This window comes from Novosphingobium sediminis, from assembly GCF_007991615.1.
Classification (GTDB): Bacteria; Pseudomonadota; Alphaproteobacteria; order Sphingomonadales; family Sphingomonadaceae; genus Novosphingobium; species Novosphingobium sediminis.
The window spans coordinates 1-57,108 of record NZ_BJYR01000028.1; the positions used below are offsets into that span (position 1 = coordinate 1).

General features: G+C 63.3%; 37 protein-coding genes. 22 read left to right on the plus strand and 15 right to left on the minus strand.

Features of this window, described 5'->3' with window-relative positions:
- From NSE01_RS21370 to NSE01_RS18580, 7 genes are all read left to right on the plus strand, one after another.
- Window positions 1-1,720, plus strand: a 1,720-nt coding sequence (locus NSE01_RS21370) for a hypothetical protein (RefSeq protein WP_170233905.1), incomplete at its 5' end; no start/stop codon positions are given.
- Window positions 1,721-7,762 (plus strand): DEAD/DEAH box helicase, encoded by a 6,042-nt coding sequence (locus NSE01_RS18555; protein ID WP_147161160.1) that lies wholly within the window; start codon window positions 1,721-1,723, stop codon window positions 7,760-7,762. It begins immediately after the preceding gene.
- A gap of 37 nt (window positions 7,763-7,799) precedes the next feature.
- Entirely contained in the window at window positions 7,800-10,004 is a 2,205-nt protein-coding gene (locus NSE01_RS18560; protein ID WP_147161161.1) for a hypothetical protein, read from the plus strand.
- Window positions 10,005-10,012: 8 nt separating this feature from the next.
- On the plus strand, window positions 10,013-10,756 hold the full coding sequence (locus NSE01_RS18565; protein ID WP_246135290.1) for an OmpA/MotB family protein: 744 nt from the start codon (window positions 10,013-10,015) through the stop codon (window positions 10,754-10,756).
- The gene (locus NSE01_RS18570) at window positions 10,753-10,932 is read left to right on the plus strand and encodes a hypothetical protein (RefSeq protein WP_147161163.1); all 180 of its coding nucleotides are present in this window, start codon (window positions 10,753-10,755) and stop codon (window positions 10,930-10,932) included. Before NSE01_RS18565 ends, NSE01_RS18570 begins: the two co-directional genes overlap by 4 nt.
- A 6-nt stretch (window positions 10,933-10,938) precedes the next feature.
- The gene (locus NSE01_RS18575; RefSeq protein ID WP_147161164.1) at window positions 10,939-12,144 is read left to right on the plus strand and encodes an EH signature domain-containing protein; all 1,206 of its coding nucleotides are present in this window, start codon (window positions 10,939-10,941) and stop codon (window positions 12,142-12,144) included.
- Complete coding sequence (locus NSE01_RS18580; protein ID WP_170233906.1) at window positions 12,144-15,713, plus strand: DEAD/DEAH box helicase; 3,570 nt, start codon at window positions 12,144-12,146, stop codon at window positions 15,711-15,713. Before NSE01_RS18575 ends, NSE01_RS18580 begins: the two co-directional genes overlap by 1 nt.
- 55 nt (window positions 15,714-15,768) lie before the next feature.
- On the opposite strand, the gene NSE01_RS18585 is transcribed toward NSE01_RS18580, so the two are convergent.
- The 4 genes from NSE01_RS18585 to NSE01_RS18600 form a co-directional block, all read right to left on the minus strand.
- Window positions 15,769-16,836, minus strand: coding sequence for a tyrosine-type recombinase/integrase (locus tag NSE01_RS18585; protein WP_147161166.1), 1,068 nt, complete (start codon window positions 16,834-16,836; stop codon window positions 15,769-15,771).
- 692 nt (window positions 16,837-17,528) lie between these two features.
- Window positions 17,529-18,830 (minus strand): hypothetical protein, encoded by a 1,302-nt coding sequence (locus NSE01_RS18590; protein WP_147161167.1) that lies wholly within the window; start codon window positions 18,828-18,830, stop codon window positions 17,529-17,531.
- Between the two features lie 18 nt (window positions 18,831-18,848).
- Window positions 18,849-20,900 carry a VIT domain-containing protein gene (locus NSE01_RS18595; RefSeq protein WP_147161168.1) on the minus strand — a complete coding sequence of 684 codons (2,052 nt, stop codon included), beginning with the start codon at window positions 20,898-20,900 and terminating at the stop codon, window positions 18,849-18,851.
- Window positions 20,881-21,249, minus strand: coding sequence for a helix-turn-helix domain-containing protein (locus tag NSE01_RS18600; protein ID WP_170233907.1), 369 nt, complete (start codon window positions 21,247-21,249; stop codon window positions 20,881-20,883). Before NSE01_RS18600 ends, NSE01_RS18595 begins: the two co-directional genes overlap by 20 nt.
- Before the next feature lie 89 nt (window positions 21,250-21,338).
- On the opposite strand from NSE01_RS18600, the gene NSE01_RS18605 reads away from it, so the two are divergent.
- Window positions 21,339-22,052: a hypothetical protein gene (locus tag NSE01_RS18605; RefSeq protein ID WP_147161170.1), complete on the plus strand. Its 714-nt coding sequence runs from the start codon at window positions 21,339-21,341 to the stop codon at window positions 22,050-22,052.
- Window positions 22,053-22,061: 9 nt separating this feature from the next.
- Here the strand turns inward: NSE01_RS18605 and NSE01_RS18610 are convergent, their stop codons facing one another.
- Window positions 22,062-23,033 (minus strand): hypothetical protein, encoded by a 972-nt coding sequence (locus NSE01_RS18610; RefSeq protein ID WP_147161171.1) that lies wholly within the window; start codon window positions 23,031-23,033, stop codon window positions 22,062-22,064.
- Window positions 23,034-23,189: 156 nt separating this feature from the next.
- Between NSE01_RS18610 and NSE01_RS18615 the strand changes: the two genes are divergently transcribed.
- On the plus strand, window positions 23,190-23,606 hold the full coding sequence (locus NSE01_RS18615) for a nucleotidyltransferase substrate binding protein (protein ID WP_147161172.1): 417 nt from the start codon (window positions 23,190-23,192) through the stop codon (window positions 23,604-23,606).
- Window positions 23,603-23,908: a nucleotidyltransferase family protein gene (locus NSE01_RS18620; protein WP_147161173.1), complete on the plus strand. Its 306-nt coding sequence runs from the start codon at window positions 23,603-23,605 to the stop codon at window positions 23,906-23,908. Before NSE01_RS18615 ends, NSE01_RS18620 begins: the two co-directional genes overlap by 4 nt.
- Window positions 23,909-23,939: 31 nt before the next feature.
- On the opposite strand, the gene NSE01_RS18625 is transcribed toward NSE01_RS18620, so the two are convergent.
- From NSE01_RS18625 to NSE01_RS18640, 4 genes are all read right to left on the minus strand, one after another.
- Complete coding sequence (locus tag NSE01_RS18625) at window positions 23,940-24,809, minus strand: protein NO VEIN domain-containing protein (RefSeq protein ID WP_147161174.1); 870 nt, start codon at window positions 24,807-24,809, stop codon at window positions 23,940-23,942.
- On the minus strand, window positions 24,809-25,495 hold the full coding sequence (locus NSE01_RS18630) for a HEPN domain-containing protein (protein ID WP_170233908.1): 687 nt from the start codon (window positions 25,493-25,495) through the stop codon (window positions 24,809-24,811). The genes NSE01_RS18625 and NSE01_RS18630 overlap by 1 nt, the downstream gene beginning before the upstream one ends.
- A gap of 65 nt (window positions 25,496-25,560) precedes the next feature.
- On the minus strand, window positions 25,561-26,736 hold the full coding sequence (locus tag NSE01_RS18635; RefSeq protein WP_147161175.1) for a DUF8462 domain-containing protein: 1,176 nt from the start codon (window positions 26,734-26,736) through the stop codon (window positions 25,561-25,563).
- Window positions 26,737-26,792: 56 nt separating this feature from the next.
- On the minus strand, window positions 26,793-28,268 hold the full coding sequence (locus NSE01_RS18640; protein ID WP_246135291.1) for a DUF2779 domain-containing protein: 1,476 nt from the start codon (window positions 28,266-28,268) through the stop codon (window positions 26,793-26,795).
- A gap of 205 nt (window positions 28,269-28,473) precedes the next feature.
- On the opposite strand from NSE01_RS18640, the gene NSE01_RS18645 reads away from it, so the two are divergent.
- Together NSE01_RS18645 and NSE01_RS18650 are read left to right on the plus strand one after the other, a co-directional pair.
- Entirely contained in the window at window positions 28,474-29,445 is a 972-nt protein-coding gene (locus NSE01_RS18645; RefSeq protein ID WP_147161176.1) for a hypothetical protein, read from the plus strand.
- Window positions 29,442-30,749, plus strand: coding sequence for an MBL fold metallo-hydrolase (locus NSE01_RS18650; protein WP_147161177.1), 1,308 nt, complete (start codon window positions 29,442-29,444; stop codon window positions 30,747-30,749). The genes NSE01_RS18645 and NSE01_RS18650 overlap by 4 nt, the downstream gene beginning before the upstream one ends.
- A gap of 334 nt (window positions 30,750-31,083) precedes the next feature.
- Here the strand turns inward: NSE01_RS18650 and NSE01_RS18655 are convergent, their stop codons facing one another.
- From NSE01_RS18655 to NSE01_RS18665, 3 genes are all read right to left on the minus strand, one after another.
- Window positions 31,084-32,379, minus strand: a complete 1,296-nt coding sequence (locus NSE01_RS18655; protein ID WP_147161178.1) for a replication initiator protein A — start codon at window positions 32,377-32,379, stop codon at window positions 31,084-31,086.
- Window positions 32,380-32,431: 52 nt separating this feature from the next.
- Window positions 32,432-33,502 (minus strand): ParB/RepB/Spo0J family partition protein, encoded by a 1,071-nt coding sequence (locus tag NSE01_RS18660; protein WP_147161179.1) that lies wholly within the window; start codon window positions 33,500-33,502, stop codon window positions 32,432-32,434.
- A gap of 82 nt (window positions 33,503-33,584) precedes the next feature.
- The gene (locus tag NSE01_RS18665; RefSeq protein ID WP_147161180.1) at window positions 33,585-34,790 is read right to left on the minus strand and encodes an AAA family ATPase; all 1,206 of its coding nucleotides are present in this window, start codon (window positions 34,788-34,790) and stop codon (window positions 33,585-33,587) included.
- Window positions 34,791-35,012: 222 nt separating this feature from the next.
- Between NSE01_RS18665 and NSE01_RS18670 the strand changes: the two genes are divergently transcribed.
- The 10 genes from NSE01_RS18670 to NSE01_RS18715 all read left to right on the plus strand — a co-directional run bounded on the left by NSE01_RS18670 (window position 35,013) and on the right by NSE01_RS18715 (window position 52,787).
- Window positions 35,013-38,186 (plus strand): DUF8426 domain-containing protein, encoded by a 3,174-nt coding sequence (locus tag NSE01_RS18670; protein ID WP_218033306.1) that lies wholly within the window; start codon window positions 35,013-35,015, stop codon window positions 38,184-38,186.
- A complete protein-coding gene (locus NSE01_RS18675; protein ID WP_147161181.1) occupies window positions 38,183-39,505 on the plus strand; it encodes an McrC family protein in 1,323 nt (440 codons plus the stop codon). The genes NSE01_RS18670 and NSE01_RS18675 overlap by 4 nt, the downstream gene beginning before the upstream one ends.
- Window positions 39,506-39,525: 20 nt before the next feature.
- Window positions 39,526-40,503, plus strand: a complete 978-nt coding sequence (locus tag NSE01_RS18680) for a helix-turn-helix transcriptional regulator (RefSeq protein ID WP_147161182.1) — start codon at window positions 39,526-39,528, stop codon at window positions 40,501-40,503.
- Window positions 40,504-40,582: 79 nt separating this feature from the next.
- Window positions 40,583-41,200: a DUF4230 domain-containing protein gene (locus NSE01_RS18685; protein WP_147161183.1), complete on the plus strand. Its 618-nt coding sequence runs from the start codon at window positions 40,583-40,585 to the stop codon at window positions 41,198-41,200.
- A gap of 25 nt (window positions 41,201-41,225) precedes the next feature.
- Window positions 41,226-41,876, plus strand: a complete 651-nt coding sequence (locus NSE01_RS18690) for a hypothetical protein (RefSeq protein WP_147161184.1) — start codon at window positions 41,226-41,228, stop codon at window positions 41,874-41,876.
- Window positions 41,873-44,881, plus strand: coding sequence for a BPTD_3080 family restriction endonuclease (locus tag NSE01_RS18695; RefSeq protein WP_147161185.1), 3,009 nt, complete (start codon window positions 41,873-41,875; stop codon window positions 44,879-44,881). Before NSE01_RS18690 ends, NSE01_RS18695 begins: the two co-directional genes overlap by 4 nt.
- Window positions 44,878-45,642: a hypothetical protein gene (locus tag NSE01_RS18700; RefSeq protein WP_147161186.1), complete on the plus strand. Its 765-nt coding sequence runs from the start codon at window positions 44,878-44,880 to the stop codon at window positions 45,640-45,642. Before NSE01_RS18695 ends, NSE01_RS18700 begins: the two co-directional genes overlap by 4 nt.
- Window positions 45,643-45,644: 2 nt before the next feature.
- A complete protein-coding gene (locus NSE01_RS18705; RefSeq protein WP_147161187.1) occupies window positions 45,645-48,506 on the plus strand; it encodes a site-specific DNA-methyltransferase in 2,862 nt (953 codons plus the stop codon).
- Window positions 48,507-48,951: 445 nt separating this feature from the next.
- Window positions 48,952-51,033, plus strand: coding sequence for a 3'-5' exonuclease (locus NSE01_RS18710; RefSeq protein ID WP_147161188.1), 2,082 nt, complete (start codon window positions 48,952-48,954; stop codon window positions 51,031-51,033).
- A 68-nt stretch (window positions 51,034-51,101) separates the two neighbouring features.
- The gene (locus tag NSE01_RS18715) at window positions 51,102-52,787 is read left to right on the plus strand and encodes an STY4851/ECs_5259 family protein (protein ID WP_147161189.1); all 1,686 of its coding nucleotides are present in this window, start codon (window positions 51,102-51,104) and stop codon (window positions 52,785-52,787) included.
- Here NSE01_RS18715 and NSE01_RS18720 read toward each other — a convergent pair.
- The 3 genes from NSE01_RS18720 to NSE01_RS18730 form a co-directional block, all read right to left on the minus strand.
- The gene (locus tag NSE01_RS18720; RefSeq protein ID WP_147161190.1) at window positions 52,784-55,762 is read right to left on the minus strand and encodes a Tn3-like element ISMpo10 family transposase; all 2,979 of its coding nucleotides are present in this window, start codon (window positions 55,760-55,762) and stop codon (window positions 52,784-52,786) included. The two genes, NSE01_RS18715 and NSE01_RS18720, sit on opposite strands and share 4 nt — an antisense overlap.
- 4 nt (window positions 55,763-55,766) lie before the next feature.
- Window positions 55,767-56,351 carry a recombinase family protein gene (locus NSE01_RS18725; protein WP_010339849.1) on the minus strand — a complete coding sequence of 195 codons (585 nt, stop codon included), beginning with the start codon at window positions 56,349-56,351 and terminating at the stop codon, window positions 55,767-55,769.
- Window positions 56,352-56,484: 133 nt separating this feature from the next.
- Window positions 56,485-56,961 carry a YkgB family protein gene (locus NSE01_RS18730; RefSeq protein ID WP_010339850.1) on the minus strand — a complete coding sequence of 159 codons (477 nt, stop codon included), beginning with the start codon at window positions 56,959-56,961 and terminating at the stop codon, window positions 56,485-56,487.
- Between the last annotated feature and the right edge of the window lie 147 nt (window positions 56,962-57,108).

A 57,108-nucleotide genomic window follows, 5' to 3' on the forward strand; every position in this document is an offset into this window, starting at 1 on the left:
TTCGGTCGATCTGTTTGTCGGTTCGCCCCATGTTTCCCGCAACAGTGCCGGCGATCTGGTCTTGCGCCAGATTGGCAAGCGGGAATGGCGCCCGGCGCCGGGGACACTGCCAATCGGGCATTATGAGGTGGGCTTGCGGCATGATGGTATCATGCTCGACCGTCGACGCGTCGGGGTGCTGCCGCCACAAGCAGAGGTGCGAACGGTGTATCGGGCGAACCGGACAGAATTCGAACTCGCGGGTTTCGGTTCCGTTTCGATCACCCCTGCAGGGGATGCGCCGGTAATGGCGGCCACCAGTGGTGATCGCTGGGTGCAGCGGCAGCAAGCGGGGCAGGTGTATCGCTTCGATGCCTGCATCGAATGGCCGAATGCGCCGCCGCTGACGGTTTCCATCGCCTTTCCGGCAGAGGCCTGCATCGCCCGCTGGGACGGGCAGGTGCTTGCGCACCGCACAGTGCTGACGCTCGATGATCTGAGTGACCTCGTGGCGATCGATCGCGGTGATATGACCCTGCTGGCTGACCTGCGTGATCTGCGCGGCGGCTCGCGGGCGGAAATGGCGTGGTCCTTCGCGCGCGAGATGCCGATGAGCGCGGTCGCGGCGGATATTGCCAGCCTGCTGCTACCGGCCTCGCTCGATGCCGAGGTGGTGCTGGATATGAACAACGGCATCAATACCAATTGGCATGTCCGGCAGTTTCCGTTCGAGCTCAAGAAGGAAGGTAGCGGCTTCGTCGCCAACCGGGCGATTGCAGACGAAGATGTCCAGCTATGCGGGCGGGCCATCGCTGATCCGCTCAAGGAAGTCTGCTTCGGACCCTATTCGCTGCTGAGTGACGCGAACCATCGGCCGGTGCAATTGCCGGATGGGTTGCAAGGGGATTGGCTGGTCTTCCTGCGCCGCGGCGATCGGGTCCTGACACGCCCCGCGTATATGGGCTTTGGCGGACTTTCTGAACCGGTCGGGCTGCTTGCGCAGGCCATGGTGCAACCGCACGGACCGCTGCAAAGCAGGGCCCTTGCGGCATTCCTTGATCTGGCTTGTGAAGATGGCGCGGACGGAGAAGCCGCGCTGGGCGAGTTGCTGGAGCTGGTCACGAGCATGCGGGGGTTGCCGCCGGTCACTTTCAATGTCCTGCCGATGCTGTCCGCAAATCCCAGGGTCCTGGCCCGGATGGCGTTTCGCGCGAACCCCACGCAGCGCGATGCCGTCATGCATCTGGCGCTTGCGCTGCCCTTCGCGTGGTTCACCATTCCGCGCGACTGCTGGGCTGAGGCGAGGAACGCGGCCGGGCTGGTGGCGATGACACTCCTGCAGGAATTGCCCGATGCGCCGCGCTTCGCGCTGCAAATGGTGGATGCCGTGCAGAAGGCTTTGGTGGAGCAGCAACCTTTGCTGGCGCCTGTTTTCGGGCAGGGTGATCCGGTCGATTTGGAGACCGCCACGCAGGCGTTCCTGCGCAGGGCAATCGGCCGAATTCCTCGGGGTGATGGCACGCGTTACCGCAGCAAGCTGGGTGACCGCCTGCCCGCATACTTCCTTCGGTTTGATACGGCTGTGCTCGATGCGCTCGACGCGCCGTGTGCGGCCGCGCTGGCAGTTCTGGGTGAATGGACACCTTCGGCCGAGGATATCCGCGAGCTGAAGCTGGCCGCCCGGACCTTCCCGACCTGGTTCTCCGAGGCGTTTGCCGCCTCATTGTTGGAGCAAGCATAAGTGACCCACGCCGATCCCAGCGGCATGCCGGACCGCCCAGCCACCGGACCGCTGCGCACGATGCAACTGCTGCGTGAACGCTCGGTGGAAGCTGTGCTCGGCCGCTCGGGCTTGAACCATCCTGCGCTTGTTGCGGAGATTCGGCGGAAATTCGGCGCCACCGAAGTCAGCTCGGGCGCTTTGGTACGAGAGCCGGTTATCGAAGGCGCGGCGCCGTTCCTGGTGGAAGGTCGCACTTTTGCCGATTGCAGTGGCAGCTTGCTGCATCCCGATGTGATCCGCGCGATTTCGAGCGACAAGGCGGGGGACTACCGGTTCCCACCCGAAGCGCAGCCTTATCGCCACCAGATCGAGGCGTGGGAGCACCTGACAGCGCCCGAGCGCAATTCGGTGCTGGTTTCAAGCGGGACCGGCTCGGGCAAGACCGAATGCTTCCTGATGCCGCTGCTGCACGACCTTGCAACAGAGGCCAGCCAGACCGGCCGCCTGTCTGGCGTGCGGGCTCTAGCGCTCTATCCTCTCAATGCCTTGATCGCGAGTCAGGAGGAGCGCCTGCGGGCGTGGACAGCTCCATTCGGCGACAAGGTGCGCTTTGGCCTCTATAATGGTCTGACACCCGAACGGCTGCGCGCGCAGGACAAACCCGGGCCAGAGCAGGTTGGTGACCGCGAGACGCTGCGAAAGGATCCGCCGCCGATCCTCGTGACGAACGTCACCATGCTGGAATACATGCTGGTGCGCCGGATCGACCGCCCGTTGGTGGACAATAGCCGCGGCCAGTTGCGCTGGATCATCCTTGATGAAGCCCACAGCTATGTTGGCTCGTCCGCTGCTGAAATTGCGCTGCTTCTCCGGCGTGTCCTGCTGACGTTTGGCGTCAAGGCGCAGGATGTCCGCTTCGTCGCGACCTCTGCCACCATCGGCGGCGAAGGCGTGGATGTGACCGACGAATTGCGGCACTTCCTGCGCGATATTTCAGGGGCCGGCGAGCGCAAGATCAAGGTAGTCCTCGGCCAGCGCGAGGACGTGCTGCTCCCTCCGCCTGCGCCGTCTTCCGCGCTTGCCGCACAGGATCTGATGCGCCGCGATGCGGTCGCGGCCAGCCCTGCGGTGCAGGCTTTCGTGCGCGAGGCCGAGCGCGGCCCGGTGCCGCTGGCGCAGGCTGCCAAGCTGCTCGCCGCCGTTCAGCAGCCGCTGGAAGACGTCATCGAGGCGATTGCCGATGACCGCGACAAGCAGCGAGGGCCCTTGCTGCCCCTGCGCATTCACGGCTTCTTGCGCGCAGTGCCGGGTCTGTGGAGTTGCATCAATCCCGATTGCCGCGATGCGCCGGTCGAATGGCCCTATGGCGCGATTTCCTGCGAGAGGGTCGACACTTGCCCCTGTTGTAGCGCGCCTGTGCTGGAAATCATGTCCTGCGCCGAGTGCGGCGAACCTTACCTGGATTGCGAGGAACGCGGCGGCAAGCTTCAGGCACGCTTTACGCCCCCTGTTCAGGACGAATTTGCCGCGCTGCGCGAACGCGAGCTGACCGATGAGGATGCGGCCGATCCGGCTGAGGACAAGGACGGCGATGGGCTTTACGATGCGCAGCGCCTGTCCATCGCGGTGCGGCCGCTGCGCGGGTGCCGCGATGCGCATGTTGAGCCGCTGACCGGCACTCGGCATGATCAGGCTGCGGACGGCACGCGGCCTTACCCGGTTCACGCGGTGGATTCCTGCGGGGCCTGTGACGCGGCGGTTTCCAAGCGCATGAACGCGATCCTGCGTCCGTTCCGCTACGGCGCGCCCTATCTCATCGGCAACGCGGCACCCGTGATGCTGGAAGGCGTGGAACCGCGCAAACTGGAAGCAGCTGGCGCCTATCGTCCTCCTGCCGAAGGACGCCAGCTGCTTTCCTTCACCGACAGCCGGCAAGGCTCCGCGCGCTTTGCGGCCAACCTCCAGACCACGTCGGAACGGGCCTTCGTGCGTGGGTTCGTGTACCATGCCGTGCAGGGCAGCATGGTTGCAGCGGGCGATGATGACCCCGAGGTCGTGAAGCTGCGCGGCGAAATCGCGACACTGGAAGGCGTAGGATCGGAGGCGTTGGCCGAGTTGATCGCCAACAAACGGTCAGATCTTTCAGCGTTGACCGCGCCCAATATGAACGGCCTTGCATGGCCGGAATTGCGCAGGGGACTGGCCGCGCAGCCCGAGGTTCACACGTGGATGACAAAGGTTTGGGGCTCGCGTGAAGAGCGCTTCCGGAAGGATCCGCTGGCGTTTGCCGAATTCCTGCTGCTGCGCGAATTCAACCGCCGTCCGCGGCGGGGCAATACGGCTGAAACGATGGGCCTCGCCCGGTTGCGGTTCGATGCGGTCGACAGCGCCAGAACTGTACCAGCCCCGCTCTCTGCCAAGGGCAAGGGCGTGGACGATTGGCAAGGCCTGCTTTATGCGATCATCGACATGTCCGTGCGGGGCCGCACTGCCATCAGGATTGACTGGTCCGACCAGCATTGGCTGCATGCGCGCCAGCCACTTGCGACGCTGCTCCCCCCTCGTGAGAAGTCCGAGGCAAGCCGCGAATTGACATGGCCCTTTGCGAGCAAATCAGGGGTCCGCTCCAACCTTGTTGCGATATTGGAGAAGGCGCTCGGGCTGGATCGTAGCTCGGATGAAGATCGCCGTGATCTGAACGAGGTGCTCGAAGCGGCTTGGTCGGCCTTGCAGCCTGCGCTCTATGCCCCCGAGCGACCGGGGTACGCGCTCGATTTCGCGAAAGCCCGGATTGCGCCGGTCATCGATGCATGGCGATGCCCCGTGACCGGAAATGTCCTTGCGGCGACCGCCTTGGGATTGACGCTATATGGCCATCGGGAAGGGGTTCGCCCGGCAGATCTGGCGCCCAAGCCTCTAGTGTTTCCGAAGCTTCCGGCTCCTTTTCCCAAAGGTGCGCAAGTCAGCGCACTGCGTGATTGGCTCGCCGCAGACCCGTCGATCCAGGCCTTGCGCGATCAAGGTGTCTGGATAAACCAGCACGACCGCATTGCACTCCTTTCGCCCTATACCCGTGCCGCAGAGCATTCGGCGCAGCAGCCTGCTGATCGCCTGCGGCGGTTCGAGGCGGAATTCAAGCGCGGCGAAATCAACATCCTGAACTGTTCGACCACGATGGAAATGGGCGTGGACATCGGTTCCGTTTCTGCCGTGATGATGACCAATGTGCCGCCATCGCTCGCCAACTATCGCCAGCGCGTCGGTCGGGCAGGGCGCCGCAAGCAGGGATTTGCCAGTTCACTGACTTATACGCGCGATACGCCGCTCGACCGCGAAACGTTCCGCGATCCGGCCGCGTATCTCCGGCGGCAGACCCGCGCGCCCAAGGTGCGACTGGATAGCCGCCGCATTGTGCAGCGCCATGTAAACGCCCTTTTGCTGGCGCGATGGTTCGCCGCTGCTGGTGGAGAGGCGCAAAAGACGCAGGCCGGTGCGTTTTTCGGATGCCCGGAGCAAGGCGGGGCAGAGCGCATCGCAAATAGCCCAAGCCGCCTGTGCATCACGTGGATGGCATCGCCCACCGCCTGGCAAGACCTGCACGCCGAAGTGGAGCAGCTTGTCGCAGGGACCGCGCTGGACGGAGACCGCACCGTGTTCGCGGAAGCAGCGCGGGCGCTCGAATTGGCCGAAACGGCCATCGTTTCGGACTGGGAGATGCTTCAGGCCCAGATAGCAACCGCTGGCAAGGAGGAAGGCCGCGCCAGCCTTGAATACCAGTTGCGCAGGCTTGTCCGCGAAAACCTGCTCAAAGAGCTTGTAGTGCGCGGATTTCTTCCGGGGCATGGATTGCCGACAGCAGTCGTGCCCTTCGTGCACGAAGACAAGCGCGGCGACGAAGCCAACACTGAGGGAGGAGCGGGCGACGAGGGCAACCAGCGCCGTCGCAGCTACCCATCGCGAACCCTTGACATCGCCATCCGCGATTATGCGCCCGGATCGGAAGTGGTGGTCAATGGGCTGGTCTATCGCTCTGCCGGGGTCACGCTGAACTGGCAGCGGCCTGCCGATGATGGTCAGGCGCGAGAAGTGCAATCTTTGCGTGTATTCTGGACCTGCCCGCAATGCGGCGCCGCAGATTGCGCTGCCGTGGCGCCAGATCGCTGCCCATCCTGCCGCGATGAACTCCCGTTCGAAGCCTCACGGCGCTTTCTCGAACCTGCCGGGTTCGTAGTCGATATGGGCGAAAAGCCTCACGCCGATACCGACGACGTCAGCTACATACCGCCCGAGGCCGAGCAGATCGTGGCCCGCAACGCTCCCTGGCAACCGCTGGTCGCGCCTGAATTGGGTCGTATGCGCACCAGTGCGGACGGCCTCGTCTTCTATTCCTCACGCGGGCCCGGCCATAAGGGTTATCATATCTGCCTCGAATGCGGGCGCGCGGAATCCGCATCAGAAGCGGGCACCGGCCAGAAGCCGCTGGCAAACCACAGACCCTTGCGCGGCACGCGCCGGAACGCCGATGGGCTTTGCCCCGGCAATGAAAAGTCGTTCAAGGTTACAGCGCCAGTCGCGCTTGGCTATGAAGCTGCAACCGATGTTGCCGAGTTTCAGCCCCAGAGCCTAGAAAACGCAGGCGCCGCCTGGGCTGTTGTCGCCGCATTGCGTGAAGCGCTGGCCAGGCGGATCGGCATCGAGACCGGCGAAATCGGCATCGCGGTTCGTTCCGCGCGCACGCCGCTGGGGCAGCGGACGCACTCGCTCTATCTCTATGACCGCGCGGCGGGCGGGGCCGGATTTGCACCCCAGGCCACCCGCCTGTTTGAAGACATTCTGGCCGATGCCGCGCGCATTCTGGATTGCAGCGCGCCCGGCTGTCGGCGCGGCTGTTCGGCGTGCGTGCTGACTGCGGACTTGTTTGACCAGCAGGAAGTGATCGATCGCAAGGCCGCGCTGGAATGGGCCCAAACGACGCTTGCGGCCCTTGGCACCGTAGCCGATGAGGACCGCGCCGCTCCTGAAGCGCGCTATTGCGCATCACTGGCCGATGCCCTGGTTCAGGCGGCCGAAGATGGCACAAAGGTGGTGACTATCTGGGCGGGCCCGGAAACTGACGTCGCCGGCATTGCCGATGGCTTGTTTGCGTTCACCGCGCGGCAGATTGCATCGCGCGGAACACGCATAGATGTCGCGCTGGAGCCGGATTGGCTGGAGCGGCTCGACCCCGCAGCGCGCCTCGCCCTGCGGGATGCAGCCAAGACGTTGGGACTGGAGCTGCGCAAAGGCGCGGCACCGAAGCAGCCGAATGGCGCGCGAACGTTGGCCCAGACCGATGGGGATCGCGCGAATGCCTGGGTTTCGCGCGAATCTGCCGCGGCTTGCCCCGGACTCGATTGGGGCGGCGCGGCCGTGCGCATCAGCGCGCAGTCGATACCGCTTATGCCAAGAGTTGAACTCGATACGCTCTTGCCAGCTTCGGGAACGCGGTATCTCGAACTGGCAGATGAATTGGACGGTGATCTGATTGGCTTTGGCCAGCGGTTTGCAGCGCTGCTGATGCCGCACATCCGCGCTGCAGGCGGTGAAGGCGCTCTTGCTTCCATCACCTACAACGATCGCTATCTGCAAACGCCCCTGACCGTGCGCCTGCTCGCCGAAGCGGCAAGAGGACTGCGCGATGCGCTGGGCAATCCGGAGCGCCTGCCGATCAGGATCGTGACCAACCCGCTACGCGAAAACGAACGCCAGCCTTTCGCGCCAGACCACGACTGGCAATATGGGGAAGACCGCGATGATGTGCTGACCGGTCTGCTGGAACAGGCCGGGTTTGCGGTTACACTTGAGAGCCACGATGCAACCCATGGGCGCACGATGGCCCTGCGCTTCAGCAGCGGCAAGACTGTCCGCATCGTGTTCGACCAAGGTTTTGGCCCCTGGCGCGCGCCAAGGATCGCCCGGTTCGACTTTGGCATAGCAGCGCCGCAGCAACTGGCAAAATTGTTACAATTCAATGCCCTGATAACTGCCAAGGGCGCAGGGTATATGGTAATTACGTCCTGATGAGCAGGAACAGGCATGTGAATGGGATGGCTTGTAAATGAATAATGAAATAATCCTGCCAAATCAGTTGGTGGCATTGCTGTTCAGCAACAAATGGACGGGTTTTGTACTTGCTCTCAGCCTACTGTTGTGGGCTTGCGCGATCATCATTCGTGCGCGTTTCAAGCATCATCTGCCGTTCGAACAGGCCCTGGATATCCGGATTGCAGCGACCGACGAAGTCGCCCAGCAAGCTACTGAGCGCGATGCGCAGGACGTGTTCGCGCGCAATTTCGAAACCATCGATGCCGCGATGAATAGCGGCGAAGGGCCAGGCGCGAAACAGCTGCTCCACGCGTGGACGCAGTTCAAGGAGACCTTTGTCGACGACAGCTCCCAGACCCTATTTGAAGCAACCGCGCGGCCCGATGGATACTTCCTGCATCTCGGCAGCGAGGGCCGCGTGCTCGCATGGTGGGCGAATATCTTCGTGGCGTTGGGGCTTACTGCAACATTTCTCGGTATCATTGCCGCTCTGGCAGGCGCAGTGGCGACAGTCGGCGGCGGGAACATGCAGCAGATGCAGGCCGGCCTGATGACCTTGCTGACAATGACCGCGACCAAATTCTGGACGTCCATTGGCGGGGTAGGTGCATCGATCATCTTGCGCTGGATGGCGCATAAATGGCAGCGCCAGACCGACCGCAAGCTCGAGACACTGTGCGAGCGGCTTGAATACGGGACCCGCTTCTCCCCGCCCCAGCGTCTTGCCGCCGAACAGCTGCGTGAGCTGAAGCAGCAGTCTGTCGCGTTGACCGAGTTCAGTCACCAGCTCGCCGCTTCGATCGGTGATGCGCTGGGCCAGCAGATGCAGCCAGTCATTTCCGGGCTGTCGGGCATTCAATCATCGCTGAATGAATTCAAGGAAGGCAGCTTCAACCAGATCGGGCAGCAACTCGGCGATGCGATCAGCAAGGGTGCTGGACTTGAAATGCAGGCTCTGGCCGGCGCGCTGGAATCGATGACCACGGGTATTGCCAGCGTCAACGACCGGCTTGAAGGCGCAAGCGGGCAAGCCAGCGAACAGATTTCAATGGCCGCGCGCGAATTCTCTGCGGCATCGCTGGCGATGACAGAGGCCTTTGCGAACCTTAACGGGAACATCGACGGAATGGCGCGCCGCATGGCAGAGCAGGCGCGGGAAGCCGATGAACGCCAGCGCGACCGGGTTAATGAGGAGCGGGAAGCGTTTGCATCCATGGCAAGCGCCCAGCGTGATGCGCTGAACCAGGCCAGCGAGACGATCCGCAGCGCCTCGGTCGCCAGCTCGGACGACATGATCAAGGCCGTGCAAACGGCAATCGGCACTGCGATGGGTGAAAGCTCAAGAGCGATTGGCGAGGCGCTCAAAGGCTTCGAAGGCGCGACCGCCGGCATTCAAAGTGCATTTGACCAGATGCAGGGCCGCGTGGCCGAGCTAGGCGAAAAACTGGCAGGCACCACATCGGACGCAGCAGACCGCAATGCTGACGTGCTGCGCAAGGCGGCCGATGCGCTGGAGCAAGTCGCAGGCCGGACACAAGCGCAAGTGGGCGAAGTGTTGAACGAAGCCCTCCGCCGCTCAAGCGAGGAGGCTGGGCTGATGATCACCCAAGCCTTCGCAAGTTTCGGGGCGCAATTCGCGCAGGCCGGCTCTGATCTGACCGCCACCTTGAATTCGACGGCGGGACGGATGGAGGCGCTTTCCTCTGCCTTCGCGCGCTCGGCGACCTCCGCCGATGGATATGCCGAGACAATTGCGGGCGCAGGACGTGAGGCGCATCTGGCCGTCACCTCGCTGGGGCAAGCGACCCAGGCCTTGGGCGCCAGCACGGCGCCAATCCTCAAGGCAGCAACGGCCATCGAAAGCGCCACGGTGAAGGCCAGTGAAACGGTGCGAAGCCTGAACGACAGCAACGCCCGCTATCATGACCTGATTGAAAGCATGACCGGCCAGATGAAGGAGACCGCACAAGCAGCGGTCACATCTTGGGAAAGCTACCGCAACCGATTTGCAGAGGTCGACAAGTCGCTGGGTGACGCGCTCGACCGCATCCGCAGCGCATCGGCTGAACATGCCACGGCGCTCAACACCGAGGTTGGCCGGATTGACAGGGCGATGGCGGACGCGGTTGATCGTCTGGCACCGGCACTCGATGTTCTGACCGATCTGACGGCCAGCCTTGAAGACCTGGCAGCCCGTCTGCCGATGGCGGCGGAATAATCATGAACATGAGCACGCGCCGTGGCCAGAGCGTCGAAGAAGAGGAGAGCTACTTCATCTCCATGGCCGACATGATGGTCGGTCTTGTTTTTGTATTCATCATTCTGCTGATCTACTTCGCGCTGCAGTATCAGCAGAAGAGCAAGGCCTTGTCTGATGCAGGCGAAGCGCGCGCGCAGATGCTGATGGATATTCGGAACGATATCAAGCGACGCAACCCTCTTTTGCAAGTCACAGTCGATACACGTACCGGCGTTCTCCGACTGCCTGCCCAAATTCTCTTCGCAAAAGGGGACACCGAACTGTCGCCCGAAGGCGGTGCTGCTGTCATAACGGTGGCGCAATCGCTTGCGGCTGTGCTCCCATGTTACACCTATCCGCGGCGAACGGAGAACTGCCGTCCCACCTCGCACGGGGTCGATGCAATCTTCATTGAAGGACACACCGATAGCGACCCGTTGCAGGGGAATTCAATTATCAAAGGCAACCTTGAGTTGTCTGCCTTGCGCGCCACCAATACCTTTCGAAAGATGCGTGAGAATGTTCGCGGCCTCGACTCACTGGGAAACCGCGAAGGCCGCCCGGTTCTCTCGGTTAGCGGCTATGGGGAGGCCCGGCCGATTGACCAGGGACAAGATGAAACCGCCAAGGCGCTGAACCGCCGGATCGACCTGCGTTTCCTCATGGAAACACCGAAGGACGAAGACCTTGTCCAGATGGTCACCAAACCGCAAGGTGGCGGGAAACCATGAGCGACCTGCGCGACACGGCCAACCGCATAACGGGCATGGGCCGGTTCCCGGTTCCTCCGCCGGACAAGAAGCTCGCGATCGAGCGCGCTGCGGATCGTCTTGCCGCAAAGCCGGTGGGTGCCCTTCGTGAAGCCGAGCCGTGGGATGATTTCCTGCGACGGATCGGGGTGATCTGAGCGGACATGGACCCGAGCCAGCTTTCCCGCCGCGATCTGCGCCGCCTTGTTCAGGACATGTGGGGCGATCCGCGCTGCAACGCCATTGCCGCGTCCGCGCTAACGGCAGCTTCCGCAAGTGGTGCAAAAAGCATCGAGCGCACCCTTATATCGGCCTACTTGCGGTACTTCCCGGTCGAGCATCCGGTGTTCCCCGCTTTGGCTGAAGCCGTCTCCGGGTTTGCCGAGCAACACGACTGGCCTTGGCGCGAACGCGGGCGCAATTGGCGACTGTGGGATCCTCAGAACGGACCGACAGCGCTGGCAGAAGCCCTCATTCGCTCCAACGATCCGACGACAGCCTTGCGTGACGCTGGTCTCGACGGCGATCTGGCGCAGGGTGAGTTCGCACTCGTTGCTGTGGCCGCAGCATGCAGGGTGGTTGCCGAAATGCGCGGCGCCGAAGCGCAATCCGCCGGACGGAAGATCATAAGCCTGAGTGCCGCCTTCCCGACGGCGCAGCTTGATGGGCTTGTCTTGAAGGCGCTTCTGGCACCTTGGAGATCGCAGAAGCCTCCGAAGCCGTACCTCGATCAATTGCTGGACTACCTCGTCAAGAAATTCGGCGATCCCCGCTTTCGGCAAGCCCGCTGGCAGACGCTGGCCGAGGACATGAAGGATGCCAACGCCGCGCAACTGGTGATGCTGGTGCGAGGTTGGCTCACCGAGAGGACCGTTCGGGAATTCTTCGACATCATTGCCGCCACCACCACGGATCCGAAGCAATGGGCTGCGCGGCAAGAGTTCTGGTTGGCCTACCTCGACGAAGGCGTGATTGGGGATGCCTGGTTTGCCTTTGGTCGTCAGGCAGAGGCGATGGCGAGAAGCGTGATCAAGGAAGGACAGTTCGGCCGCATCGTGGGTGGCGGTGCAGACGCCAATCAGAGCGCTCTGGTCATGGCGATCAAAGACTTGCGGGTGGTGGAATGGAGTAACAACGGGTCATGCCGATTTTGGCACAAGGATGATCGCAAATCGCCGACCCTCTACAAGCCAGAATATATCGGTACCCTGTTCCGCGACATGAATGGCAGCAGGGGGTTCGAAAAATACTTCGCAGCGATCCCGCATCAAAGTGGCTGGCAATCCAATTTCGCGCGCTTCATTTTTAGCCACACTGGCATCCGGCATCCCAGATGGGGCGAGGGCTACTCAACCGCGCGGTGGTATTGATGGAAACTGCCACCTTCCGTGCAGAAGGCAACCTTGTTCGCTTGTACGCGATGTCGGCCGGGCGCGGCCCGTTTGCCCGCCCGCAAGAACAGGTCGTGCCGTTTTCGGACTGGGTCTCGACGCGTCCACAGCAGGCCAGCGCCGCGGTCGCAGAGCTTCTGAAAGCACTAGAGGACGAAGAAACCGGTCACGATGGCAAGCCTCTGGTTCATCCGGCCGAAGATGGATGCGAGTTGCACCCCGATCTGGTCGCGCGCTTTTGCGATAGCGAGGCCGAAGCACTGGGCCTGCCCGCGGCAACCACGCTCGCGCTTGAACTGAAATCCTCAGGACTGATCCACCGCCCGGGCTTCCGGATCGAGACCGCCTGGACACGGGGCAGCGGGGTTCCCGTTCGGGCGAAGATCTTGAGCGGGCGGCTGCTTGCACAAGGGCAGGAATGGCGCGTTCCCGAACCTTTGCACACCGCACTCCGCTTCGTCGAACAAGTGAACGCATCGCATGATGAGTCCGAGCGGCAGGCTGCACTTGCCGGGCTGAAGGCGGCAATCGGAGATGAGGGCAATACGCGCATTCGCAGCGATGGTGTCATCCAGCGGCTGCGCCTCGCTTATGCGTCAGGCTTCTCGCTGGCGCTGAAGGATACGCCGAACGGTCCTGATTTTGATCCGGTCCTCTTCAACCGCGAGAGGATGTTGAGCGCGCAAGATGGGACTGTGCTGGATCAGGATAGGGATGGCCTTCTCCCTCCTACAATAGCCGCAGGCTTCACGCGCCGGTTCCGCAGCGGCAATGGGACGCGAACGGCATTCCTGCTCGATGATGGGTCTCTGTTGTTCATCGGACCACAGCTGGCGCGCCAGTTGGAGAAGGTGCGGCAGGCGCAATCCGGCACGGCAGAGCAACGCCGCGCATTCGCCGCAGCGCCGCACCGCTACCTTGATGAAGTGCTGGAAAATCCCGACGATGCAGATGGCGCGACGCCCCCCTGTTTTGTCGAAACAACTCAGTTTTCCGAGCGCGTTGCAGGTATAGACATCTGGCGGAAGCCCGTCCTCCCATGGATCAAGCCTAAACCTGGAACTTGGCTGCCAGAGACCTTTGGCTTGCGGATTGGAGACCCGCCAAACGCGCAATCCTTCGAAATTCCGCCAGATAGAGTGGGTACAGCCTTGGCGGCAGCACAACAGGCCGTGCGGGAAGATCGTCCGTTGTTCTCGTTTGAAGGGCAGGCAGTTCCCGCTACGCAAGCGGCCATAACGGCGCTGCAGGGATTGGGCGAGATCGTGGCAGCCGCGCGCGATCAGCGTGGGCAGGTGCCGAGAACGGCGCCTGAAAACCTGATGCAGCGCTATTTCCTTCAGGTACGCGACAACCTTGATGATGTTGCGTTTGCGCCGCTCTCTTCGGCCAGCGTTGCAGTGGAACCGCCGCAGTCGATGCCATCGGCGATGCGGACGACGGCAAAGCCGCATCAGGTCGCGGGCTTCCGCTGGCTTGCCTCCTGCTGGCTGTCTGGCCGGCCCGGCGCACTGCTTGCCGATGATATGGGACTTGGCAAAACGTTCCAAGCTCTCGCCTTCCTGACATGGCTGCGCAGATCTGAAGCAGCCACGGCTTCCGGGCCGATGCTGATCGTTGCGCCATCGGGTCTGCTGGCGAATTGGGAAGCCGAGGCACGTCGACACCTCGAGCCTGACGCTCTTGGCCGAATTGTGCGCGCTTATGGATCTGAACTTGGGCGCAATCGCATAGGCAGCGATCTGGACACGGATGCCGGACGGCCGGTCATCGACCCTCGCGCCTGGTGTGATGCCGGCGTCGTCCTTACGACTTACGAGACCATGCGCGACTATCACATGAGTTTCGCGCGTCAGCCCTTCGCCGCCGTTCTTTACGACGAAGCGCAAAAGCTGAAGAATCCGGCAAGCCAGATCACGCGGGCAGCGAAGACGCTGAATGCGAAGTTTCAACTGGCGATGACCGGCACACCAGTCGAAAACAGGTTGCAGGACTTGTGGTCGATCATCGACGTGGTTCATCCCGGCATGCTGGGTTCGAGCAAGGCGTTCGAAGAGCGCTTCCCGGCACTACCTGGCAAGCTGCGGGAACTGCACGACTTGCTCTCGGAAGAGCAGGATGGAATGCCTCCGGTAATGCTGCGGAGGCTCAAGTCCGAATGCCTCGATAGCCTTCCGGCAAAGCACATCGTTACCTTGCCCGAGCCAATGCCTCCGGCGCAAGCGCGTGCGTATGAGCAAGTGGTCCTGCGGGCCATGGCAGTGAAAGGCATGGGTGAGCGGGGCAGGATGCTCGAAGTTCTGCATGCGCTGCGCAGCGTATCACTGCACCCGGTGGGACCAGACCACGCCGGGGGGCATGCCACTTATCTTGATGACTCTGCGCGACTCGCGGCGACCATGAAAGTCCTCGGCGAGATCGCCAACAAAGGCGAGAAAGCGCTGGTCTTCTGCGAAAGCCTGGCGATGCAGGCATACCTAGCGGCCGAATTGCAACGACATTTCAGGCTCGCGCATCCGGTTGCACGCATCCATGGCGCCATGCTCGCGAAGGCGCGGCAGGCTGCTGTCGATGCATTCCAAGAACGTGCGCCAGGCTTTGACGTCATGATCCTGTCCACCAAGGCAGGTGGAGTGGGCCTTACCCTGACCGCAGCCAATCACGTGATCCACCTTTCGCGCTGGTGGAACCCCGCTGTGGAAGACCAGGCGACTGATAGGGTGTTCCGCATCGGTCAGACTCGCGACGTCACCGTCTACCTTCCTCAGGCCATCCACCCAGACCCGGCCATGGGTCCAACAAGCTTCGACTTGCGTCTTCAAGAACTGATGGAGCGCAAGCGGCAGTTGGGCGAGGGCTTGCTGGCACCGGGTGACAGCGAAAGCGATGCGGACTCGCTGTTCGATCTGGTCATTACCGACGCCGCTTTCGACTTGCCTGCAGCACCAGATCCCGCGCCAACGCCCATCGAGCCAGAAGAGCCTGCGCATCCTAAAGGCATACGCAAGATTCTCGGTCTTGCGCGGAGCATGCCTACGCCTGCGCCGCCGGCCGTGCCCACCAGACCAGTGGCAGACTGGCCACGCCGGGTCGTCTATGAAGAGGGTGGATTACGCGACCGCGCAATCTTTACCGCACCGATCGCAGACGATCCCATCCGCGAACTCGTAATCGTTGATCCCTATGGCGCGGCAGGGGAACATGCTCGGCGCCAGATCGCAGACTTTGCTCGGGTGCTCATAGGCGATGGACAAGGGGTCGAGACCGTCCAATTCATAAGCTTCGATGCAGAAAGCGTCGAGATCCGCGAGTTCGAAACAAGCGAGCGGCAATTCCTACATATGCAAGAATGCTGGAAGAAGACGTTCGGCTCAGCGGTAGATTTGCAGTTCACTCAGGTTTCGCGCCGCGGCAACCGTGGATTGCATGATCGCGAGGTACGCGCCACGACCCGATCGGGCAGGAAACTGATCTGGGACATTGGCAGAGGAATCGCTGGTGTCATGACTGCCCGCCATCGCTGTACCGTCGTGCTGACGGAACTCTAGCAAACATGGGCGGCGATGCTGCCGGTGGCCCTGCAGGATGCTGCGCGATCATCCCCTAAAGTTTCCCCACCACTTTCGCCGCAGCGTTCGCTTCCACGGCCAGTGCCTGCGCGTAGCGCGCCGGTTGCTGGGGGCTTTTCCAGCGCAGGGCGTGCATGATGCCGGCCAGATCCTGGCCGTTGGCGAAAAGGTCCTGGGTCAGGCCCACGCGGGTGGAGTGGGCGGTGAGGCTGCGCCGCCAATGGTCAAAATCGGCCTCTGCAATTGCGCCCAGCAGGTCGGCGTCGCGGGCCTGATCGAGCAGGGCTCGGTAAACCAGCGTGACCGATTGGGCTGAGAGACCCGCGCCAATGGTCCACACATCGGCACCTGCCTTGTCACGCGCGCGGTGGAGGCGGCGGAAGATGGGGTCTTCATTTGCGGCCCAGGCAGCTTCACGCCACGCGGCCAATGCCTGCATCGTGCGCGCGGAGAGATAGGCATAAGCGCCCGCGCCTTCTTGATCGGCCTTGCTGCGGGGGACGAACAGTCGGCCGCTGCCTGCGCTGCCTTGTTCGATATGCGCCCAGCGGACGGCGACAATCTCGCTGCGGCGCAGGCCGGTATCGAACGCCAAGCTGAGCAGCGCGCGGTCACGCAGGCCTTGCAGGGTGGCGGGCGCGGCGGCAAGCATCGCTTCCACGCACACGCCTATCGGCCCGGCAGCGGCCAGCGGATCGGCGACCTGCCCGCGGAAGCGCAAGCCCCGCGCCTGCTTCTGCCGCACGCCGAGCGCACGGCGCTGCGCCTTGAGTTCAAGCCGCACCAGCTCTGCCCTCGTCGGATCGGGCTGATTGGCCAGCGCATGGGCGCGGGCGATGGAACTGGCATAGCGAGCGAGGGTGGCCGCCTTCTTTCCCGCATCGGCCTGTGCGCGCAGGAAGGCAGCGACGGTTTCAGGTGAAGCGGGCAGCGTAGCGGCGCCGGTGCTAGCCGCCCACGTCGAGAAGACTTTGAGGTCCGCGCGCAAAGCCCGCCACGAATTTGCACTCATCGCCCGCTCTGCGACATCGAGCACCGCCGCATCGACCGTGGGCAGCGCGGCGCCTGGATCAACGGGCGTAATGTCGAGCAGTCGTTCCATCCCTTGCGGTTTGCTCGAAATGCGAGCGTGAAGCAAGCGCACTAGCGATAGCGTACATTATCGCTAGTTCGATATGGGGCGTCTAAATGCGCCTTGCCTTAGAGCAAAACTGTGCGGCGAAGGGGTCAAGACCGTGTCAAGTGACGCAGGATCGACCAAGCATGGAGCTTGCCGAGACGCGGAGATCCGACTGCCATGTTCTCTGATGTCCCGTGCTCAACGATCATGCGGAGGACTGCGGTTGCGCAGCGCTTTGCCTGATAGCAACGACAGGAGCTGTCCATCAGGCCCTACCTTGCTTGGCCTTTTTTCCGCACGGAGCGATTTTTCCTGGAAGGGGATGACTGTTGCTGCCCGACCACGTGTCCGAGACGTACCGGAGACGTGGTAGGGTGAAACAGGAAGGGTTAGATTACTGCTACAATTTCAGTCAATTGACCGTCCCCAGACGTTTGGGGGGACGTACCCTGACGTGTGACGATGCAGCCATCCACGAGGAGCGGGTTTTTCAGCATCTGCCGACCAGTGCGCTTGCTTCGTTCGAAGTTGATGCGGTTAGGTCGAGGCAGATCCTACCGACAGCAATAAGTCTCTAAAAATAAAGGAGAAATCCTCTTCGTTTGACCGAGGTATGCGGCGGCGGTCCGTAGGGATTGCCGAATTTCTCTTAGGGTAACTTGGATTGCGTTGAGTTACCGTTGAAATAAAATTGAAGCCTCGTTGAAGTCAGCAAGCCGCTGTTCCGGGTCGGCAAGGAGCGATGGCATGCGCTCGGCGATGACTGCCTCGAATTCAGCGATCGTCTCGGCTGCGACTTGCTCAAGATCAGCCCGCCAGCGGCCCGCATTCGAAGTCTTGGCCCGGTGGCGCAGGCGTGGAACGCCAACGAGCGCGGCTTCGCGCAGCATGCGCTCGGCAGGCAGGATGAACGAGCCGGGCATTTCGTCTTCCCACTTCCTGGCGATCGCGTCGTTGGCATAGAGTGCACTGGCAGCACGTGTCGCGAAACTACCGACGATAGATTCGAGTTCGTTCAATACGATCTTGCCGTGCCGCACGACCGCAACGGGATAGATGTGGGTTGACGTGTCGCTGTCGTCTTCGGCCAAGTAGTAGACCCACTCGAGCGCGCCGGCATCTTCCAGGATCCTGACGCGCTCAAACAAATCTTGCGCTCTGTTAAGGCCCATCTCAATATCGGCCTTAGTTAGCTGACGTTCATGGAGGTAAAGCCCCTCATGCAACGATACGATTTGCCGGGACTGTTCAAATCGCCAGATCTGGTATTTGCCGGTCGCATACGCCTTGACGCTCTTGAACTTCGTGCGGAGAGCCTGCCGATCCACTCCGCCGTGTTCGGCCAGATCCTGCTTGGCATAGAGCTCGACCAACAATTGCAACGCCATCGGGTCGCGAGCCTTACGAACATTGTCGATGGTCGAGCGTCCTGCCATCGCCTTTCCTGTCTCATCTCCGGCCAGCGACTTGGGCAAATAGGCCTTTACCATCGGGCGCTCGGAGCGCAGGAACCACCGGCCGTCGTTCTGCCCAAACCAACCGAGTTCGCCACCGAGGGTTGCGTCCCGCAGGTCTTGGGCTGATTTCAGGTCATCGCCGTTAGCGATGCGTTCCGCCAGCTTCATCAACCGCGGCGGCAAGGGCTGCCGGGTTTCGAGCAACGGCAGCGCGAGCCGAGGTCGTGGTGCACCGCTCGGCGTCAGCCATTGGGCAAAACCGCCCTGCACCAGCTTGGCGATCGCGGTATCGGCCTTTCGCCAGTTCAAGCCGGTGCGCTGGTTGATCGCCTCGCGCGACCAGGTGGTCGTGCGATTGTCAGGACCAGTGCCGGCGGCGAGGATCAAATAGGCGGCGGCCGCATCAACATCACCCAGTTCGCATACCGCGACGAAGGTCGGCACATCGACAATGAAGAACTGGCCGCGTTGTTTGGGTTTTCGCGATTTAGCGCCAACTGCGTCATCAGTTTTGCTCACGATGCCTGCCCTTGCGCCTTACGCCCGCGCCAATGCGCGCAAGGATCGCTGGGCCCAGCGATCATCTGCCGCCAGCAGCGCCAGCACGGCAATGGCGAGCTCATCAGGGTCCGAGCCCAGTTCGCGGGCGAGGTCGGCCAAGGGTGGCCACTGTGCAAGCCAGGTGTGCACAGCGAGCGCGGCAGAAACGGTGTTTGGCGAGAGCTGGCCGCTCTTGGGGGGATCGCCTGCCCAGTCGATGGCGTGGGCTATCCGCTGCAGCCGCTTGGGCAATGGCAGAACGCCGACTGCCGCCTCGGTAAGGCATTCCGCTAGTTCCGATGCATGATTAGCCGACCATTGCCCGGCGAGTGCGCCAGCGCGCAGGTCTGCCAAAGCAGTCCGGATCGCGTACAACACCCGCTCCTGCGCAGCGAGCATCAACGTCTCATCCCCGCCAAAGCCCGCGATATCGACACCAAACGACGCGAGGAAGCTAGGCCTGATGGGGGCGGACATGCAGTACGCTACCCGCGCTTCCCGCACCTGGGGCGCGTCGACCAAGGCCACCTTGCGAAAAGCGGGCAGGCCCTGCTGTACGGCTCCGCTGCGGTCTACCAAAACGAGGCTGGTGAGGTGCGAGACCAGTCCTTCCGCACAGGCCAGCGCAGTCGCCTCGGCACATGGGAGTGCGCGGAGCCGCCGGGCCGCCACCAGTGCGCCTATCGCGCGCGGCCAGTCCCCTTGCAACGGCGGCGTTTCCGGCAATGCTGCCACTGCACCGGACAGGACATGGCACTCCAGCCCGTTGCGCCGCCAATGCCAGGCCCCGTCGCTTTCGCGTTGGGGGGTGGTCATTGGTGCACGCAGCTGTGCGATGGCTGCGGCGATGGCGACGGGCGTATCTGCACCGGCAGCGATGAACAGATCTCCGCCGGTGAGCGCGGCAAGATAGCCCACGTTCGCCTCCAGGCTATCCGAACCGAGCAGGACCACGCTCACCCGCTTGGCGTTGGCCGCGAGCGCATGAACGTCGAGCGCATGGCTCTTCCCGTCGGTGATCAGGAGCAGATCGCGGACTTCCTCTGCTGCTGCTTGCTGGAGTGCGCGGCCGATCTCGGTCCCGCCGTGCGGTGGCTGCAACTGCGCCACCGCGTCGGCCCAGTCCGCAGCCCGGTCGGACGCGCCGACCCGCTCAACCCTATCGTCGAATTGCCACAGAGCGATCCGGTCGTCCGCGCCGAAGCAGGCAGTCAACGACGCCAGTCCTTGGCAGACCGCGTCATGGAGCGATCCATGCGTTCCGCAAGATGAATTCATGGAGCCGGACCGGTCAACCAGCACAGCAAGTGATAGCGGCGCACTACCACTGGGGACAGCGTGACAGGCGATCTGCAGCGCCGCTCCATCGGCCCCCTCCCCTGCCGCGAGGTCGGGAAGCATGGTCGGTGCGGCCAGATCGAGCGCAGCGCCCAGCGGCACCTCCAGCGTGCCTTCGCGCAGTATGGCGTTGCCAACTGTACATTCGCGATCAGCTTCGATCCGCAGGGTCGCAGTGTCAGGCTGACCACCGCCAATCAGATCGTCACACTGCGCGAGCGGGCTTTGGCCATAGAGCTGCCCAACCGTCAGCGGCAGCCGCAAGTTGCTGCGCTCGCCCTGCGGGGTCAACTGCATCGCCCACCGCGCGGTCACTTCAACCGTATCGCCCGCGCCCAGATTGCCGACCGAGACCATGTGGATGCCCGGCATCAGTTCCTCATGCAGGACCGCCGCGAGACCCTCATCGATAGCCTCTTCGTACGTTTCGCGGGCATTCTCGCGCGGCTGCGCGACCCCTTGCAGCACCCGCTCCCCGATCCGGGCCTCAAGCGCGAAGACCACCGCATCGATCGGGACGGGGAAGGTCAGCGCCGCCTCGATCGAACTGCATTCCCGATTGCGGAACAGGCGGCGCATAGCGACCAACGCAAAACTGCCGCGAACCGAAAGGTCGATCTCGGTCCGCTCCAGTGGCGCCGGGATCTGGCCGCGCTCAGCCAGATGGGCGGCCATGAAGGCACCCAGCGGATCAATCGTTGCTGTCGTCATCGCCGGGTGCTCCTGAATGCAAGGCCTTGGTCAGAATGGTGCGGGCGGTGGCAAGCAGGGGTTCGACCGGATCACCGCTGCCAAGCCGATCCGCCGCGACCACCAAAGTGATCCCGTCCGCCAGAGGCAAAGGCACGCCCTCGCGCGAGCCGAGCAACAGCCGGATCGCAGCTGGCGGAAAGCCCAGCTCCTTGAGACGCAGATAACGCCGGATGGCGTGAACATGATCGTCGCCATATTCGGCATTGGCCCGCCCGCCCGCAGGTGCTGCCAGAAAGCCTTCGCTGATCAGGTAGCGGACCTGACGTTCTGTGATCCCGGTCTGTTTGACGAGTTCGCGAATCCGCAAGTGCCGTCCTTTCGACGCATATTTTGTCGAAAGCAGTACTCCGGTCAACTTCTTTCGACAAAATATACGTCGAAACACGTCGAATGAGAATGACCGCTACTAGTCCTCTCGTCCTGCTCGCAGCACTGGATGAAGCGTTCGACGAATTCGCCCTGCGATCGAAAGTCGATCTGCGAGGCCACCGGGCGGTGACGGACAAAGCGAATGCGGATGGCGGCAAGCTGGTCGCGCAAGCGTTCCCGGCTTCGCTCAACAAACGGGAGCGCCGCTGCGCCCAGACTGATGAGATCATCGGCCAGCCCCTGCGCCAGTTCAGCCTGCTCGGCGCCCGGGACGGTGCGCCAGAGCGCGTCGACCTGCTGCACCAACGCGGGCACATTCCGCCGCACAAGCGCCGCCAGATCTATCACTGCGATATCCAGCGCATCGCCTTCGGCCATATCGACCCGCGTGAGCGCGCCTGCATTGCAGACCATTTCGTTCACAATTGGGGCATTGATCGCGCGTATGTCTCGCGTGTGCTGGATGCGCTCGCGCGGCGGGCAGACGGCATTCTCGACGAGCGCGAGGAATTGGCTGTCGAAGCTATCGAGCGCGTATTCGCCGAAACAGGCCGCCTCACACTGGGCAAAGCGGCGGACACTGCGACCGAAGCGGCGATGACCGCAGGGACCACGATTGCAGGCGCAGCAAGCACGGTTGGCAACACGCTGGCCAGCACAGCCACAGCGGTCAGCGGCTCGCTGTCCAAGGCGCTATCCGGGGTGGCAGGGCGGTTCGGCACGGCAAGCCGCAATCCGTAAGGCGCCTGGCTAGGGGGCGGGGCTGGCAGAAACCGAAGCTACCGGGACAGCTTCCGGCGTTGATGTTGGCGCGGGCACTGGTGTCGGCACTGGCGCCGGCGTCGCTGTATTTGCAGGAGCGGGTTCCGCCAACAGTGCTGCAGCAGGTGCCCCCACTGCAGCCTCAGCCTGAGCCTTCGTCGCGTGCGCCGCTTCACCCTGCACCACCTCTGCCGCCTCCACCACAAACGCGGGTGCAGGCGTGCCCTCTTTCGCGAGCCGGAATGCGAAGGGATAGGTCTCGCCGTTCCACGTGACCGTCAGGTCCACGCGCTGCGGCAGTTTGGCATCCTTGATCTTATGCAGCACGATCTTGCCGCCGTAGCTTTGCATCGGATCGACAGTGCTCAGTTGCACCACATCGTTGCCCAGCGCCGCGCGGGTTTCATCAAGCCGCGACTGGATGGCCGCGATACCCACGCCGGTCCCCGCAGTGATCGCCATGGCCTGGACCTGGCCGAAGGCGCTTGGTGCGGAGTAACTGCTGTAATAGCTGCCGTAAGGGGTGTGGAGCGTGCCGCGGTAGGTATCGCGCTGGCTTGCCGCAGCAGCCGCAGCAAGGCCACCTGCCATTGCCAGCCCGATCTGCCCCCACATCGCACGGTTTTTCGCCTTGCCGATCAGCTCCTTAACCGTGAACACGCCAACATCCTTGCCCGCGCTGGTGGCGGCAAAGTTCGTCACGTCGATGGTGACGGCCGCATCGCCTTCGTTCCACACCGCCACGCTGAACGCCATGCTGCCATGGTCGAGCGGCAGCGGGCTGATCTGCACTGCACCCCTGGCCTTGTGCAGATCAAGCGTCGGGACCCCTTGCAGATAGCGGACGGTTTCCGCGCCCACTTGCACCGCCTGCACTTCGGGCGGCGCGGCATTGGCGGGACCGGAGGCGGCGATCAGCGCGGCGCTGATGGCGGCGACGCAAGAAGGGGCGCGGTGCATGGTGATTTCCCTGTTTTATCTCATGAGCTTGCACCGAGTCGCCGGTGCCTCGCTGGGCCTTGCTCGCCAGTTGCGTCATTTCCGGTCGTGGCAGAGACTTGTTGCGCGCGCCCCGCCTCTTGCCCTTCCCCCGGCAATGATGGCACATGCCACCCCATGCCTTCCCCGTTTCCCGGCCTTGATTTCTCGCCGCTCAGCAATGCGATCGCCCGCCTTGGCGAAGGGCTGGTGCGCTATCAGGCCGATACCGCCGACACGCAGATCCGCGACGGGCTGATCCAGCGGTTCGAATTCACCTACGACCTTGCGCACAAGATGCTGCGCCGCGCGCTGGAAGAGGCGGCCGCCAATCCGGAAGAGATCGACCGCCTGACATTCCCGGCGCTGATCCGCACGGGTGTGGAACAAGGCATTGTCGCGGGTGAATGGGCCGATTGGCGCACCTTCCGCGAGATGCGCAACATCACCTCGCACACCTATGACGAGGCCAAGGCCGTGCAGGTCGTCGCCGCCATCCCCGCCTTCCTTGCCGAAGCAGAAGCCCTGCTTGCCCGCCTGCAAGCGCGCAGATGACCGCCACGCTCGCCCTCACCTCTGATGAACTGGCGCAGGTCCGCGCCATTCTCGCGCGCCACCTCCCATCCGGGGTGCGCGTGTCGGTGTTCGGCAGCCGGGCAAAGGGCACTGCAAAACACTGGTCCGACCTCGACCTCGTGCTCGCAGGCCCTGCCCCCCTCCCCCTTTCGCTGCTGGCAGAACTGGCCGAAGCCTTCGACGATTCCCCGCTGCCGTGGAAAGTCGATCTGGTCGACCGCGCCAGCGTCAGCGAAGGCTTCGCTGCGATCATTGACGCCAGCGCCGTCCTACTCGACTAACCTCGCCCCGCCACCAACTGCACTTCTGCGCCTAGCGCAGCGCGGCGAGAAAGCTGGTCGGCGTCAGCTCGGCATGGTCGGCCAAAGGCGGACGCAGCGCAAAGGCCCGCGGCGCGCGAGCAAAGTTCCACAAGCGCACGAGATGCCACGAATCCCGCCTCGCGTCGGCCACGGCCACCTCGTTGGCGGTGATGTGAAACGGCGTGCGCTCCCACCCGTTGGTTGTCTTCACCTCGATCAGCCGCTCGCGGCCATCGGCCTCGAAGCTCAGGATGTCATAGCCGTAACCGTCGCCATCCTGCTCGGATGTCCAGCGCACCTTGTCCGCCAGCGCGCCGCACCCGGCAGCAATCAGCCCAGCGCGTTCATGGTGCAGCACCAGCGCCTCGCCCGCCTTGCCCAGCGCACGATTGCGAGCATCGCGCGCGGCCACGTCCCACTTCCGCCCGAACGCAGCCAGAACCTGTGGATCGACCGGCGGCGGTTCATTGCGATGCGTCGGCGGCGGACCAATCCAAAGCGTCGGCATGTCACGGCGCAGGGCGTGGTCGCCTCCTGTCCCGCCCACTTCAGCCACCACTGAAGCGGTCCACCAATCGCGCGGCGCCAGCCATTGCGGGTGGGCATCGAGCCAGCGGCGCACGCCATCCACCAGCGCCGCCTGAAAATTCATCGCCGGCTTGTATCCGGGAATCCACGGCTGCCCAAAGCCGAGCAGGACTGCGCTGATGTTCTGGTGCTTGAACTCGATGGAGCCCTTGCTGCGCCCGGTCCGCGCCTGCAACGCCCGGTTGTGCTCCGCCTTGTTGTATGGTCGTTCGGCTATGTCGTCGTCCAGCATGGCGAAGTAATCTGCCACGATCAGTTCAATCTCGGGAGCCGTCCAATCCTCTCCGGCCATCAGTCTTCGACCACGGGATATTGCGGCATCGGCCATTCGTGGTCCGGATTGTCCATCATCAGGTCGATGAACAATGGCAGCAGGCAGCCCAGGATGGCCGCGCCGTCGCGCACTTGCGCGCGGTTGACGCTGCTGTTCCACGTGGCGCCACCATGCACGATCTGGTTGCGCAGCACATAGAGCCGCCCGAACACGATCGACAGCAAGGTGGCGGTGTCATGCCGTGCCAGCGCGCTGTTGATGGCCACCCGCTCGCGGTCCATCCGCTCGCGCCAGTCGGCAAAGCCTGCGCTGCCATTGTGGTGCAGCCAGAACGGCGCGAAAACGTGGCGATTGTCCAGCAGCACGCGGATTTCCTGCGCAAACCGCTGCCATACCAGGCCATAGATGCGATGCCGGTTATCGAACCCCACCAGCGTCGTGAAAAACCGCATGAACAGGTCGCGCTCGCGCTGGCTTTCCGCTCCCAGCGCCAGCGAAACGTCCGCTGCATAGGCCGCGTTGAACCCGATCCACGAGAGCAGGAAGCGCACATCCTGATCATCGGTCTCCACATCGGCGCGGATCAGCCAGGACAGCGCACGATGCACCCGCAGCGACAACGGCGTCGGAAACCCCTCGCGCAGCCGCCGCTGCTTGTCCTTCAGCGCCAGAGGATGCAGCGGATCGGTCGGGCCAGCGGTCATGCCGAGCAGGCTATCAGCCCCGCCCCCGGCTGCAACCCCTCACGTATCAGCCTGCTGCCTCAGCCCTACGCCGCAGCCATCGCCCGGCGCATGAAGGCGCCGAATAGCGGCACGGTGAAGGCGGTGTCGCCGTGGGCCGGACTGTAGAGCATGCCCTTGCGGATCAGGCTGTTGCGCGTTGGCGCCACGGTGTTCACCTTCACGCCCATCGCCTCCGCAATGTCGCCTGAGCGGTGCGGCCCCTCCCCCAGCTCTGCCATCGCGCGCATGTATCGCTTTTCCGCCGGACTGAGGCGGTCAAACCGAACGCGGAAGAAGCTCGCATCCAGTTCCGCCAGCGCCGCCACGCTGGCGTCGGCCACGTCGGCCTCGTTGATGGGCGATGCGTCGGCCAGATCCCAGCTATGCTTGCCCCATTCCTGCAGGAAATAGGGATAGCCTTGCGTAGCCGCGAAAATCGCCGCCAGCGCGCCTTCGGTGATGTCCGCATCCTCGTGCTGCAATGGCACGCGGATGGCATCGTCCGCCGCTGCCCGGTCAAGCGGTCCCAACGGCACGAACGCAAACAACCGCTCGGCATAGGACTTGGCCCGCCCCATCTGCCCCAGCAGCTGGGGCAGCCCTGCCCCAACCAGCGTGATCGGCAATTGCAGCTGGTTTGCCCGGTGCAGCGCGCTGATCAGCGCGGCCAGCTCGTCCTCAGGCACATATTGCAGCTCGTCGATGGCGAGCACGAAGGCGGTGCCATGCTCCTGCGCAGCCTCTCCTGCCGCTCGGATCAGGTCGGCCAAGTCGGATTCCAGATCCCCACTGTCGGCCAACCCCGGCTCCACGTCGAAATCGAGCGCAACCTCGAACCCTTCGTAGGAAACGCGCGGCTTCACGAAACCCGCCAGCGCCGACAGCGCGCGGCGGATCTTCTGGCCCGCCTGCTTCATCCGGTCCATCTTGAGCAGCGCCGCGCGCAAGGCGGGCACCAGCATGGCGGGTAGCGACCGGTTTTCCGGCGCCTCCATCGCCACCACCACCAGCCCTTCCCCTTCGGCATGGTTGCGGATTGTGGTGAGCAGCACCGTCTTGCCCACGCCGCGCAGACCGTAGAAGATCAGGCTGCGCGCGGCGCGCCCGGCCCGGATCCGGTCAAGCGCCACTGCGGCATCCTCGATCAGCGGAGCGCGACCGGCGAGTTCGGGCGGCGGCGTGCCAGCGCCGGGCGCAAAGGGATTTCGGCGTCTATCCATAGCAAGTTTATGGCAGTTTATCTCTTTTCTGTAAACTCACCTAACATCGCTATATGTCACCCCTCCCCCATCAGCTTGCGCGCGACTGCCACCATGGCCCAGGTGTCGCGCTCGCAATAGGCAAGCAGCGCTTCGTCCAGCGCCCAGCGCCGCTGCGGAGAGGTTGCGGGGTCGATGGCTTCCAGGAAAGCCGCCTGCGCATTGCCGCCATCCTTAACCTCCAGCCCGTCGTAACCGAGATCTGCCGCAATCGTCGGCAGAACGGCCTTGATCGACCAGCTGCCACGCTGGTCCCGGTGATACCAGGTGTCACGCGTCACCGGCAGCAGGTCCACCGTGCGCGCCTCGATCGAAAGCATGGCTTCCGCCAGCTCCGGCACATCGCGCGCCAGATTGCGCAGCACGCTGCGTTCAAACGGAGCGTTGTAGGCGATCACCGCGGCTTCTGCAGGGATCACCCTGGCGAGCGCTTCGGCACATGGGCGGCGCGGGTCGGTGCCATCGGTCAACAGGAATGCGTGGTGGGTGATGGTGCCGTCCGCCGCTTCCAGATGGAGAGAGAACTGGAACGGGACCTGCTGGTAGGGCCGCGTGCCCACCCACAGCGGCAGCGCAGGGGCTATTGTCTCGAAATCGAGCCAGGCGCGCGGGAAAGGCCACTGCGCGATTGCCGCCCGCGCACCTCCGCGGTCATGATACGGTTCACCGCTGCGGGTGGCCGCCAGTATGCGGGCATTCTTGGCGGAGAGGTCCTGTTCGGCCAGATCTAGCAGATCCGCCACGCCCTTCGCCGCCCACTTCTTGCCGCCGCCGTTCGGCAGGACGGTCACCGGCCACTCCGGCCCCGGCGGCAGATCCCGCGCGCAATACCCGGCAAACTCGCAGTCGAACGGGGCGGAGCAATGATCGCCCATTGCCACCACCGGCTCCTCGCCCTCAAGCACAGCCTTGGCCGCAGCGACCAGCGCCGGCCGCCCGCGCGCCACCTTGCGCGCATGAGCCAGCAGGTCTGCATCGGCAAACAACCCGGCATAATCGCCTTCGCGTTGCAGCACGAAGCTCGTGTCGACATGGCGGATCGCGGCACTGGCCAGCGCGATGCCTGTCTTCTCGATCACCCAGACCTGGGTGGCGAGGTCGCCCAGATGATAGTCCTTTGCCCTGGTCGAACTCTTGACCTCAGCCACATGCCAGCGCGCATCATCATCGCGGCTCATCACATCGACGCGCACCAGCACGCCGTCATGCTCGAAGGTCGCCTCGAACAGCGGGCCAGGATGGCCTTCGTCGATCAGGCGGCGGGTTTCTGCAAGCGCCGCTGCCAGATTGGGCTCGGCTTCGATCATCACGCCGCCCGGATGCAAGGCGCAGGCGGCAGCCCCCACCGCATGACCCATGGCGAATCCGGCTTCCGCCCCCTCCCCCAGCTCACCTTCTTCGGGCCGATGGACAGCCAGCCACAGGCGCTTGGGGCACTGCTCGAACATGGTCAGGCGCGATTTGGAGAGGCCGTAACGGCGTGGTTTCGTCATGACATGGCCTTGGCATTGAGCAGCATCGGCGGCGGGAATACCGCGACGATGCCGGAAATCCTACAAACAGCCACGACAAGAGCGGTCGTATCGCTGCGCCAACGCGCAAAAGGATGGACGTGCAGCGCTGCACCTGTCTGACTGGACACAGTGACCGCGCCGTGATGCGCCGGAATTGTCGTAGCAAGCGGATAGGGCGAGAATCATGAAAGCATTCGAACGCAAGCTAGTCCTCGGCGCGTGGACCGACCACCCCGCCATCCGCCACCTGTTTTCCCGCTGGGATCTGCCGGGACGCCCCGCCTGCGGCGGGCTGCGCATCGGCATTCGCGCGGGATACCTCAACCTCTATGTGCGCGGCCAATCGGTCGCGAAGTTGACCGGCGGGAAGCAAGGCGCGAAGCTGGAAGTGCATCCCGCCTATGTCGAAGGGCTGAAGAAAGTCCCAGACCGTTCGCAGCCCAAGCGCCGGTTTGATCGCTATTGCCGGTTCGCTTCAGACTCGGTGTCAGAGACCGATATCGACCGGTGGATCGCCACCGCCGCGACTTATTCGGGCGCCGAAAAGGCGTTTGTCGACGATCTTGTGGCCGCCAATCCCGGTACGATCGATCTCGAGATGGGTCTTCCCGCCAACCCCGGTGAATTGTCTGCACCGCGCATGGACCTCGTCGTGGCGCAGGATGGAGACATTGCATTCTGGGAGGCCAAGTGCAGCAACAATCCTGAACTGCGCGCTGAAGCGACATATGAGGAGACGAAGGAATTCGAGTACGTCCGGGGCATCCATGTGATCCACCAGTTGCGCAAATACGTGCGGTGGATGGAACACGAACAATGCGACCGCCGCGCCGAAGTGGCGAAGGGTTACCGCGATGCGGCGACCATCCTGCTCAAGTTGGCTGATGCATTCGGACGGCCCGGCGATGAAGCACGCGCGGCCTGGCAAATGCTCGCCGACAATCCCGCGCCGCATGTCATCCTTGCGCCCGGGATCGTGATTGGCAATTACGACGCGCTGAATCAGGCCAAGGACGCTGGTTGTGACCGTCAAGCAACTGTAAATGCGCAATATATTGAGAGGATACGGTCCCGGCATGGTGCGGTCGTTGCGGAAATCCCGTCAGCCGATTGTGCCACCCTTCCCCGCCTGACGCCGCACGTGGTCCGCGCTTGACCCTCACCATCACGGTCCACCGCGGCACGCAGCAGATCGGCGGCAGCTGCATCGAGATCGCGGCGGAGAACGGCGAGCGGCTGATCCTCGATGCGGGGCGTCCGCTCGATGCGCCGCGCGGGGCTGCCGGGTTGCTGCCGGCCACGCTGGATCTGTCGCGCGCCGCACACGTCATCATCAGCCATCCGCACATGGATCATTGGGGCCTTGTCGGCGAACTTCCAGCCAACTGGCCGATCTGGTCCGGCGCCTTTTCCGAGCGGCTCATGCGGCTGACGGCAGCCTTGTTTGGCGATGCGTTTCCGGCTGAAATCCATACCTGGAACAACCGCGCGCCGGTCCTCGACATCGGGGGTTTCAGGGTAACCCCGTTCCTCACCGACCATTCGGCCGCTGACGCCTATATGCTGCTGATCGAACGCGATGGCATTCGCGTGCTCTACACCGGCGACTTCCGCGCGCATGGCCGCAAGGCAGCACTGGTCGAGGCCTTCCTGGCGCATGGGCCGAAAGAGATCGACGTGCTGCTGATGGAAGGCACCAACCTCAAAAGCAGCAAGCCGGTGGTTCGCGAGAGCGCGCTCGAAGAGCGTTTTGTCGAGCTTGCCCGCGCCGTATCCGGCCGGATCTTCGTCGAATGGTCGGCCCAGAACCTTGATCGCACGGTCACGCTCTATCGCGCAGCGCGGCGCAGCGGGCGGCGGCTCGTGGTCGATCTTTACACCGCCGACGTGCTCTTGCAGGCCCCGGACGGCAGTGGATTGCCTCGTCCCGACCGGCACCTATTCTCCAGCCTGCTGGTGATGGTCACCCCCGGCCTTGCGCGCCGCTACAAGGCAATGGGACGTGAGGACCATCTGGCCCGTGTGCTGGCCACCGGGAGGGCTACCTCACGCGCGCAAACTGCGCAGCACGATGCCATCGTGATGACACGCGCCAGTCTGCTGCGCGATTTTGAACGCGGTGATGTGCTCCGCATCGGAGCGGACGACGCCTTTGTCCATTCGAGCTGGTCTGGCTATCTCAACGAGGATGATCCGCGCAGCCCATGGGTCAAGGCGGGTGCAGCAGGGGCGCGGCGTGAATTGATTCATACCAGTGGCCACGCCGGGCCGGCAGACCTTGCGCGCTTTGCAGACAAGACTGCGCCGCGCTTCCTTGTCCCGGTACACGGCGTGGAATGGGATGCGCCGGGAATCGCGCTGCCCCCCGTGATGCGCCTTGGGGATGGGCAGCCGTGGCGCATCCCGACGAAGCCCTCTTCCCATTATCCCACCCAAGCCGAAGGCTTCGATGAGGGTTAGAATGGTTTAGACTGAGTTACATAAGGTTAGAGGTCAGCCCAGCCCTTGCGACTCGCGATTTTTTGGCGATTCACGAGTGAGCGCCGTTCCGGATGTGTCGACGCTGCGTTCCGGATATATCGAGGGATCGTTCCCGGAGTATCGTTGCGGGGTTCCTGATGTATCGATGGAGGGGTGCCTCGCGTTCCCGTTGTATCGATCGTCTTGAATCCGAGCACCGAATTGAATCAAATCCAACACGCCGCCGACGATTGAGGTTCAAAAGACAGACGCTGTCAGGTTTTCAGACTGGCGCCGCCGGGCACGCACGATACTTCCGGAACGCGCAGGAGCATTATCCGCGCAGGGTGTGGCGATGTTTCTCGTGATGTCGCTTGACCCATCCGGTGAAGGCGCGCTGCCAATTGGCCGGGTTGCGCGCGGGATCCGCCGCGACCCAGCGTTCGAACTCGGCGTGGAGCGCGTGAAGGTCCCAACCGGGGCAGGTTTCGCGCAAGTGGTCGATGGTCTCGTCCGTCATGTAGCCACGGGTGCCCGCGTGGCTGAGCCCCGCCACGGTCGAGCGGATGAGGGCACGTGCATCGAACGTCGGTTCCGGCAGGGGCGAAGCGGCGGGCGCGTCATTTGGCGGGGCATGAGGCGCAGATTGTTTCCCCGGGGAAACATTTGGCAAGGCAGGGCTCTCCGCCGTTTCCGGTTGCGGCGCGGGTGTTTCGGGCAGGGGCGTTTCGGGCAAGCTCTTCCCTGCCCCGTCCTTGCCGTCGATGCGGCGCATCCGCAGCAAGGGTTCGCCGCCGCCCTTGGCAGCCTCGATCTTCAGGCCATAGCCCGGCAGCGCGTCCTTTTCGGCAAGCTTGATGATCTCGAACTTGAAGCGGCGGTAGTCACCTTCCGCGCCCGATTTCTCGAACAGCACGGGCATCGAGATGGCAAAGCCGCCCTCCCCTGCCCCGCCCGCGTGCTTGCGCGCCACCTTGTAGAGCCAGCGTTCCCGCCCGCCGGTGATGTCGAAATAGGCGCGGTCGATGGCCAGCACCCCGCCCTGCATCATCACGCCTTCCCAGAACCAGTTCGAAAGCTCGATGGTCATGCCGCGCGACCGCTCGGTCTTTTCATCGACCAGTTGGGTCCATCCATCGAGCCAGCTGAACGTCGCCTCGCGCCTGTTTTCTGCGCGGATGTTGGTCTTGATCGTGGTCGCCACGAGCCGGTCGAGCGATTGCGCCAGCAGTTCATAAGCGCGGCCCGTGGGAGGCCGACCGATTGCGCGCAGGAGGTCATAGGGCATCAGGTGCAGCTTGCGCGGCACATCGTTGACCCCCCGCCGCACCATATCGGCCAGCACGCTGGCGCAATAGATCAGGATATCGGCATCCCAGATCGTGGCCATGCCATAGTCCGGATTGGCCGAGACGTGGACCCACAGTTTGCCATCTGGGCTGGTGTAATCAATCGGCTTCACCCGGCGCGATTTGGCCAGGCTGAAGAACGGGCGCTCCATCATCTCGCGCTGATCGCGCATCGGGAGATCTGCGATATAGGGCAGGAACAGATCGAACTGTTCGCTTGCCGAAGCTTTGCCAGAACGGCTTGATGCACGGCTTGATGCACGGCCTGAGGCGCGGCTCATCGCGCGTCTACCGGCAGCGCGATGCATGTTTCCCCGGGGAAACATCCGGGCATCAGCGCAGCACCCCCTGCCCCTGCTCCTCAAGGTCCTTCAGCGCATCAGCCACCAGCTGCACCAGTCCCTTGGCATCAAGGCCGGATCCGGCATGCAGCTGCAACGTCACGCCCTGCCGGTTAACGGTGCGCACGGTCACCGCCGGGCGGTTCAGCGCCCCGGTATAGGTCCGCGCCGCTGCCGCACCGCCAGTTCGCCCCGCCTTGCCGGTTGGCGCAGCCAGCAAGCGGCGCAGCACCTCGGCAGCGGGGAAGGGGGCTTCGCCGCCGGCGCGCCGCACCTGCTGATGGCGTGCGATGGCGCGCGCTTCCTTCAGGATCGCTGGGGCCTGCGTCCGGTCGTCCATTGCTTGCGCCAGCGGGTAGGCGGGCTTTAGAGCCACGTCAGCCGGGCTGCCAAAGGCCTCGATCACCGCGTCGGGCAGCGCCGCCACCTTGAGCATCTTGGACAGCCAGCCCTTTGACAGCTTGAGCCGCTCGGCCATCCGGGTCATGTGCCCGCCGTAGTGGTCGTGCAGGGCCTGCGCATAGTTGCGCGCGCGTTCGAGATCCGACACGTCCTTGCGCGCGCGGTTTTCGATATCGGCGAGGCGGAAGGCGGCCTCGTCGTCGATCTGCGCCACTTGCGCCACGAACTGCATGTCCGGGTAGGAATGCGCACGCAGCCAGCTGATCGCCCAGTGCCGCCGGGTGCCCGCGATCACTTCGTAATCGTGCGCAGGATCGCCCTGAATCCGGCGCACCACGGCAGGCACTTTCTGGCCGCCTTCGGCAATGATCGAATCGATCAGTTCAGCGCAGCTTTCCTGGCTGAGATGCCCGTAAGACCGCGCATTGCCAGCCCATGGCCGCACCCGCGCCGGATCGAGCAGCAGCTGCGTCACTTGCCGCACTTCGCCGCTCGCCACGCGGGCCAGCGCGTTTTCGCGGCCCAGCAGTGTGCCGCCGCGCACGCGCTCTGCCGCAGCAGCAGGGGCGGCAGCGATTGGCTCTGCCGGGGCAGTTCTGGTCTCTGTCGGCTCGTCGTCGGACAGCAGCGCGGCGAGATAATCGGATTGTTTGCGTGCCATGTTTCAGTCCCGCGAGGAAAGAGGGCTGGGCAGGTAAGAAGTTTGGAACATATATAGAACAAAGCTCTGTAGGAAAGCCGGATCATGCGGCATGGAGCACATCCTCTTCCCGCGCCGGAGCGATGCGGCCCCATCCGGTGCGCACCAGCTGTTCGATCTGGCCCAGTGCCTCATCGAGGTTGGCCTTGCAGCGCTTGTGCGTCTTGGGCGTGCCGATGGCCTTTTCCAGCTCGTACACCGTCATCATCCGCAAGGCTGCGTGGCTGATTTCCGCGCTTTCCAAGATCGGCACCGGGAGCAGGGCAGGGCCGAACGTCTGCTCCATGATCGAGCGCACCATCGCGTGGCTGGGATCGTTGCCATCGAACTTGGAGCAGATCAGCCGCACGAACGAATAATCCACGTCGATCCCGGCCGCGATCAGCTGCGCGATCACCTGATCCATCATCGAAAGGAACTGCACGGTCGAACAGAAATCGGGCGTGGTCGCCGCCAGCGGCACCAGCAGCGCATTGGCCGCCTGCATCACCGCCAGCGAAATCGTGCCGAGCGCGGGCGGCGGATCGAGGATCACCACATCATAGTTCCGCGCCAGATCGGCCAGCCCCTGCTTGAGCTTGCGGAACCGCGCCGCCAGCACCGATTGCCCATCGGACCCGGAGGCGGCCAACTCGTATTCCACATCGAACAGTTCAAGGTTCGACGGGATCAGATCGACGTTCGGCCAAGGCGTCGGCTTCACCGCATAAAGCAGGTCGGTCTGCGTCGGATCGATCGAAAGGTAGGGGTAAAGCGTTTCCTCGCGCGCGATATTGAAATGCGGATTGAAGCCGAACAGCGTCGTCGTCGTCGCCTGGCTGTCGCAATCGACCACCAGCACGCGGTAGCCCTGCACCGCGAAATAGTGCGCCAGATGCGTTGTCACCGTGGATTTGCCGACGCCGCCCTTGAAGTTCTGCACAGCGATGATCGCTGGCACATCCATCGGCGCGCGGGCAGGGGAGGCCCCCAGCACATCGCGCATGTTGAGCAATTCCTGCACCGAATAGCCCAGCCTGCGGCCGTTTTCGCCCGCGGGGGGAGGGGGCAGGCGGCCATCATCCTCAGCCATGCGGATGCGGTTGGTCGAACACCCCAGCAGCTGCGCCGCCTCGGCAATGCCGAACCGCACATTGAGCCCCTTGCGGCTTTCGGGCAGAAAGGCCTTGCGCCGCAGCCGCTCGATCATCTTCTCCCCCGCAGAGGCAAGATCACCGATCTGGCTGACGATTGCATTCGATTCAGACATCGCGCGGCCTTTTGAAGCTGTTATGTCCCAGCTGTGCCATAATTCATTCAATCCCGCAATCGGCGGGGTGAGAAGCGACATGCGCTTGACCGCGCCGCTAGGATCATGGCGGTATGGTGCATCGAACAAGCGGGGCAGGGCGCTCAACGTGCGACCGGACCTGTCGCACCAGTGCGGCATTCTCCGAGTGGACAGACAAGCGAACAGACTGGCGGAGCCAACATGCGGGACGCGGAATATAGAGAATGGCTCGGCAAGCGCCGCTGGAAAGGCGCGCCGCTGGAAAAGAAAGCCAAGGACAACCGGGTCCGCCGCTGCGGGCGGGCAGAGCGGGGCCTGAAAGGCATCGGGTTTGCGCAAACAACCCTCGAAGCCGTGCATGCCGATGGCCAATGGGATGCATTGCTCACGCGCTTGGCTGAGCTAAGAAAAGCTCCTGACGCCGATCCGAGTGCGGTGCTTTCCGTAGTCCCGCAAGCCAATGAACCGGCCCGGCAACTTACCAATATGATCGCCGCCGTGAGGCAGTACGGCTATTTTCTGGATGGACGCGACCCGAACTATGGGACGGGCGCTGGTGAGCAGGAAGGCACCGACGAGGGAGAGGATGAGCCACCGCTCTACATCGTCTCCAACCTCTACGGCATCGAAGACGGGCTAGCAGGCTTCATCGAACGCAAGGAATGGACCCTGCCGGATGATCGCGGGTCCGATCTCAACAAGATGGTCCGAGCCATGCAGCCCGGAGACATCGTTGCTTTGCGCGATTACCTGCCGAACCAGCGCGATCTGCCCTTTCCCTCCCAAGGCAAGCGCGTATCCGCGATGCGCTTCCGGGCCATCGGCAAGGTTACGCACCAGCGCGGCGACGGGATCGGGGTTGATGTGGATTGGCAGGTCCTGCCTGAGCCGAGGATGTGGTATTTCTATACCTATCCCAGGGCGATCTGGAGGCCTCCTGTCGACAGAGAGTTCGGGTTGCGTCTGCGGGAATTTCTGCTCGAGGGCGTGGCGCAGGACTATGACTGGTTCATCCAGAAGTGGTGGCCAAAGGCAGGGGACCTGAAGCTCGATACCGCTGCACTGGCCGAATTGCGCCGGATGTTCCTTGAAAAGCATCCCGATTTTCAGACCTTTGCAACTAGCGCCAGCTTCGAGGTGGGTGAGGGCGGATACAAGAGCGCGTTGGTGGAGCGCACACGGAGCCTGATGCAGGACCACGCCGGTGCAGATGATGCTGCGCTGGGCGCCGCGTTGATCGACCTTGCATCCGGGAAGGGCGGGCTGCTGAGCAATCTGCTGGATTGGCGCACCGCCAAGCTGGCCGCAGAAGTACGGCGGGACAATCCCGGCGTGATGGAACGTGCGACCGGCGCAATGGCTCGCAGCGACGACGGCATTGCAGGCGTGGCGGCGTGGGTTGAAGAAATCTGGCCGATGCTGGAAGCGGCCGCCGCGCAAAAGCCTTATGCGGAAAGCCGCACGATCCCGACGATGATCCGGGCCCTGGTGGACCCGGCCGGCATGTTCGGCATCCGCTCCACCCCAACGGACAACGCGGCGAAGATGCTGCTCGGCCGCTGGGCCTTTGCCGGACAGCCGCTCAGCGCCGAAGACCTTGCCGGTGCTGTGGCGCTGGCGGAAGGCATCATGGCCGAAATGCGCGCCTGGGGCTGGGAACCGCGCGACTACTGGGATGTGCAGAGTTTTCTCTGGGAAACCTGCCAGAAGCGGCTGCCCATGACCGGTGAGCCGGAAGTGCCCTCTGATGCGACCGAACAGGAACGCGCGATGCCCGAACCCACCAACCTGATCCTCTATGGCCCGCCCGGTACCGGCAAGACATTCACCACGGCCCGTGAGGCGGTGCTGCTGTGCGATGGAGATGCGCCGGAGGACCGGGCGGAGTTGATGGCGAGATACAACAAACTTCGTGCCGAAAAGCGCATCGAGTTCGTTACGTTCCACCAGAACTTTTCCTATGAGGACTTCGTCGAGGGATTGCGTCCCAAAACCGATAGCGGGGATGAGGCAAGCGATGGCGGCGCGGGCTTCAGGCTCGAGGCAGAGAGCGGCATTTTCCGGGGTATCTGCGCGCTTTCCGAACAAGCGACAAAGCGCGAGACGGTGAAGGCTGGTTCCGGCAATGCCATCACCGCCGCAGCTGCACCCATCGACCTTGAGCGGCGCAATTTCTGGAAAATGGGATTGGGGGAAATTGGCCAAGAGGATGATGTCTACGAGGACGCCATCGCCAACGGTTACATAGCATTGGGCTGGGGCGGCGACCTTGATTGGAGCGATCCCGCATTCACGGACAAGGACGCCATCAAGGCAAGGTGGCTGGATGAAAGGCCCGCCGAAACGCAACCGAGCAATTGGACCCAACTCCACCCCTTTCGCAACCTGATGGCTGTCGGCGATATCGTCATCATCCCCTACGGAAACTCAGCTTTTCGCGCGATTGGCCTGGTGACCGGAGACTATTACTTCGTACGGGAAGCCCACGGATATTACGCCCACCGTCGATCAGTGCGTTGGCTGCTCGTGCTGGACGAGCCGCTTCCTCGCGATACAATCGTCGAGGTCAATTTCACCATGCGAACGCTGTACGCAATTGGGAGCAGGTTGATTAACAAGGCTGCGCTCAGCCGGCTTATCGGAAGCCCGGAGGTTGCGGCGACCGCGACGCCCGAGGACGGCGGCACCGATCAATTTGTCCTCATCATCGACGAGATCAACCGCGCCAATATCTCCAAGGTCTTTGGCGAGCTCATCACCTTGATCGAGCCGGACAAGCGCCTCGGCATGGCCAATGCGCTCACGGTGCGGCTGCCTTATTCCAAGCGGGAATTCGGCGTTCCTGCCAATCTCCACATCATCGGCACGATGAACACCGCTGACCGGTCCATCGCCTTGCTCGATACCGCGCTGCGGCGGCGGTTCCGGTTCAAGGAGTTGGCGCCTGATACCAGCGTGCCAGCGTTCCTTGCCGCGCAATCCGATACCAAAGTGCCGTTGGTACAGGTGCTTAATGCGATCAACCAGCGGATTGAATACCTGATCGATCGCGATCACCGTATCGGTCACGCCTTTTTCATCGGCTGCCGCACCCGTACCGACGTGGACGTGGTGATGCGCGACAAGGTGATCCCGCTGCTGCAGGAGTATTTCTTCGAAGACTGGAGCCGCATTGCCGCCGTGGTGGGGCGCGGGTTCATCGAGGAAACCACCTTGCCGCCGCCGCCCGGGTTCGAGGGGCACGACACCAAGCCAAGCTGGTCGGTGCGCGAGACATTCCCGGCCAATGCCTTTGATGTGCTGCTTGGCAAGGCGCCGGCCCCAACGGACGAGCCGGACAGCGATACCGAAGAAGGCGGGACCGAAGCCGGATGACGCACCTTTGGTGCCACGAATGGGGCAAGGTTCCGGTAGGGGAAGGGGGCTACACCCGCGCGCAGGCGGATGCGCTGCTTGCCGCCGCACGGGCGCACCCTTGCGGCGGAGCGGAAGGCGGCGACATCCTGTCGGACCACCACCGCCACCTCACCGCAAAGCAGGTGGTGGGCGTGCTGGCGGCTCCGGGGGCCAGCCTTGAAATCCTGCCCAAGGTCGATCCCGCTGCCCCGTCAGAAACCGAGGCCACTGTCCGCAGCCGCCTGATCCACATGCTCGATGTGGCGCATGGGCTGGATCTCTCGGCCGGCGGCGCTTCCCTGCTGGCGCGGCAGAACGAAAGCCTGCTCGATGTGCTGATCCGCCTGTTTGCGGATCGCCTGCTCGGCGAAGTGCGCCGCGGCCTCCCGCGCCGCTACACCGCGCGCGAGGACGATCTCTCCGCGCTGCGTGGCAGTCTTGATGTCGTGCGCCAGTTCACTGTCCATGCGGTGCGGCCGGACCGGCTTGCCTGCCGGTTTGACAGCCTTGAGGCCGACACCCCGCTGATGCGCGTGATGAAGGCCTGTGTGACCGCGCTGGCCCGCCATGCCCGCCATTTCGAAACGCAGCGCCGCCTAGGTGAACTGCGCCACGTGCTGGCCGATATCCCCGATGTGCCGCCCGCGCGCCTGCCGTGGGGCGACGTGCGGATCGACCGTACCAGCGCGCGCTGGCGCAGTCTGTTTGCCCTCGCCAAGCTGTTTCTGCGGCGCGATTGGCAGTCGGTCCACGCCGCGGCATCGGCGCCTGAGGGGATCACGCTGCTGTTCCCGATGAACACGCTGTTCGAAGCCTATGTCGCCGCGCGCCTGCGCCGGGCTCTGGCCGGGAGCGGCATCGAGGTCGCGGCGCAAGGCGGGCTGGCCTATTGCCTAGGCGAATGGCGCGAAGGCGAAGATTGCAACGCTGGCGTATTCCAGACCAAGCCCGATATCCTGCTGCGCCGGAAGGGCCGCGTCCTTGCGATCATCGACACCAAGTGGAAGAAGCTGGGCACCGATGTGCTCGGTACCGGCAAGGACCGCAAGCAGGGCGTCAGCCAGTCCGATGTCTACCAACTGATGGCCTATGCCCGGCTTTACGACTGCGAACGGCTGACGCTGCTTTATCCCGCGATACCGGGTCAGAAGAGCGCCGTGCGCAAGCAGTTCGGCATGGCCGGAGGGCGCGAACGGCTGACAATTGCCGCGCTCGATCTGGCCGATCCTGCCGCCGTGATCCCGTGGCTGGCCAAGTTTGCGTGCGATGAAATGGCGGGTATGCTGGCCGTTACCTGATCAAGGCGAAGGGGCTTCTCTTGAACGCGCGGATGGAAAAGCTCGACCGGGCGATCAGGTTGATCCACCTCCTTTGCGAAAGCGCCGAGGGGCTGACGCTCGACGAGATGGCGCGCGAGCTTGATGTGAACCGCCGCACCGCCGAGCGAATGCGCAACGTGATTGCGCTCCATTTCGATCTGGAAGACGTCGCCGACGGGCGGTCCAAGCGGTTCCGCATCCGCGAAGGGCTGCGCCGCGTCTACACCCGCCCTTCCGCCGCCGAAATTGCCGCGTTGCAAGCCGAAGTTGCGGCGCAGCGCCGAGAAAAGGCCCCGCAGGCCGATCTGCTCGATTCCTTGCTGACCAAGGTGCGCAGCGCGTTCGACATGCGCGAGCGTTCGCGGATCGAACCCGATCTCGATGCGCTCGCCCGGCTCCAGCGAGCGCGCGTGGTGGCGGGGCCTGCAGTGGTGGCTGCGCCCCACGTGCTGGTGGCGGTGCAGCAGGCCATCATCGCGGGAACTGCGATCGAATTCGATTATCTGGCGGAAGGCGCAGTCGCGCCCAAATGGCGGCGCGTGGTGCCCTATGGCCTGCTGCACGGGCCGGTGACCTACCTTGTCGGCAAGATGCCCGGCCGTGATCTTGATCCCGTTCACTACCGCTTGGACCGCATGGAAAATCCGCGCCTTGGCAACGAGCCCTGCGCGCCGCCCGAGGACTGGGATCTTGATGACTGGCTCGCGCATAGTTTCGGTATCTGGCGCGAGGACGACCACGACGTGGTCTTGCGCGTGCTGCCCAGCGCCGTCCCCCGCGCCCGCGCCTGGCGCTTCCACCCCGCGCAAGTGCTGGAAGAGGACGGCGACGAACTGCTGGTGCGGTTCAGGGCAGGGGGCCTGCGCGAAATCGCCGAACACCTGTTCACCTGGGGCGGCGACGTGCGCATCGAAGCGCCCGAGGAACTGCGCAGCGTGATGCGCGAACGGGTGCTGCTGGCGTGGGCTACGACATGACGACCGATCTTGTCGTTGGCGAGACGCAATCGCGGATCCTGGAAATGACAACTGAGTCGAACGCTGAGGGGATATTGAAGTGAGAAATCTGTTTGCTGCGTTCACGCTGGGCCTGATCCTTGCACTGGTAGGTGGATATGCATGGTTCGCCACCCCACGAGACGGCGTCATTCCCGTGGACATGCCAGTGGGTTCGAAGAGTGAAACATTTGCTGTGGGGGAAGTGCTGGACGGGATTCGAGGCATGAACCGCTTGATCGTTTTCCGCAGTTACCTGACCGCTGTAACCCGTACAACCGAGACAAACCTGATTGGGATGGAAGCAAAGCAAACCACGATCACGCCTGCATTTGTGAACTACTACGTGGATCTTGACGCAATGCGAGCCGAAGATGTTCGAATCGATGGCGACACGTTGCGGGTTAAGCTGCCTCGACTGATGATTGAACGGCCAAACGTCGATGTAACTCGAATTGAGGTGATCGATCAGGGACTATGGTCCAGCCTATCGGACGCCGACAAGCGAAACTGGAAGAAGAATAGCAACAAGGCCATGAAGCAGCTCTTCGAGCGTGCGCAAATGAAGATCCTGATCGAAGCGGCTCGCGATCAAGCACTCAAGTCAATGGTCCAGAACACCCGCAAAATTGCCGACCGCGCGGGCGGCTTGAAACTGAAGGTCGTCGTCAGCTTTTGACGAGAGAAGGATGGACTTTCGAGCCATGAGAAAGCCCCCGGCAACAGTCGCTGCGCTCACCGACTTTGGCCGCATCCGGCTCTCGCAGTCGTTTTTCATGCGCGACTTCCTGTTCTCGGATATCGCCGCGATCCACGGACTGACCAACGTTCCGGACGATCCGGAGCTTGCGATCGCGGCCGGCCGGCATCTGTGCGAGGAACTGCTCGAGCCGTTGCAGGCGGCGTTCGGGCGCGTAGCCATCCGCTCCGCCTATCGCAGCTGCACCGTCAACGCGCTGGGCAATGCGCGCGGCTATAATTGCGCGGCCAACGAGAAGAACTACGCCGGCCACATCTGGGACCGGCGTGACGCAGCCGGGCGCATGGGCGCGACCGCCTGCATCGTGGTGCCGGCATTCATCGATGCTTTCCCGCAGGAATCTGCTTGGACCAAGCTGGCATGGTGGATCCACGATCACCTGCCCTACAGCACGCTGGAGTTCTATCCCAAGCTCGGCGCCTTCAACATCCAGTGGCGCGAGGAGCCGGAGCGGCGCATCGACAGCTATGTCTTTCCAAAGGGTTGCATGACGAAGCCCGGCATGACCAATCATGCTGGCCGGCACGACGCAGAGTGGGCCGGGATTGAACAGGCCTGCATGGATCGGACGATGAGGGGCAGAACCAGCACATGAGCACCACTTTCTTCGAATCCCCGATCCTCAATTCGCCCTATGCCGAACCGTCACGGCATTGGGAGCTCGACGAGGCTGGGCAGCCGACCAGCGTGATCGTGCCGCGGCGGCGGACCAGTGCGCTGGTATCGCCGATCCCCAAGGCCAAGAAGGTGAAAGGCAAGAGCCAGCAGGCGGATTTCCTCGCCGATGAGCTGGGGCTTGAATACAACCCCACCGAGGTCATCAACGGCATCCGCAGCGCTGTGGAAAGCTGGCGGCGTCTGCCCGAATCGCAGTGGCAGGTTACCCCGTCTACCCAGCGCCTGCTGCGGCATTGGCGCAGCCATGATTTCGCCAATCAGAAGCCGTTCTTCTGCCAGATCGAGGCGGTGGAAACAGTCATCTGGCTGACCGAGGTCGCGCCGAAATCGTCATCGCAGGGCCGCCGGTTCTGGGCGCATCTGGAAGCGGCCAACGCCGCCTCCAATCCTGAACTGATGCGGCTCGCGCTCAAGCTGGCGACGGGTGCCGGCAAGACAACCGTGATGGCCATGCTGATTGCCTGGCACACCGTGAACGCGGTTCGTCATGGCAAGAAATGGGCGTCCAAGGGATTCCTGATTGTCGCGCCCGGCATCACGATCAAGGACCGCCTGCGGGTGCTCCAGCCCAATGATCCCGAAAGCTATTACCAGAGCCGCGAACTGGTGCCTGAGGACATGCTGCCCGATCTGGGCAAGGCCAAGATCGTCATCACCAATTACCACGCCTTCAAGAAGAAGGACGAGGTCCCGCTCAACAAGGTCCAGCAGGCCGCGCTGCGCACCACGCCCCGGCAGGAAAGCGACGGGGTGATGATCCGCCGGGTCGCCGGTGATCTTATGGGCCTCAAGAACATCGTCGTGCTGAATGACGAGGCGCACCACTGCTACCGCGAGCGCCCGCTTACGGCGGAGGAGCAGAAGGCGCTGAAAGGCGATGAACTGGCCGAAGCCAAGGAAGCCAACGAGGCCGCGCGGCTGTGGATTTCCGGGCTAGAGGCGGTGAAGCGCGAACTGGGTCTGGCGATGGTCTATGATCTTTCCGCCACGCCGTTCTTCCTGCGCGGATCGGGATATCGTGAAGGTTCGCTGTTTGGCTGGGTGATGAGCGATTTCAGCCTGATGGACGCCATCGAATGCGGCATCGTGAAATTGCCGCGTGTGCCCGTGATGGACAACGTGCCCGGCGGCGATACGCCGATGTTCCGCAACTTGTGGGACCATGTCGGCAAGCACCTGCCCAAAAAGGGCCGCGCCTCTGCCAAGGGGATGGACCCGCAGAAGCTGCCCAGCGAACTGCTCACCGCCATCGATGCGCTCTATGGCCATTATGAGAAGACGCAGGCGCTGTGGCGCGAGCAGGGATTGCCGGTCGATCCCGTGTTCATCGTGGTGTGCAACAACACCGCCACGTCCAAGCTCGTGCATGATTACATCGCCGGTTATGAAATCCCGGATGGGCAGGGCGGCGCCATTCCGGTGGCGGGCAAGTGCCCGCTGTTTCGCAACTATGACCCCGATGGCACTGCGCTGCCCCGCATGCGCACCTTGCTGATCGATTCGATGCAGCTCGAATCCGGCGAGGCGATTTCGCCTGAATTCCGCGATGCCGCCGCTGGCGAGATCGAGCGGTTCAAGCAGGAGCTGATCCAGCGCAGCGGCGACCGCGTGGCGGCCGAAAAGGTGGACGATGCCACCATCCTGCGCGAGGTGATGAACACCGTGGGCCGCCCCGGCGCGCTGGGCGGCGGCATTCGCTGCGTGGTCTCGGTCTCGATGCTGACCGAGGGGTGGGATGCCAACACCGTGACCCACGTGCTGGGCGTCCGCGCATTCGGTACCCAGTTGCTGTGCGAACAGGTGATCGGCCGTGCCTTGCGCCGCCAGTCCTACCAGCAGCAGGCGGACGGCCTGTTCAAGGTGGAATATGCCGACGTGCTGGGCATCCCGTTTGATTTCACCGCCGCACCGGTAGTTTCAAAGCCGAGCCCGCCCGACAACATGGTGCGCGTCCACGCCATCAGCCCTGATCGGGATAGCAGCGAAATCCGCTTCCCCCGCGTCGATGGCTATCGCACCGAACTGCCGCAGGATGTGATCCGCGCCGCCTTCACGCCCGATTCCACGCTGGAGCTGACCCCCGAACTGGTTGGCGCTACGGAAACGGTCAATTCCGGCATCGTGGGGGAACAGGCCAATCTCACGCTCGATCACCTGAAGGATACGCGTCAATCCTCCATCCAGCTGCGGCTTGCCGATTGGATCGTGAAGCGCAAGCTGACCGAGGCGGGGCAGCCGGTGAATGTCGGTCTCATCATGCAGATGCGCACGATCGTGCGGCGCTGGATGGCGGATCACTTCGTGCCCACCGGCGGCACCGAACCGGCCCAGCTGCTTTACGGCACGATTGCAGACCGGGTGGCGGAAAAGATCATGGCCGCGATCACCCGCGCGCAGGAAGGCGGCGGGCGCGTGCTGGCGCTGCTCGATCCCTATAACCGCGAAGGCTCCACCCGCAACGTCAGCTTCATGACGAGCAAGGACCGCTATGAAACCTCGCCCCGCTGCCATGTGAATCTGGCCGTGCTCGATAGCGATTGGGAGGCCGAATTCTGCCGCGTGGCCGATCAGCACCCGCGCGTGCTGGCCTGGGTAAAGAACCACAATCTGGGCTTTGAAGTGCCCTATACCGCCGGCGGAGAAGCGCGCCGCTATCGCCCCGATTTCATCCTGAGGCTGGACGATGGGCGAGGGGTGGAAGACCCGCTCAACCTCGTGGTCGAAATCAAGGGCGCGCGGGATGAGGACGACAAGGCCAAGGCCGAAACCATGCGGACGCTGTGGGTGCCCGGGGTGAACAATCTGGGCACGATGGGCCGCTGGGCCTTTGCCGAATTCACTGATGTGTGGACGATCAAGACGGAGTTCGCCGCGAAGGTGGAAGCTTGGCTGGATGGGGTTGTGAAAGGGGATGCCGCGTGACCACTGTCAGTCTAAGCTACATTGCGACCCTCCAGCATGCGCAGTGGATGCTGGCAGCCGATGGACAATACCTCGAGCTCATTGGCAAACAGCGTTCGGTCAGCGCGGCCCAGCGCATGTTCCGCGAGTACAACGTTGCGCGCACGATATGGGGCAAAGATGGCTTAAAGAATTTTGCCGAGACCGTGTTCGACAAAGCTGCAAAGGTGCCGTGGCCGGCAACTTTGACGGATCGTGCCGATTGGTGCGCTACGCTGGCAGAAACGGCGTACAGGCCTACGGGAAAGAACGGCCAGCCTCAGGGCAGTGCTTATTCCGCTGCCACCAAGCTGGCGTGGTTCATCAATCCGGATGGCTGGACGATGTTTGACAAATTTGCGGGGATCGGACTCGGTGCATCTGATATCCGTTCTTTCTATCGCGAGCTTGACGGTCTCGGTTTTGCCGGGGAGGCACAGAAGCTCAATGCTTGCATCGCAACGCATGGCTTCACCGGCATTTACGGTGAACGCATCATCGACAAGTTTCTCATGAGCCGAGGCATGCTTTGGGATGCTAAGCTGCAAGATCAGGGCACTGAACGCGCCTCACTGCTCGCGCAGGCAGAGCGGTTTCTGGCAAACCTTGCAGGCATCCACTCCGCTGGCGATACCTTGGCAAAGCGCTTGCGCGATCTGGCCACAGATATCTCCAAAATACTGACCAATGATGCTTTTCTCGCTCCTGCGGCGCTGAAGAAGATGACAAAGCGAGGCGTTTGAACATGGCCAAGCCCCCCCTGCGCGTTGATGCGCTCACCCATGATGAAGCCACGCGGCGCAATGCGCCCACGGCGGAGCTGGAGGCGTTTGTGCCGCCTGCGGTGAAGGCGCCGATCCTTAGCGCGTATGAGCGGCGCAATCCTGATCTTGATCCGCAGCTGGTGTGGCGAGGCAAGGATGTGGCGGATTGGTCGGACCTCGTCGTCGAAGCGCCGCCGCTGTATATTCAGGAGAAAATCCACCCCAAGGTGCTGATCGAGGATCTGAAGCGGGTTTCCCCGGGGAAACAGAACGATACGCCAGACCTGTTTGCCGATTTCAACGGCGTGCCGGCTGATGCGCGCACCGAATTCTATGCGCACGATCAGCACTGGTCCAACCGCATGATCCTGGGCGACGGGCTGAAGGTGATGGCATCGCTGGCGGAGCGCGAGGGGCTGAAGGGCCGGGTGCAGTGCATCTATATCGATCCGCCCTATGGCATCAAATTCAACAGCAATTTCCAATGGAGCACCACGGACACGAAAGTGCAGGACGGCAAGTCCGACCACCTGACGCGTGAGCCGGAGCAGGTGAAGGCCTTCCGCGATACCTGGCGCGACGGCATCCACAGCTACCTGACCTATCTGCGCGACCGCCTGACCGTGGCGCGCGATCTGCTGACCGACAGCGGCAGCGTGTTCGTGCAGATCGGCGACGAGAATGTGCACCGGGTACGGGCGCTGATGGATGAAGTGTTTGGGGATGAGAACTGCGTTAGCCAAATCACAACCACAAAAACCGGAGGGCAGACCTCAAAGTATCTAGCGGGTGTGGCTGACTATGTACTCTGGTACGCTAAGGATTTCCGGGCACTTAAATTCCGACGACCTTGGGAATCAAAGGAATATGGCGGTGAAGGCGCGGATAAGTATCGTCTGATCGAGCTTCCGGAAGGTACTCGTAGACCGATACAAGAATCGGACTTTTCTAGCGGCGTCGAGCTGAAAATATTCCGAAAAGACACTATCACGAGCCAACGCCCACCTGGTAGTTTCCCTGTTGATTTCCGTGGCCGGCAGGTAACTCCTAAGGCAAATTTCTGGAAGTCGGGTCCTGATGGAATGCGCAGGCTTGTCCGATCAAACCGGATTGAAGCGGAAGGCAATGGACTAGCTTATGTTCGCTATCTGGATGATTTTAAAGCATACGAACGCGGGAATGTTTGGACGGACTTAGGGGGCGTTCAAAGCAGGAGTGACCCAAAGATCTATGTAGTTCAGACAGCAAGTTCGCTGATCCAGCGCTGCATCCTGATGACCACCGACCCCGGCGATCTCGTGCTCGATCCCACCTGCGGATCGGGCACCACGGCTTATGTCGCCGAACAATGGGGCCGCCGCTGGATCACCATCGATACAAGCCGCGTCGCGCTCGCGCTGGCGCGGGCGCGGATCATGGGCGCGCGCTATCCGTGGTATCTGCTGGCAGACAGCCCCGAAGGCCAGCGCAAGGAAGCCGAACTCACCCGCACCGTGCCCGCCACCACGCCCACGCACGGGCGGCTGCGCCAAGGCTTCGTCTATAAGCGCGTGCCGCACATCACGCTGAAGAGCATCGCCAACAACGCCGAGATCGATACGATTTGGGAAAGCTATCAGCCCCGGCTTGAGGCTTTGCGCGAAAGCCTGAACGCTGCGCTGGGCACCACGTGGCAGGAATGGGAAGTACCGCGCGAACTCGATACCACCCTCGTCACCCCCGCGAAGGCGGGGGTCCAGCAGGCGCAGCGCGATGCCGCCTGGATTCCCGCCTTCGCGGGAATGACGAAGGAAGGGCAGGGCAATGTGCTGGCGCTCCACGCCGCATGGTGGGACTTGCGCATCGCCCGGCAGAAGGAAATCGACGCCAGCATCGCCGCCAAGGCCGATACCGAATACCTCTATGACCAGCCCTATGACGACAAGGCCCGTGTCCGCGTGGCGGGGCCGTTCACGGTGGAAAGCCTCTCCCCCCACCGCGTGCCCGCCGTCGATGTGGACGACAGCCTGTTTGACGAGCTGGAAGCCGCCGCAGGCCGACGTCGCCCGGAAGAAGTGGGCGGCGGGGAAGCGGCAGACTTTGCCGCGATGGTCCTCGAAAACCTCAAGAAATCGGGCGTCCAGCAGGCCCACAAGGCCGACAGGCTGGTGTTTGAAAGCATCAAGGGCTGGCCCGGCCGCTTCCTCTGCGCCGAAGGCCGCGTGCGCCAGTCGTCCGATGCGGAAGATACCCCCCAGCGCCGCGCCGCGATCATGATCGGCCCGGAATACGGCACCGTCGCCCGCGCCGACCTGACCGCCGCCGCGCGCGAGGCGATGGAGGCGGGCTTCGACCTGCTGATCGCCGCCGCGTTCAACTTTGATGCCCACGCCAGCGAATTCACCCACATGGGCGCGCTGACGGTGCTGCAAGCGCGGATCAACCCCGATCTGCACATGCCAGACCTCGCCAATACGGGCGCGGGCAACCTCTTCACCGTGTTCGGCGAACCCGATATCGCGGTGCACGATGAAGGCGATGGGCAGGTCTCCATCGAAGTGGCCGGGGTGGACATGTACAAGGGCGGCCAGATCGAAAGCGGCAACGCCGACGACATCGCCGTGTGGTTCATCGATACCGACTACAACTACGAAAGCTTCTTCGTGCGCCACGCCTATTTCCCCGGCGCAAACGACCCCTACAAGGCGCTGAAAACCACGCTGAAGGCGGAGATCGACGCGGAGGCATGGGAGAGCTTGAAGCGCACAAGGTCTCGGCCCTTCGCCCGCCCGGCCGGGGGCAGGGTGGCGGTGAAGGTGATCAACCACCTTGGGGATGAGGTGATGAAGGTGGTGGTGGTTTGATGGAGATCGCGCATTTATGTGCTCGGGCCGACCGAGGCACTCTCTTCGAGGACATGCGTGTATTAGACCTGAGGCAACCTCACCTGAGAGATATGCCGCTCTGTGCCGATCAAGCGGCTAAAGTGGTGTGTACGATCGTTTTACCAAAGATGCTGCGCATAGATGGGCGACCTGACATGCGCTATAATAGCTCATTTCCTGACGTTACAAAAAGTTGGCCAATTGTAAAATTGGTTCAAATTCTGGATCGGATCAAGCTGGAAGGTGACATGACTGCGCCTAATCATGTTTGGGTGAATGAAAGATTTCGACCTGCTCAGGTTACCAGTTATGGTGTGTGCTTTCTCGATTGGCCTCTAATCCCGCTTTATCGTTCTGGAGGGTACAACGGGTTTTGTGAAAACATAGATGCGCTCGTCGATGTACTCGACGAGATATCGGCCCCATGAACCTCCTCTGGTCCTCCACCTTCACCGCCGCGCTGGGCAAGCTTTCGCCGCAGGAGCAGAAGCAGGTCAAGCTGACGGCGACCGATCTGCTGTTCGATCCCAAGGGGAACGGGCTGCAGCAGCACCGTGTGGAGGCGGCGCCCGGGTTCTGGACGGTGCGGGTCAATCAGGACGTGCGCATCGTGCTGCACAAGCAGGGCGAGCAGACCTTGCTGGCCTATGTCGGCCATCACAATGACGCCTACCGCTGGGCTGAGCGCCGCAAGCTGGTGCCGCATGAACGCACGGGGGCGATGCAGTTCGTCGAGGTGATCGACTCGGAGACCGATTTTGGCCGCGAGCGGATGACATGCCGTGGTTATGTCGATCTGCCGCAGGGGCAGACGCTGCTGCTCGAGCCCGATCTGCCGCAGCGCCCGTTTGCGGGGCTGGGCGAGGATCAGCTGCTCGATGTCGGCGTGCCGCGTGACTGGTTGGGGCAGGTGCGCGATGCGCTGTCCACCGAAGTTGATGAACTGTTCAGCCATCTCCCCGCCGAGGCCGCCGAAGCGTTGCTCGATTTTGCGACAGGCGGCAGGCTGGAAGACCACATCGCGCAGCGAGCCGAACCGGGCGCGGATCCTTTTGCGCACCCCGATGCGCAGCGGCGTTTCCGCGTGCTGGACAACATCGAGGAACTGCGCGCCGCGCTCGATCAGCCGTTCGAGCAGTGGGCGGTGTTCCTCCACCCGGTGCAGCGCGCGTTGGTGGAGCGGGCGTGGAAGGGGCCGGCGCGGATTTCGGGATCGGCGGGCACAGGCAAGACCATCGTGGCGCTGCACCGCGCGGCGCATATCGCACGGAGCGATCCGGCGGCGCGGGTGCTGCTGACGACGTTTTCAAAGCCGCTGGCGCTCGCGCTGGAGCGCAAGCGCGATGTTCTGACCGCCGCCGAGCCGGAGCTACGGGCGCGGATCGTGGTCCGCCCGCTCGATCAGGCGGCGACCGAGCTTTACACCCGCGCGTTCAGCCAGCCCAACCGGGCGACCGAAGCGCAAGTCCGCGCGGCGATTGCCGAGGCGCGCAAGACCGGGCTGGGCGGCGCGCTGGGCGAGGCATTCCTGTTCGAGGAATGGACCGAGCTGGTCGACGCGTGGGGCGTGGCGGATGCGGAAAGCTATGCGACGCTGCCGCGGATCGGCCGGCGCACCCGGCTCGGTCCCCAGCAGCGCGCGGCGGCGTGGGGTGTGTTTGCCTACGTGCGCGAATGGCTGGCGCAGCGGCGGTTGGTCACGTGGGCCGCGATCTATGGCGCGCTGACGGATTGGCTGGAACGCGGCGGGGACCTCGGCTTCAGTCATGTGGTGGTGGACGAGGCGCAGGACCTTTCCGTGGCGCAAGTTCGGTTTCTGGGGCAGCTCGGCAAAGGCCGGGCAGACGCGCTGATGCTGGCGGGCGATGTGGGTCAGCGCATTTTCCACCTGCCGTTCAGCTGGGCCAAGCTGGGGCTGGACGTGCGCGGTCGCAGCCATTGCCTGAAGGTCAACTACCGCACCTCGCACCAGATCCGCGTGGCTGCTGACCGGCTGCTGCCCCCCGCGATCAGCGACATGGACGGCATCGAGGACGGGCGGCGCGGGACTGTCTCGGTGTTCGATGGGCCGGAGCCGTTGGTGTCGCTGGCAGACGACGCGGCGGGCGAACAACAGGCGGTGGCAGATTGGCTGCGCGAATGCCTGTCTGAAGGTATCGAGCCGCATGAGATCGCGCTGCTGGTGCGCAGCGAAGCTCAGCTCGCCCGCGCGCGGGCTGCCGCCAAAGCCGCCTGGCTAGACCCGTACAACGCGCAAGGAGTAGCAGTCATGCCCATGCACGGGGCCAAGGGACTCGAGTTCCGGGCCGTGTGCGTGATGGCGTGCGATGAGGACATCCTGCCCGACCCCGCTCGCCTCGCCGCCATCGGTGACGTGGCGGAACTGGAAGCCGCCTATGAAACTGAACGGCACTTGCTCTACGTTGCCTGCACGCGCGCAAGGGACCGCTTGCTGGTGAGCGGCTTGGCACCGGGAAGTGAATTTCTGGATGATTTCAAGCCATAACGACCGAATCTGTCATATCACTCGCTGATCGAACGCTTTACGCTTGGGTTAGACTGGACGGGGGCTTGATGGGCGACGAGGTACAGGATGGCGATGGCACACCTGAAGCGGAAACGGATTGGCGCAGCCTGATTGATGCGGCGACCAGTCTTGAAGCACTTGCCGAAATTGATCGCCGACTAGAGCAACAGGGGCCTGCTGCGCGGAAGTGGCGGATGTCTGTCATCCTGCGCCGCAGTGCCTTGCGCGGCCGCAGGCTGGTGCCGCGGCCCAAGCAGCTGACGCAGCCTGCCGTCGCCTTTGCTGCAGGCTTTGGCCTGCCAGCCCCCGATGGCAGGCGCCTGCACGCTTATCGCCTGACCAAGGCGCAATTCGATGCTCTCCAGCAGGATCTGTCGCGGCGGGGAAGCTATGCTTCACTGGAAATCGGCTACACGCCCGGGCTGTTTGCGCTCTGGGCCTCAGAATGGTTTCGCCGTTGCTACTCTGGCGGTGTGCGGCGCTGGGATGATCTGACACGGGCCCTGGGATTGCCGGCGCCGGGCCAGACCCAGCAGAACACGCTGCGGGACGTAACCCGCAAGGGCCTGCAGCAATGGCAGCGCCCGGTCTTCCATGCGGACAGCATGACGCAGTATCTCGCCACTCTAGCACGTGAGGGAGGCTTCCCGGCCTGTGCTGTCGCTGGTGGTGCGCAGGGCTGGGCGAAGACTGTGCTGGAGGCGGTCGTCGCCGCCTTGTTGGGCGCGCCGACTGCAGGTGAGTCTGAGGCATTGGAATTTGCCCGACAGCAGAAGGCGCGGCTGAAGGCCATTTTCAGCGATGATGAGTTCATTCAGCTCTGCGCGGATCTCGCTCTGGCGATCGTGCAATTGCGGCGCGAAGCAGAGCCCTATGCCGTGGCCGCCAACTTGCCCCTCGCCGCCTGGCTGGGGCTGAACCGGCCAGACTGGCGCGAGCTCCTGCCAATTTCGACCGGCGATGCCGACGCCGATGCCTTGGTTGAGACGCTGATGAAGGTCGACGCGGTGTCCGGCTCGATCGTGCATGTTGAGCGAATGTTGGTGCGCGATGGGGAAGGGGGCCTCTGGCACGAAGCGGCCCGGATCGGTCTGGATGGAGAGATCCCCGGCGGAGCCATGGCTGGCGTTGATACGTCGTATGGGCGTTTGCGCGGATTTGCTGCCGGGCCAATGGCGCGGCATCTTCCCGGCGAACTGGCGCTGTTTGATCCGCCCGCTGTGGAGGAAACCGCCTGGAGCGTGCAATCGGGCAGGTATGCACGCGGCATTCTGCGGCTGCCCTTTGCTTGTGCCGTGCAGATCGACTTGCGCGCCGGGGAACGGTCTGTCGGACGGATAGAGCTGCCAAGCGGAAAACCGCGCCGGGGCCAGCTTCTGGTCGCCGCGCTGGAGGAAGGCAGTGCGGAGGAGCCGCGCTTACTGCGTGTGATCGGGTCCGGATCGGGAAGCTACCGTCAGACCGAGCTCTTTCTGCAGGTTCCCAAGGAATGGGCCGTGCTGCCGATTGACGGAGGCAGCGTGCTTCCTCTCGGCCCAGGCGTGGGGGATACCGCGCTGTGGCGTGTTAGCGGCGGAACCCGGCTTATCGATCCGCTGAACGATTGCTACCGCATCTTGTGCGGGCAGGCGGCAAGCCAGACCGTGCGCATCGACATGATCGGCAATGCACCGGCATGGGCCGAGGTAAGCGGTTCGGGGTCGGTACACAGAACGGACCCAGATATACGCTAAGGTTTTGCCGTGCCTTCGACGGCGCGCATCTGGCGAAGCGGTCTGAGCGCGGTGGATGGCGCATCGGGATCGGTCCAGAGGTAATCGCCGGTGAGATTGATATGCTGCCAACCGAGCGGTGATAGGTGTTGCAGCAGGTCCGGCGGGACCGGCCGGCCGAGGTTGGCGAGATGCATCCAGGCGGCTTGCAGGTAGGTCGTGTTCCACAGGACGATGGCACCGGCGACGAGGTTCAGCGCGCTCGCCCGATGGCTTTGGGCTTGCAGCGCATGATCGCGGATACGGCCGATGCGATGGAAGAAGATGGCGCGTTTCAGGGCATTTTCCGCTTCTCCCTTGTTGAGTTCGCGGGTGGCGCGGCGACGCTGTTCGGGCTGCTCGATCCAGTCGAGCGTGAACAGGGTACGCTCGACGCGACCGATCTCGCGCAACGCCAGTGCCAGGCCGTTGGCGCGTGGATAGGAGCCGAGCCGTTCCAGCATGATCGAGGCGCTGACGACGCCTGTGCGGATCGAGGTTCCCAGTCGCAGCACGTCGTCCCAGTGTGCCTCGATCAGACCTTCGTCGATGCGGCCCGCGACCAGCGGCGCAATATCGGGGCCGGGTTCGATGCCGTTAAACAGGTGCAAACGGCGTGCGGCGATATTCGGGATACGCGGCGCGAACCGGAACCCAAGCAGATGACATAGCGCGAACACATGGTCGGAGACGCCCCCGCCATCGACGTGATGCTCTTCGATGTGCAGATCGGCGCCGTGGTGGAGCAGCCCGTCGAGCACCTGTGCCGCCTCGCTCGCCGAAGCGGAGATAACTGTGGAATGGAACGGCGCGTAGCGATCCGAGACGTGGCTGTAAAAGGAGACAGCCGGCTCTGTCCCCTTGTGCGGATTGACTGCGCCGGTTGCCTGGGCGCGGCGGTCGAGCGGAAAGTTCTGACCGTCTGAGCTGGACGAGGTGCCGGACCCGAACAGCGCGGCCAGCGGCGCGGTGTGTTGGGCGTCGACAAGCCGGGCGAGCGCGCGACCGTAGGTTTCCTCGCGCAGATGCCACGAGGCGAGCCAACCGAGTTGGCGCTGGGTCACGAGATTGCAGGCTTCCGCCATGCGCGTATGGCCCAGATTGGTGGCATCGGCGAGCACCGCCGTGAGGATCGCACGTGGTTCATCCGCGGCACGGCCACTTTGCAGATGCGTGAAGCACTGGCTGAACCCGGTCCATCGATCGACTTCGGCAAGAAGGTCGGTGATGCGGATCGCGGGCAGATGCGCATAGAGCGGCGCAAGGGCGGTATCGGATTCCTCGGGAGTAATCGCCTTCAAGGGCGAAATCCGCAGCCTGCCCAAGCTGAGCTGCACGTCTTCCAGCGCGTCCGTCTCCGCCTTTCGCTCGACCTCGGCCAATCGACGGGCGAGGCGGGCGCGTCGTTCGGCCAGCCAGATATCGGCCGTATCCGGTGCCGGTATCGGCAAGGGGCCGGCCGCGCGCATGTTGGCGAATACGGGGGCAGGAATGAGTTGCTGCTCGACAGCACGATAGCGTCGGCTTCCCTCGACCCACATGTCGCCGGCGCGAAGCCGGTCGCGAAGCTCGACCAGCACGCACAATTCATAGATCCTGCGATCGGGAATGCCGGTGCCGATCGCCCGACGCCAAGCTTGCCGGATGAAGCCGACTGGCGTGCCTGCAGGCAATTTGCGCAGATGACCAAAATGAAGGTCGCGCATGATCGCGACCGCTCGCGCGAGCGCATGGCAGGCTGGCACCGCCCCGAATGTGAACGAGGCGATGAACGAGGGACCGACCTGTCGGAGGACGGGGTAATTGGTCGCGGCGACCGCGACGGGATCGACCGAATCGGGGCGGATCAGCTTGCGGGCTTCATCGACCTCGCGGCCGAGATCATTCCATCCGATCGCTGCCTCGACCGCAGCGCCGATATCGCCACCTGATATCTTGGCGGCGAGCAAGGCAGCGCCGAGTTGGGCAAGCAGCCGGATTTTGCCGTTGATGGTGCGCCGGTTGCGCTTGAGTGTCGTGTCCGCGCTGTTCTGTTCGCGCCGGAACATCTGCCCAAGCAGGCGATCGAACATCAGCACCGCATCGTCGGTGAGGGTAACGATGGTTTCGAGGATGGTCGCCACCAATGTGGCGCGACGCCGCGTCGCTTGCAGCGTCCGAACATGTTGCGCGGTCAGCCGCACGCCTTCCTGGCACAGGCGTCGGAGGCGCTCGGGATGGACGCCTACGGCGATATCCGGATCGATCCCGATGGCCCGAAGCAGTGTCAGTCGCTCGATGATGGCGGCGAATGTCTTTCGGCCGGGCTTGCCGGGTGACTGCCGCACCCAGGCCAGATCGCTCAAGTTCGTGCCTGTGTGGGGCAGGAGAAGCGCATCGAGCAGCCGGCGCTGTCGAGCATCGAGTCCTCGGGTCAGATGCTCGGCGACATGGCGTTCGGCATCGAGCAACGCCTGTGCGACCATCCGCTCGACCGAACTGATGCCCGGCACAATGATGCGCCGTCGCCGGCACTCATCCAGCATCACGCGCGCCAGCCTAGCCCCGCTGGTCGTCGTCAGCGCGATCGGCAGGAGCCATTCCTGCAACGTCGTTCGCAGCGGCCGACTGAGCGGCATGAAGCCGAATGCATCGCGCAGTGCATCGAGCTGTTCGTACCGGGTCGGGCCGCGCGTCGCGTAGTCGGCCAGCACCTCGGGTCCGACCTGCAATTGCTCTGCGACGAACGCGAGCGGCGTATCAGGGATCAGTTCACCGGGTCGCAGGAAACGGCCAGGATAGCGCAGCGCGCAAAGCTGGATCGCGAAACCCAGCCGGTTATGCGGTCGCCTCCGGCGGACGATGATGGCCAAGTCGTCCCGGCTCAATGTCCAGTGCTGGACGAGCAGGGTTTCGTCGTCGGGAAGCGCGAGCAACGCCGCGCGTTGCTCGTCCGACAGGACGGCGCGACGCGGCATCGGCTTAGACCTTGGCCGGTGCGGTCCAGCCGATCCGGGCAAGCGTGCCGAGAAGGGTCGAACGCGGCACCTTGAAGGTCCGGCAGACGGACGCCTTGCTGGCCCCGCCATCCAGCGCGGCGGTGATCCGCTCGAGCGTTTCGGCGTCGATCATCGGCGGGCGGCCACCTTGGCGTCCCCGGCGTTTGGCAGCAGCCAGTCCCGCCATCACCCGTTCGCGCGTGAGCGCACGCTCATATTGTGCCAATGCACCGAACAGCGAGAACAGCAATTCGCCGTGCGGCGTGGTCGTATCCATCTGCTCGGTCAGCGACCGGAACGCGATGCCGCGCGCCTTCAGATCGGTGACGATCGTCAGCAGGTGCGGCAGCGAGCGTCCGAGCCGGTCGAGCTTCCACACGATCAGTGTGTCGCCCGCGTTCAGATAGTCGAGGCAGGCTTTCAGGCCTGGTCGGTCGTCGCGCGCGCCGGATGCCTTGTCGGTATGGAGATGCCGATGATCGACCCCGGTTGCGACGAGCGCGTCCCGCTGGAGATCGACCGTTTGGCGGTCATCGGTCGTTGACACCCGCATATATCCGACCAGCATGTACGACAAACCCTCGAAAGCATGTTTTCGAACACCCTATCAAAGCGACAGGGTTTGTCGATCGTTATGGGCTGAGGCGGGTATGGTTCGGCAAAAGCGCAGGTCCGGAGCGTCGCCTATCACCTGTTTGCCGTCACGCGTCTGCTGTCCGTATGGACGCAAGTAGAAGGCACGCTGATGCCGCAAGAAGCACCAGGTCCTTCAACAGGAACTGTCCGGTTCCGGCCGAAATCGCCGGGAACCCGCCAGCGGTCGGCTCGGCGACGCCAGGCGTGCTCAGGAAAAACGTCAGTGTCACGGCATAAGTTAGGCATGACATCGCCGCGCCGAGAGCGGAGGCCGTCTTGTTGAAAGCACCGATAATCAGCGCAGCGGCCGTCGCGAGCTCGACGGTGCCTATAAAATAGCTTCCACCCTGCACCCCAAAAACGGCCGGAATCCAGCTCATGATCGGACTGTTCTTCATCAATGGCGCGATGCCCATCGCTTCATAGCTCGTGAATTTCATGCAACCGAACCAGAGAAAGATGACCACCAGCGCCCAGCGCAGCAACGCGAGAGACCCGCGAGAGCCGGTCGTCTTTTCAGCTATGTGTAATGTCGAAAACATGGTGCCTCGCTTTCATCATGGCGCATGACCTGCCTTCATGCTTAGACAGGCGTGATATATGCGCTGCGCATACACTATGCGCCATCAATGAATGAGGCAACCCTTTGAACGTACTCTCGGACCGGCTCGTCAATCTGTTCGGCGCCC

Coding starts and splice junctions, on each gene's coding strand:
- NSE01_RS18715 (WP_147161189.1), top strand. CDS start 51,102: ATGGGCGACGAGGTACAGGATGGCGATGGCACACCTGAAGCGGAAACG.
- NSE01_RS18560 (WP_147161161.1), top strand. CDS start 7,800: ATGAATAATGAAATAATCCTGCCAAATCAGTTGGTGGCATTGCTGTTC.
- NSE01_RS18580 (WP_170233906.1), top strand. CDS start 12,144: ATGGAAACTGCCACCTTCCGTGCAGAAGGCAACCTTGTTCGCTTGTAC.
- NSE01_RS18615 (WP_147161172.1), top strand. CDS start 23,190: ATGCCTTCCCCGTTTCCCGGCCTTGATTTCTCGCCGCTCAGCAATGCG.
- NSE01_RS18585 (WP_147161166.1), bottom strand. CDS start 16,836: ATGGAACGACTGCTCGACATTACGCCCGTTGATCCAGGCGCCGCGCTG.
- NSE01_RS18655 (WP_147161178.1), bottom strand. CDS start 32,379: ATGAGCCGCGCCTCAGGCCGTGCATCAAGCCGTGCATCAAGCCGTTCT.
- NSE01_RS18630 (WP_170233908.1), bottom strand. CDS start 25,495: ATGACCGCTGGCCCGACCGATCCGCTGCATCCTCTGGCGCTGAAGGAC.
- NSE01_RS18660 (WP_147161179.1), bottom strand. CDS start 33,502: ATGGCACGCAAACAATCCGATTATCTCGCCGCGCTGCTGTCCGACGAC.
- NSE01_RS18605 (WP_147161170.1), top strand. CDS start 21,339: ATGACCGCTACTAGTCCTCTCGTCCTGCTCGCAGCACTGGATGAAGCG.
- NSE01_RS18595 (WP_147161168.1), bottom strand. CDS start 20,900: ATGACGACAGCAACGATTGATCCGCTGGGTGCCTTCATGGCCGCCCAT.
- NSE01_RS18575 (WP_147161164.1), top strand. CDS start 10,939: ATGGACCCGAGCCAGCTTTCCCGCCGCGATCTGCGCCGCCTTGTTCAG.
- NSE01_RS18620 (WP_147161173.1), top strand. CDS start 23,603: ATGACCGCCACGCTCGCCCTCACCTCTGATGAACTGGCGCAGGTCCGC.
- NSE01_RS18695 (WP_147161185.1), top strand. CDS start 41,873: ATGAGCACCACTTTCTTCGAATCCCCGATCCTCAATTCGCCCTATGCC.
- NSE01_RS18675 (WP_147161181.1), top strand. CDS start 38,183: ATGACGCACCTTTGGTGCCACGAATGGGGCAAGGTTCCGGTAGGGGAA.
- NSE01_RS18725 (WP_010339849.1), bottom strand. CDS start 56,351: ATGCTGGTCGGATATATGCGGGTGTCAACGACCGATGACCGCCAAACG.
- NSE01_RS18730 (WP_010339850.1), bottom strand. CDS start 56,961: ATGTTTTCGACATTACACATAGCTGAAAAGACGACCGGCTCTCGCGGG.
- NSE01_RS18570 (WP_147161163.1), top strand. CDS start 10,753: ATGAGCGACCTGCGCGACACGGCCAACCGCATAACGGGCATGGGCCGG.
- NSE01_RS18640 (WP_246135291.1), bottom strand. CDS start 28,268: ATGACGAAACCACGCCGTTACGGCCTCTCCAAATCGCGCCTGACCATG.
- NSE01_RS18705 (WP_147161187.1), top strand. CDS start 45,645: ATGGCCAAGCCCCCCCTGCGCGTTGATGCGCTCACCCATGATGAAGCC.
- NSE01_RS18635 (WP_147161175.1), bottom strand. CDS start 26,736: ATGGATAGACGCCGAAATCCCTTTGCGCCCGGCGCTGGCACGCCGCCG.
- NSE01_RS18665 (WP_147161180.1), bottom strand. CDS start 34,790: ATGTCTGAATCGAATGCAATCGTCAGCCAGATCGGTGATCTTGCCTCT.
- NSE01_RS18610 (WP_147161171.1), bottom strand. CDS start 23,033: ATGCACCGCGCCCCTTCTTGCGTCGCCGCCATCAGCGCCGCGCTGATC.
- NSE01_RS18710 (WP_147161188.1), top strand. CDS start 48,952: ATGAACCTCCTCTGGTCCTCCACCTTCACCGCCGCGCTGGGCAAGCTT.
- NSE01_RS18645 (WP_147161176.1), top strand. CDS start 28,474: ATGAAAGCATTCGAACGCAAGCTAGTCCTCGGCGCGTGGACCGACCAC.
- NSE01_RS18565 (WP_246135290.1), top strand. CDS start 10,013: ATGAGCACGCGCCGTGGCCAGAGCGTCGAAGAAGAGGAGAGCTACTTC.
- NSE01_RS18720 (WP_147161190.1), bottom strand. CDS start 55,762: ATGCCGCGTCGCGCCGTCCTGTCGGACGAGCAACGCGCGGCGTTGCTC.
- NSE01_RS18690 (WP_147161184.1), top strand. CDS start 41,226: ATGAGAAAGCCCCCGGCAACAGTCGCTGCGCTCACCGACTTTGGCCGC.
- NSE01_RS18625 (WP_147161174.1), bottom strand. CDS start 24,809: ATGGCCGGAGAGGATTGGACGGCTCCCGAGATTGAACTGATCGTGGCA.
- NSE01_RS18670 (WP_218033306.1), top strand. CDS start 35,013: ATGCGGGACGCGGAATATAGAGAATGGCTCGGCAAGCGCCGCTGGAAA.